55 protein-coding genes and 1 tRNA gene (2 of these 56 cut by a window edge) are annotated in these 57,671 nt (G+C 44.6%); 26 read left to right on the top strand and 30 right to left on the bottom strand.

Going from position 1 to position 57,671, the window contains the following annotated elements:
- A protein-coding gene (locus V7R42_RS10200) for a Gfo/Idh/MocA family protein (RefSeq protein ID WP_334020071.1) crosses the window boundary here: on the top strand, positions 1 to 1,004 show its 3' portion. The gene continues 13 nt to the left of window position 1, outside the view; 1,004 of the gene's 1,017 nt are visible here — the last part of the coding sequence; the start codon falls outside the window, past its left edge; the stop codon is at positions 1,002 to 1,004.
- A 300-nt stretch (positions 1,005 to 1,304) separates the two neighbouring features.
- Here V7R42_RS10200 and V7R42_RS10195 read toward each other — a convergent pair whose 3' ends face one another.
- A complete protein-coding gene (locus V7R42_RS10195) occupies positions 1,305 to 1,667 on the bottom strand; it encodes a cupin domain-containing protein (RefSeq protein WP_438823648.1) in 363 nt (120 codons plus the stop codon).
- A 62-nt stretch (positions 1,668 to 1,729) separates the two neighbouring features.
- Complete coding sequence (locus V7R42_RS10190) at positions 1,730 to 2,344, bottom strand: LysE family translocator (RefSeq protein WP_334020070.1); 615 nt, start codon at positions 2,342 to 2,344, stop codon at positions 1,730 to 1,732.
- A 99-nt stretch (positions 2,345 to 2,443) separates the two neighbouring features.
- Here V7R42_RS10190 and V7R42_RS10185 point away from each other — a divergent pair, with 99 nt between their 5' ends.
- Complete coding sequence (locus V7R42_RS10185) at positions 2,444 to 3,325, top strand: LysR family transcriptional regulator (RefSeq protein WP_334020069.1); 882 nt, start codon at positions 2,444 to 2,446, stop codon at positions 3,323 to 3,325.
- Positions 3,326 to 3,448: 123 nt separating this feature from the next.
- On the top strand, positions 3,449 to 3,598 hold the full coding sequence (locus V7R42_RS10180; protein ID WP_334020068.1) for a hypothetical protein: 150 nt from the start codon (positions 3,449 to 3,451) through the stop codon (positions 3,596 to 3,598).
- Between the two features lie 36 nt (positions 3,599 to 3,634).
- On the opposite strand, the gene V7R42_RS10175 is transcribed toward V7R42_RS10180, so the two are convergent.
- The 8 genes from V7R42_RS10175 to V7R42_RS10140 all read right to left on the bottom strand — a co-directional run bounded on the left by V7R42_RS10175 (position 3,635) and on the right by V7R42_RS10140 (position 12,049).
- Positions 3,635 to 3,721, bottom strand: a tRNA-Leu gene (locus V7R42_RS10175).
- Positions 3,722 to 3,920: 199 nt separating this feature from the next.
- Positions 3,921 to 5,018 (bottom strand): HupE/UreJ family protein, encoded by a 1,098-nt coding sequence (locus V7R42_RS10170; RefSeq protein WP_334020067.1) that lies wholly within the window; start codon positions 5,016 to 5,018, stop codon positions 3,921 to 3,923.
- A 28-nt stretch (positions 5,019 to 5,046) separates the two neighbouring features.
- The gene (locus V7R42_RS10165; protein ID WP_334020066.1) at positions 5,047 to 6,117 is read right to left on the bottom strand and encodes a tetratricopeptide repeat protein; all 1,071 of its coding nucleotides are present in this window, start codon (positions 6,115 to 6,117) and stop codon (positions 5,047 to 5,049) included.
- Positions 6,118 to 6,179: 62 nt separating this feature from the next.
- A complete protein-coding gene (locus V7R42_RS10160) occupies positions 6,180 to 6,758 on the bottom strand; it encodes an Ig-like domain-containing protein (RefSeq protein WP_334020065.1) in 579 nt (192 codons plus the stop codon).
- Positions 6,759 to 6,769: 11 nt separating this feature from the next.
- Positions 6,770 to 8,362 carry a DUF4331 domain-containing protein gene (locus V7R42_RS10155; RefSeq protein ID WP_334020064.1) on the bottom strand — a complete coding sequence of 531 codons (1,593 nt, stop codon included), beginning with the start codon at positions 8,360 to 8,362 and terminating at the stop codon, positions 6,770 to 6,772.
- A gap of 206 nt (positions 8,363 to 8,568) precedes the next feature.
- Entirely contained in the window at positions 8,569 to 9,306 is a 738-nt protein-coding gene (locus V7R42_RS10150) for an anti-sigma factor (RefSeq protein ID WP_334020063.1), read from the bottom strand.
- Entirely contained in the window at positions 9,303 to 9,836 is a 534-nt protein-coding gene (locus V7R42_RS10145) for an RNA polymerase sigma factor (protein WP_334020062.1), read from the bottom strand. Before V7R42_RS10145 ends, V7R42_RS10150 begins: the two co-directional genes overlap by 4 nt.
- A gap of 152 nt (positions 9,837 to 9,988) precedes the next feature.
- Positions 9,989 to 12,049 carry a TonB-dependent receptor gene (locus V7R42_RS10140; RefSeq protein ID WP_334020061.1) on the bottom strand — a complete coding sequence of 687 codons (2,061 nt, stop codon included), beginning with the start codon at positions 12,047 to 12,049 and terminating at the stop codon, positions 9,989 to 9,991.
- A 201-nt stretch (positions 12,050 to 12,250) separates the two neighbouring features.
- On the opposite strand from V7R42_RS10140, the gene V7R42_RS10135 reads away from it, so the two are divergent.
- Positions 12,251 to 12,835 carry an RDD family protein gene (locus V7R42_RS10135; RefSeq protein WP_334020060.1) on the top strand — a complete coding sequence of 195 codons (585 nt, stop codon included), beginning with the start codon at positions 12,251 to 12,253 and terminating at the stop codon, positions 12,833 to 12,835.
- A 103-nt stretch (positions 12,836 to 12,938) separates the two neighbouring features.
- On the opposite strand, the gene lptG is transcribed toward V7R42_RS10135, so the two are convergent.
- Both lptG and lptF read right to left on the bottom strand, forming a co-directional pair.
- Positions 12,939 to 14,000 (bottom strand): LPS export ABC transporter permease LptG, encoded by a 1,062-nt coding sequence (lptG, locus tag V7R42_RS10130; protein WP_334020059.1) that lies wholly within the window; start codon positions 13,998 to 14,000, stop codon positions 12,939 to 12,941.
- Positions 14,001 to 15,101, bottom strand: coding sequence for an LPS export ABC transporter permease LptF (gene lptF, locus V7R42_RS10125; protein ID WP_334020058.1), 1,101 nt, complete (start codon positions 15,099 to 15,101; stop codon positions 14,001 to 14,003).
- Between the two features lie 263 nt (positions 15,102 to 15,364).
- On the opposite strand from lptF, the gene pepA reads away from it, so the two are divergent.
- Genes pepA through V7R42_RS10110 form a run of 3 tightly spaced genes read left to right on the top strand, consistent with a single transcriptional unit; the run spans position 15,365 to position 20,109 of the window.
- Positions 15,365 to 16,870, top strand: coding sequence for a leucyl aminopeptidase (gene pepA, locus V7R42_RS10120; protein WP_334020142.1), 1,506 nt, complete (start codon positions 15,365 to 15,367; stop codon positions 16,868 to 16,870).
- A 6-nt stretch (positions 16,871 to 16,876) separates the two neighbouring features.
- A complete protein-coding gene (locus tag V7R42_RS10115) occupies positions 16,877 to 17,299 on the top strand; it encodes a DNA polymerase III subunit chi (protein ID WP_334020057.1) in 423 nt (140 codons plus the stop codon).
- A 35-nt stretch (positions 17,300 to 17,334) separates the two neighbouring features.
- Positions 17,335 to 20,109, top strand: a complete 2,775-nt coding sequence (locus V7R42_RS10110) for a valine--tRNA ligase (RefSeq protein WP_334020056.1) — start codon at positions 17,335 to 17,337, stop codon at positions 20,107 to 20,109.
- 160 nt (positions 20,110 to 20,269) lie between these two features.
- On the opposite strand, the gene V7R42_RS10105 is transcribed toward V7R42_RS10110, so the two are convergent.
- Together V7R42_RS10105 and V7R42_RS10100 are read right to left on the bottom strand one after the other, a co-directional pair.
- On the bottom strand, positions 20,270 to 22,942 hold the full coding sequence (locus V7R42_RS10105; protein WP_334020055.1) for a hybrid sensor histidine kinase/response regulator: 2,673 nt from the start codon (positions 22,940 to 22,942) through the stop codon (positions 20,270 to 20,272).
- A 55-nt stretch (positions 22,943 to 22,997) separates the two neighbouring features.
- Positions 22,998 to 24,281 carry an ABC transporter substrate-binding protein gene (locus V7R42_RS10100; RefSeq protein WP_334020054.1) on the bottom strand — a complete coding sequence of 428 codons (1,284 nt, stop codon included), beginning with the start codon at positions 24,279 to 24,281 and terminating at the stop codon, positions 22,998 to 23,000.
- A 186-nt stretch (positions 24,282 to 24,467) separates the two neighbouring features.
- Between V7R42_RS10100 and V7R42_RS10095 the strand changes: the two genes are divergently transcribed.
- Positions 24,468 to 25,316, top strand: coding sequence for an SPFH domain-containing protein (locus V7R42_RS10095; RefSeq protein WP_334020053.1), 849 nt, complete (start codon positions 24,468 to 24,470; stop codon positions 25,314 to 25,316).
- A gap of 63 nt (positions 25,317 to 25,379) precedes the next feature.
- Positions 25,380 to 25,586, top strand: a complete 207-nt coding sequence (locus V7R42_RS10090) for a hypothetical protein (RefSeq protein ID WP_334020052.1) — start codon at positions 25,380 to 25,382, stop codon at positions 25,584 to 25,586.
- A gap of 56 nt (positions 25,587 to 25,642) precedes the next feature.
- On the opposite strand, the gene V7R42_RS10085 is transcribed toward V7R42_RS10090, so the two are convergent.
- From V7R42_RS10085 to V7R42_RS10075, 3 genes are all read right to left on the bottom strand, one after another.
- Positions 25,643 to 26,455, bottom strand: a complete 813-nt coding sequence (locus V7R42_RS10085; protein ID WP_334020051.1) for a choice-of-anchor H family protein — start codon at positions 26,453 to 26,455, stop codon at positions 25,643 to 25,645.
- A gap of 111 nt (positions 26,456 to 26,566) precedes the next feature.
- A complete protein-coding gene (gene rraB, locus V7R42_RS10080; RefSeq protein WP_334020050.1) occupies positions 26,567 to 26,965 on the bottom strand; it encodes a ribonuclease E inhibitor RraB in 399 nt (132 codons plus the stop codon).
- Between the two features lie 32 nt (positions 26,966 to 26,997).
- On the bottom strand, positions 26,998 to 27,723 hold the full coding sequence (locus tag V7R42_RS10075) for a 1-acylglycerol-3-phosphate O-acyltransferase (RefSeq protein ID WP_334020049.1): 726 nt from the start codon (positions 27,721 to 27,723) through the stop codon (positions 26,998 to 27,000).
- Positions 27,724 to 27,928: 205 nt separating this feature from the next.
- On the opposite strand from V7R42_RS10075, the gene V7R42_RS10070 reads away from it, so the two are divergent.
- Entirely contained in the window at positions 27,929 to 29,068 is a 1,140-nt protein-coding gene (locus V7R42_RS10070) for an HD-GYP domain-containing protein (protein ID WP_334020048.1), read from the top strand.
- 55 nt (positions 29,069 to 29,123) lie between these two features.
- On the opposite strand, the gene V7R42_RS10065 is transcribed toward V7R42_RS10070, so the two are convergent.
- Positions 29,124 to 30,443, bottom strand: a complete 1,320-nt coding sequence (locus V7R42_RS10065; protein WP_334020047.1) for an aspartyl protease family protein — start codon at positions 30,441 to 30,443, stop codon at positions 29,124 to 29,126.
- 162 nt (positions 30,444 to 30,605) lie between these two features.
- Between V7R42_RS10065 and V7R42_RS10060 the strand changes: the two genes are divergently transcribed.
- Together V7R42_RS10060 and V7R42_RS10055 are read left to right on the top strand one after the other, a co-directional pair.
- Positions 30,606 to 31,112, top strand: coding sequence for a hypothetical protein (locus V7R42_RS10060; RefSeq protein WP_334020046.1), 507 nt, complete (start codon positions 30,606 to 30,608; stop codon positions 31,110 to 31,112).
- Positions 31,112 to 31,318: a helix-turn-helix domain-containing protein gene (locus V7R42_RS10055; RefSeq protein ID WP_071815852.1), complete on the top strand. Its 207-nt coding sequence runs from the start codon at positions 31,112 to 31,114 to the stop codon at positions 31,316 to 31,318. The genes V7R42_RS10060 and V7R42_RS10055 overlap by 1 nt, the downstream gene beginning before the upstream one ends.
- Positions 31,319 to 31,421: 103 nt before the next feature.
- Here V7R42_RS10055 and glnG read toward each other — a convergent pair whose 3' ends face one another.
- The 4 genes from glnG to glnA all read right to left on the bottom strand — a co-directional run bounded on the left by glnG (position 31,422) and on the right by glnA (position 36,278).
- On the bottom strand, positions 31,422 to 32,831 hold the full coding sequence (glnG, locus tag V7R42_RS10050; RefSeq protein WP_334020045.1) for a nitrogen regulation protein NR(I): 1,410 nt from the start codon (positions 32,829 to 32,831) through the stop codon (positions 31,422 to 31,424).
- Positions 32,821 to 33,906 carry a nitrogen regulation protein NR(II) gene (gene glnL, locus V7R42_RS10045; protein ID WP_334020044.1) on the bottom strand — a complete coding sequence of 362 codons (1,086 nt, stop codon included), beginning with the start codon at positions 33,904 to 33,906 and terminating at the stop codon, positions 32,821 to 32,823. The genes glnG and glnL overlap by 11 nt, the downstream gene beginning before the upstream one ends.
- Before the next feature lie 130 nt (positions 33,907 to 34,036).
- The gene (locus V7R42_RS10040) at positions 34,037 to 34,624 is read right to left on the bottom strand and encodes a DUF4124 domain-containing protein (protein ID WP_438823647.1); all 588 of its coding nucleotides are present in this window, start codon (positions 34,622 to 34,624) and stop codon (positions 34,037 to 34,039) included.
- Between the two features lie 244 nt (positions 34,625 to 34,868).
- The gene (gene glnA, locus V7R42_RS10035; RefSeq protein ID WP_014980177.1) at positions 34,869 to 36,278 is read right to left on the bottom strand and encodes a glutamate--ammonia ligase; all 1,410 of its coding nucleotides are present in this window, start codon (positions 36,276 to 36,278) and stop codon (positions 34,869 to 34,871) included.
- Between the two features lie 459 nt (positions 36,279 to 36,737).
- Here glnA and typA point away from each other — a divergent pair, with 459 nt between their 5' ends.
- The 3 genes from typA (at position 36,738) to V7R42_RS10020 (ending at position 40,651) form a co-directional block, all read left to right on the top strand.
- The gene (typA, locus tag V7R42_RS10030) at positions 36,738 to 38,570 is read left to right on the top strand and encodes a translational GTPase TypA (protein WP_334020043.1); all 1,833 of its coding nucleotides are present in this window, start codon (positions 36,738 to 36,740) and stop codon (positions 38,568 to 38,570) included.
- A 270-nt stretch (positions 38,571 to 38,840) separates the two neighbouring features.
- Positions 38,841 to 39,218: a response regulator gene (locus V7R42_RS10025; protein ID WP_334020042.1), complete on the top strand. Its 378-nt coding sequence runs from the start codon at positions 38,841 to 38,843 to the stop codon at positions 39,216 to 39,218.
- A gap of 257 nt (positions 39,219 to 39,475) precedes the next feature.
- Positions 39,476 to 40,651, top strand: coding sequence for a MalY/PatB family protein (locus V7R42_RS10020; protein WP_334020041.1), 1,176 nt, complete (start codon positions 39,476 to 39,478; stop codon positions 40,649 to 40,651).
- 206 nt (positions 40,652 to 40,857) lie between these two features.
- On the opposite strand, the gene V7R42_RS10015 is transcribed toward V7R42_RS10020, so the two are convergent.
- On the bottom strand, positions 40,858 to 42,054 hold the full coding sequence (locus V7R42_RS10015) for an Nramp family divalent metal transporter (protein WP_334020040.1): 1,197 nt from the start codon (positions 42,052 to 42,054) through the stop codon (positions 40,858 to 40,860).
- A 253-nt stretch (positions 42,055 to 42,307) separates the two neighbouring features.
- Here V7R42_RS10015 and V7R42_RS10010 point away from each other — a divergent pair, with 253 nt between their 5' ends.
- Entirely contained in the window at positions 42,308 to 43,009 is a 702-nt protein-coding gene (locus tag V7R42_RS10010) for a UPF0149 family protein (protein ID WP_334020039.1), read from the top strand.
- A gap of 62 nt (positions 43,010 to 43,071) precedes the next feature.
- Here the strand turns inward: V7R42_RS10010 and V7R42_RS10005 are convergent, their stop codons facing one another.
- The 3 genes from V7R42_RS10005 to V7R42_RS09995 form a co-directional block, all read right to left on the bottom strand.
- A complete protein-coding gene (locus tag V7R42_RS10005; RefSeq protein ID WP_014950582.1) occupies positions 43,072 to 43,263 on the bottom strand; it encodes a hypothetical protein in 192 nt (63 codons plus the stop codon).
- A 197-nt stretch (positions 43,264 to 43,460) separates the two neighbouring features.
- Positions 43,461 to 43,889, bottom strand: a complete 429-nt coding sequence (locus tag V7R42_RS10000; RefSeq protein ID WP_334020038.1) for a CopD family protein — start codon at positions 43,887 to 43,889, stop codon at positions 43,461 to 43,463.
- A gap of 1 nt (position 43,890) precedes the next feature.
- Positions 43,891 to 45,567 (bottom strand): chloride channel protein, encoded by a 1,677-nt coding sequence (locus tag V7R42_RS09995; protein ID WP_334020037.1) that lies wholly within the window; start codon positions 45,565 to 45,567, stop codon positions 43,891 to 43,893.
- A 106-nt stretch (positions 45,568 to 45,673) separates the two neighbouring features.
- Here V7R42_RS09995 and V7R42_RS09990 point away from each other — a divergent pair, with 106 nt between their 5' ends.
- Positions 45,674 to 46,381: a DUF6776 family protein gene (locus V7R42_RS09990; RefSeq protein WP_334020036.1), complete on the top strand. Its 708-nt coding sequence runs from the start codon at positions 45,674 to 45,676 to the stop codon at positions 46,379 to 46,381.
- A gap of 57 nt (positions 46,382 to 46,438) precedes the next feature.
- Here V7R42_RS09990 and V7R42_RS09985 read toward each other — a convergent pair whose 3' ends face one another.
- Both V7R42_RS09985 and azu read right to left on the bottom strand, forming a co-directional pair.
- On the bottom strand, positions 46,439 to 47,674 hold the full coding sequence (locus tag V7R42_RS09985; RefSeq protein ID WP_334020035.1) for a putative manganese transporter: 1,236 nt from the start codon (positions 47,672 to 47,674) through the stop codon (positions 46,439 to 46,441).
- A gap of 77 nt (positions 47,675 to 47,751) precedes the next feature.
- Entirely contained in the window at positions 47,752 to 48,201 is a 450-nt protein-coding gene (gene azu / locus V7R42_RS09980; RefSeq protein WP_334020034.1) for an azurin, read from the bottom strand.
- Positions 48,202 to 48,389: 188 nt separating this feature from the next.
- Between azu and V7R42_RS09975 the strand changes: the two genes are divergently transcribed.
- The 5 genes from V7R42_RS09975 (at position 48,390) to minE (ending at position 52,471) form a co-directional block, all read left to right on the top strand.
- Entirely contained in the window at positions 48,390 to 48,728 is a 339-nt protein-coding gene (locus V7R42_RS09975; RefSeq protein WP_334020033.1) for a hypothetical protein, read from the top strand.
- A gap of 124 nt (positions 48,729 to 48,852) precedes the next feature.
- Positions 48,853 to 50,226 (top strand): class II fumarate hydratase, encoded by a 1,374-nt coding sequence (locus tag V7R42_RS09970; RefSeq protein ID WP_334020032.1) that lies wholly within the window; start codon positions 48,853 to 48,855, stop codon positions 50,224 to 50,226.
- 362 nt (positions 50,227 to 50,588) lie between these two features.
- A complete protein-coding gene (minC, locus tag V7R42_RS09965; RefSeq protein WP_334020031.1) occupies positions 50,589 to 51,371 on the top strand; it encodes a septum site-determining protein MinC in 783 nt (260 codons plus the stop codon).
- Positions 51,372 to 51,401: 30 nt separating this feature from the next.
- Complete coding sequence (minD, locus tag V7R42_RS09960) at positions 51,402 to 52,211, top strand: septum site-determining protein MinD (protein ID WP_014999406.1); 810 nt, start codon at positions 51,402 to 51,404, stop codon at positions 52,209 to 52,211.
- Entirely contained in the window at positions 52,211 to 52,471 is a 261-nt protein-coding gene (minE, locus tag V7R42_RS09955) for a cell division topological specificity factor MinE (RefSeq protein WP_334020030.1), read from the top strand. Before minD ends, minE begins: the two co-directional genes overlap by 1 nt.
- Before the next feature lie 16 nt (positions 52,472 to 52,487).
- On the opposite strand, the gene V7R42_RS09950 is transcribed toward minE, so the two are convergent.
- On the bottom strand, positions 52,488 to 53,342 hold the full coding sequence (locus tag V7R42_RS09950; protein WP_334020029.1) for a polyphosphate kinase 2 family protein: 855 nt from the start codon (positions 53,340 to 53,342) through the stop codon (positions 52,488 to 52,490).
- 128 nt (positions 53,343 to 53,470) lie between these two features.
- Here V7R42_RS09950 and V7R42_RS09945 point away from each other — a divergent pair, with 128 nt between their 5' ends.
- The 4 genes from V7R42_RS09945 to V7R42_RS09930 all read left to right on the top strand — a co-directional run bounded on the left by V7R42_RS09945 (position 53,471) and on the right by V7R42_RS09930 (position 57,439).
- The gene (locus V7R42_RS09945) at positions 53,471 to 54,253 is read left to right on the top strand and encodes a hypothetical protein (RefSeq protein WP_334020028.1); all 783 of its coding nucleotides are present in this window, start codon (positions 53,471 to 53,473) and stop codon (positions 54,251 to 54,253) included.
- A gap of 45 nt (positions 54,254 to 54,298) precedes the next feature.
- Positions 54,299 to 56,182: a methyl-accepting chemotaxis protein gene (locus V7R42_RS09940; RefSeq protein ID WP_334020027.1), complete on the top strand. Its 1,884-nt coding sequence runs from the start codon at positions 54,299 to 54,301 to the stop codon at positions 56,180 to 56,182.
- Between the two features lie 166 nt (positions 56,183 to 56,348).
- Positions 56,349 to 56,693 carry an iron-sulfur cluster insertion protein ErpA gene (erpA, locus tag V7R42_RS09935; protein WP_014999403.1) on the top strand — a complete coding sequence of 115 codons (345 nt, stop codon included), beginning with the start codon at positions 56,349 to 56,351 and terminating at the stop codon, positions 56,691 to 56,693.
- A 173-nt stretch (positions 56,694 to 56,866) separates the two neighbouring features.
- Positions 56,867 to 57,439, top strand: coding sequence for a glutathione S-transferase family protein (locus V7R42_RS09930; protein WP_334020026.1), 573 nt, complete (start codon positions 56,867 to 56,869; stop codon positions 57,437 to 57,439).
- A 117-nt stretch (positions 57,440 to 57,556) separates the two neighbouring features.
- Here the strand turns inward: V7R42_RS09930 and V7R42_RS09925 are convergent, their stop codons facing one another.
- Positions 57,557 to 57,671: the 3' portion of a D-2-hydroxyacid dehydrogenase gene (locus tag V7R42_RS09925; protein WP_334020025.1), read on the bottom strand. The gene runs 878 nt beyond the window's last position; the window shows 115 of its 993 coding nt (coding positions 879-993); its start codon lies off the right edge, out of view; its stop codon occupies positions 57,557 to 57,559.

The raw sequence follows: 57,671 nt of genomic DNA, 5'->3' as shown, positions 1-57,671 counted from the left end.
GTTTAGGTATTGTTGGTTCAGGCATGATTGCGGGTATTATTGCAAATGCGGTAAAGCAGGTAGAAAATATTGAGTTAGCAGCCGTGGCAAGCCGCCGCCCGGTTTCAGCTAAGGCATTTGCCGATGAGCATGGCATTAACCTTGTGTTTGATACATGGCAAGAGATGTTAGCGTCAGACTCGATTGATGCAATTTATGTAGCAACACCAACGGCAAGCAAAGAAAAAATTGCGATTTACGGCGCACAAAACAAAAAACATTTGCTGGTGGAAAAGCCTTACTCAAGCGCAAAGTCACTAGAAAACATGATAAATGCTGCAAATGTGAACGGTGTTAGCTTTATGGACGCCACGCATTTCACCCATAATCCGCGCACTAAAGTCGTTAATGACATTATGGAAAAGGAAATAGGCGCACCGCAAGCGGTTAGAACGTCTTTTTTCTTTCCCTTCATGGATAAAACTAACATCCGTTTCGATACCTCAAAAGAGCCGACAGGTGCAGTAGGAGACATGACGTGGTATTCAATGCGGGCCATTGCCGAATATTTGAAGCCAACGTCACCGCTAAAACTTATTTCTGGCGCAATTGTTAGAGACGAGGAAACCAATGCTGTTATCCGAGGTTCGGGCGTTGCAGTGTTTGAAGATGGTAAATCGTCTACCTTTGACTTTGGCTACAACGTTGGAACGTGCCTGATGGATTTAGATATTCTGGGTCATGAGGGGGTATTTAGCATGTCTGACTATGTACTTGATTGGAAGAATGGCTTTGCATTTGATAATCAAGACCATGTTATCGGTTTTACTAAGCGCAAAGAAATGCAGCAACCCAGCGAACATCAGTATATTGAAGCAGATTCCTCAGAGGCGCAGTCAGTCTTTATGATGAGAAATTTTGCCACGCTAACATCAGATGTGGAATCGACCGAAAATGCAAAAGCGCAACACTTGGCCTTGTTAACCCAGAGGTTGCTAGACGCATATTGGGATGCAGTGTCATAGAAGAGCAGACACCTGAATCCGGGCTTTATTGGTCCAAATGCAGTGAAGCGAAGCTCGGCCGCCACGCTTGCGTGGCGATTTGCTGAACTTCAGACACAAAAAGCCAACTGAAAAGTTGGTTTAATGTTTGGTAGCAGTGGGCGGACTTGAACCGCCACGCTATCGCTAGCAACGGATTTTGAAAGGTTAGCGTGTACTTTGTTCTTATAAATCAGTGCCTTAATTCTCTTATAAATAGCTTTGCAAAGCTATTGAGAATAAGTCTCGCTTATCCCCAAAATATACAAGTGGTAGTGGCCGTCAAATCCAAACGTCGTTTTCAGCTCTAAGACCACTATCTGTATCACCAGTATTAACCACGCCTTTGGGCTCAATGAGCATTACGTGACACTCTTTTTCTGCTACAGGCTTATGCTCGACTCCTTTAGAAACTATGTACATTTCCCCTTCATTTAATTCGACACAGCTTCCTCGAAGCTCAATGCGCATAGAGCCGGAGATAACAAAAAATAGCTCATCGGTATCTTTGTGGTCATGCCAAGTAAACTCTCCCTCAAATTTTGCTAGTTTTATTTGATAGTCGTTCAACTCCGAAATAACCCGAGGAGACCAAAAATCATTAAATTTTCCAAATTTATCTTTTAAATTTATTGCGTTAGCCATTATTTTTCCGATATTTACGTTGATTGTTTCTATTAAATAAAAAAGTTACGTTCGATGTCCAATTAATTGCTGGTAAATAACATCACACCAAAGATCACAAGTCCCATTCCGCAAGCTTGATTTATAATGTGACTAAATTGCTGAAAGGTACCGAAAGCCTTGATGGATGTAACAAGAAACGCCAAAAAGCAAAACCAAATAATGTGCAGTGACGTGATGTACAGACCACACATCAACACAAACATTAAGTTGTTCTCACTTTCCGGTGATACCAGTTGACTAAACACACTGAGAAAAAACAACATTGTTTTAGGGTTTAATGCGTTACACAGAAAGCCTTGTGCAAAACATTTCTTAGTACTACTGTTAACCGGCTTTTCATTCTTAATGTCAATGGTAAGTTTAGAGTTAAGCAATCCTGAGAGACCAAGGTAAAACAGATACGCTGAGCCTGCGTATTTAACTAAACTAAAAATAGCCTCGTTATGTGATAAAATGTGACTAATTCCGAGTATTGAGTAGCTAACGTGAATACAAATGCCAAGGCCAATGCCTATTCCAGTCATCAATCCTGCCTTCCTTCCACTACATAGACTATTCTTGAGCACTAATATGAAGTCTGGTCCTGGGCTTACAACGATTAATAGGCCTAAAACTGCATAGCTAACTATTTCCATTTCTACACTCTTTACTCCTCTAACTTACCGTCATTGTAATGACTAAAGAGCGAGTTATAATCGAAATAAACGCTTAGTTAGTGTGAGAAAAAATCACAGATGAGACACCTTAAAGCCTTTCATGTTTTTCATATTGCAGCAGAATCTACCAGTTATAGTGAAGCGGCAGATAAGCTGTATATAACTCACGGAGCAGTAAGTAAACAGATAAAACTGTTAGAAATGTATCTTTCTAAGACATTGTTTTATAAAAATGGTCGGGGAATGAATCTTACTCAGGACGGGGAGTTGCTTAAGCGATACACCAATGTAGCTTTTGATGCGTTAAATACTGGTATCAGTAAGCTAAAAGAAACAACAAGTGATTATCTTGAGGTTTCCTGTGAACCAACATTAACTATGCGTTGGCTTATGCCAAGGCTTTCAAATTTCTATCAAAGCTCTGAGATTGATATCCGGCTGTCTACAGCGGGCGGCCCCGTTGTTTTAAGTGAGGCGGGGTTGGCAATGGCAATCCGCCGAGATGACTTTGATATACCTTCTGACTACGCGAAACACAACTTGGTTGAAGAATGGGTTGGCCCGGTAATGTCTCCTCAGTATTGGAACATGATCCAGAGCAATCATGCGAGTATTACTTTGCTTCATAGTAAAACGCGTCCAGATGCTTGGGATGATTGGATCGCGGTATCACATCATGATCTTCACCTGAATAAGTCTAACCAATCGTTTGATCACTTTTACTTTTGTATACAGGCTGCGGTTGATGGTCTGGGAGCTGCAATCGGCTCATTTCCGTTAGTTGCCGACGACCTTAAAGCTGGGAGGCTTATTGCTCCATTTGGTTTGTGCCCGTCAGGGCATAATTACTCACTAATACGACATTCACGAAACCTGAAAGCAAAAGAGGAACGGTTTCAGCAATGGTTGGGAGCTGAGCTATCAAATTGTACTCCTGATAAGTTCGAGTTATGCATTTAATCTAAATTACAGGTGCTTATAATGTATATTGCATATTTTCAACCTTGGGGATTACAGAATAAGAGTGATGACTCGTTGTGCCATGCCGGTTACTAGACGGGATAGTGTTATCAACAGAGTAAGATGAATGCTAATCCCTCTGTTTATGGGCGAGAGCCGACTCAAAGTGCGGTTTCAGTATCTGCTTGTAAAGAAGAGGATGGCATCGGTGAACGGGCTTGGATAGACCGACACTCGGCCGACACGCTTGCGTGGCGATTTGTTGAAATTTAAACACAAAAAAACCAACTGAAAAGTTGGTTTAATGTTTGGTACCAGTGGGCGGACTTGAACCGCCACGCTATCGCTAGCAGCGGATTTTGAATCCGCCATGTCTACCAATTCCATCACACTGGCATAGTGTATAGACATCAACGTGGTGTTGATGCTTGGCATTATAGCGATGCGGCGCGCCTATACAACTACTTTTTGTGCTTTTTATGGCTAAGTGCCGAAAGATTGTCCAAAGGCGCGCGCCGTTTTAGTCATTTCTTATTTTTTGTCACTCAGTATAAGCTTACTCTTATCTCTCAATTAATAACTAGGTGTGCCGCTGCTACCATCTCTGCAACGTCCAATTAATCGCTACTACAGCAATTACTGACGACGCAATTGGCATAATAGTTTTTGAATATAACTTTACGTTTCTAAGTAGGATGAGTAAGGGCAATAGCAGCGCAACTATGACAAGTTGGCCTAGCTCAACGCCCATATTGAAAGCGAGTACGTTCATCACTAAGCTACCCGACTGGGCATTAAGGTCGCCAAACACGCTCGCAAACCCCATTCCATGAAGTAGGCCGAACCCAAAGGTAATAAACCTTAAACGCATGATGATAGGGTACACATTGTTAAGCGCAGTTATAGCCACTGATATAGCAATGCCTAGCTCAACAATACGGCTATCTAGCGTAATAAAATCCAGTGCTGTGGCAGTTAATGTAATCGAGTGCGCTAACGTAAACGTGCTTACTAATATCACCGTACTTTTTATAATGTGCCTTTTGCTTTGCTCTTTCACCCAGCTCTTATTTTCCCTGTAAAGATTAACGGTGAGCAACGTGGCAACCAAAAACAGTATATGGTCTAGTCCAATGAAAATGTGCCAAACTCCCTGATAAACCATCTCCCCAAACTGCGAAATCCAGCTGTTTCCTGTAGCAGAAGCAGTGATAAAAGAGCGTTCATCGCTTAGTACATAAACACTTGTGTGATAGTTTAACGTTACCGTTGTGAGTAGCTTGTGGGTGGGGAAGTCGCTAACTATGCCAGTGTATTGTATGGATACTTCGTTTACATATACGCAGTTTACCGACAGCGGGTATACCAGTAATGACTCTGCAGAAATATCTCGTATAGAAGGGGGAGCAATACTAACCGTACATCGCGTTTCGCTACCTCGAATCACTAGGTGGTTTTGGATATAGTCGTTCGCCATAGCGTGGTTTCTGTTGACTTCACCCCAGGTCAAATTACCGTCATTATTACTATCTAGCCCTGCTGCTTGCCCTATATCTTCAGGCTTTAGCAAAAGCTCGCCAGACAAAGTGTTATTTGAATCGTTTTTAAGCGTTAAGTAGCCGTTACTCAGTTCGTGTGAATGCGTGAAAACGCTGAAGGCGGCGAAGATGAAAAACGCGATAAATCTAATCATGGTTAATTCACTAAAGTAATTGAAAGCATTAAGCATTGGTCGATACATCATTCGCTCGGCGAGCGCGTTCTAAGAGGTTTTTGTCATCCAATGACTGTGCGTATTGCCAGTTGATTTCGGCAAATTTAAGCGCCAGTGGGTAATTGGGCTCTATCTCTAAAAAGTAAGTGGCGACCTGTGCGGCGTGGGAGCTGTCTTCTCGCCACACCCGAATTTCCATGTTCTTAGCAAGCTGAGTTTGCACTTCAGAGCGCATAATACCCTGTGCTCGTTCGGCAATGGCCCATTTCAGCAGTAGGCCATCGTCGGCTGTCGTTATTTCGGGTACGGAAGTGTTAAACCCAGAACTTACTGCCTTATAGTTATTCAATGCAAAATGAGCGTCTGCCCACACTAACATCGCGCTTATAGGTAGCTCTTCGAATTCTATTTGTGACAAATACTCAAGCGCGGCTGCAGCGTTACCAAGTTTAAGTGACATGTCTGCAAGCACTTCGTAAAACCACTGGCGTTCTGTGGGCCTCACTGCACTGGTGTAGGTCTCAAAAGCGCTAAGCTTTTTCAAAAATTTTACGTCTTTATTTTGTGAAAAATCAGCGTTTACCATACACGTGAAGGCGATTAAAAAACTTGTTTGCCCTACCAGCTTTTCGCAGTTTTCTTTCGCCTTTTTAGCGTTACCTTGCTGAATATTTATGTCTGCCAGCAATAAGTGTGCAGCGGGAGAGCGAAAGCGAGCTATTTGCTTCAGATGTTGCTTGGCTTGTTCGAACTTATGAATGCCTTGTAGTAGCCGAGCCTCTAAAACAACTAAACGCTCTTTTTGACCCGAATTCAACGAATCGAGTCTTTGTCGCATTATGTTAGTGAACCTAACAATGCGCTCTCGTTCATCGCCTTTTGCTTGAAGGTATCTACTTAAAGTTAAAATTTGCTCCGCTTCGTCGATACTTGCTATGGATAGCTGTTTAGGCTGCCACGTTGCGATAACGGTATCATAATTAGGTTTTTCAGGCTGAGCAGATACCGAACAGACTGTTAGGGCTGATAATACGCTCATTACAGGGAGTATAAGAGTACTGCTTCTCATCAACTTCATCAGAACTTCCTTTATAAAAGCCTTCCTTGGCTTTACGGTTGACACTGTGTACTGACCGTTCGTTATTGACCAATCAATAAATCATCGAACGTGGTGTCGTCAGCATCTTGGGTGAACTCGCGGCCGTTAATTGGCAGAGGTTCATCGCTCGGGGCTTGATTAAAGGCATCACGGGTATAGCTAGAGAACGATACCTGCTGAGCCTCAATCGTAACGCTTACGGTGGCCGTAACCGCTGGATTTACGCCGTCAGATACGGTGAATGTGAAGCTATCGCTACCCGTTACCTGAGCGTTAGGTGTGTAGGTAAAGCTGCCATCAGCATTAACTTCTGCATTACCTAACGTACCGTTTTCACCTAGCCCGAAGGTAAGCGCATCACCATCGGCATCGGTTGCTGTCAACGTGCCATCAAACGCAATATCTGCTTGCGTCGTTAGCATTTCATCAACGGCTACGGGCGCTGCATTTTCTTCTGGCGCTTGATAATCGTTATCGTCATCACTATCGAAACAACCAGTTAGCGCTAGCACCAATCCAGAAATGACCCATAACTTATGTTTCTGCAAAGGGGCTTGAGCCGACTTCACAAACGCGGGTGCATTTGGATTCTTGTTAAATAACCTAATCTTCATAGACATGATGGGTCTCCTTATTCAGAGCCAGCAAGTGGTGTTTTTAGGTAAGGAAACGATGAATCAATCATGCTTGCATCTACAGGTGCACCATCAGTGAAAGGTACATTACCTACGCTGGCGTCTTCTGGTGTACAAAGGCCAAGATCTGTATCTTCACCTGCTACCGGGATGGGGTAGCACAAGCGGCCCATAACTACGCGAAGGGCAATATCAACCACGTCATCACCTGGGCGGCGACCGTTCGGAAATCCTGCTAAGTCATCGCCTGCCACACCAAATGCTGACTGCGATTCTGCTGGCGTTGCTGAAATCGCTGTGTTTAGGCGCAGCATTTCTGATGCTGTTACCGTTGCTTGTTGGTTTACGCCTGGGAAACCTGTAAGGAACGCTGTCACTAAGTCCATACGCGGGAAATTCGTCGGCGCAAGGGTCTCAATATCCGTACCCAGCGTAGTATTCACTGCATCTTTAAACAGGATGTTCAGTAGTTCTGGCAAAGAAGGGTGGGTTACATAATCAGCGAATTGACCGTCTGCACTTGGGTGAGAAGTAGAGAATTTGTCTTTATCGCCAATACCGATAACAAGCTCATTTACTAGCGGGCTACCTAAACGAGACACTTGAGTCATCGCACCACCATTAGTCTCAGGTTTCGCAAAAGTAGCATCTGGGTTTAGGATACGCGCTTGCGGCAAGCTTGCCGTGGTCCAGCTACCAATTACGCCATTACCTTCACCTGTAACACACGCCTTGGGTACTTCAATAGATAACGCTGTCACGTTTTTATCGGCTAAGTCATCATTCATGGCACTTTGCGTTATACCGCCAGGAAAACCTTCACCATCGCCTGCGCCCGGTGCGCTGTCGCCCTCAACAGGCACGTAATTTACCAAGTCGAATGTTTTGCCCAAGTTAACAACGAAGGGGTCTTTACGCTGACCGACAAACACTTTGGCCATGTCATCGCACCCAGGGATACTGAACGAGTAAATGAAGCTTTCAGCATAGCGTGCGTACTCCGCTTCACTGGTAAAGGTTTTATTACCAATGTAATCAAGCGGCTTTTTAAACATATCGCCCATGGCGGGTGTAAGAGTAGTTCGAGTGCCCGTTTGCATGTCGCCATTCACCATAGTGAGGCTATACATCTCTGAGAAATTCGCTGCGCTTGAATCGTCTGCGCCGATACCGCCTACATTTTTAAGCGGTACTTTCACCATTTTCTGTTCGCCTTCAGGGCCTATTGGCAAGGCAATACCTTCGTTATCTGCAGCGAGCATATTGTTGAATTGAAAAACAAAGCTGATGTCTTCAACTGCATCACCGTCGCTGTCGATGTGAATGGCATAATGCGCGTTTGGATCCATTGCAAAGTAGTTAGGGCCACCGTACGCATCTTGAAGTGGGATATAGTTTGCGATAAACGTCACGTAGTCTTCACGCCCTTGCTCATAGCTGTTAAAAGCATAAAAGTCGGTGCTATCCAAAGCTGGGTGTCGAGTAATATTAGGTGCTTCACGGTGACTTGACGCTATTGCGCCCGCAGTTACGGCTGCGCATGTCACGGCAATAGCCAGTGTTAGAGTTTTGCGTTTGAATTGGATCATGTTGGGTCTCTCTATTTTTATGAGTTCAAAAGACCAAACGATTGAAGTTTCAACTTAGATGCAAAAATGTTTAAAAAATTAAAATAAAATTTTTATTAAAAGTAAAAGTGTACTGTTTGAAAGGATGTTTTTAAAAAAGCGATAAGTATAAATCGCAAAAAGGCCACGTAATGTGGCCTTTTGACTAAGTGTATAAGTGATTGAACTTAAACGGAAACAATCGGTGCTATATAAAGTACCTCCGTTGGCGCCCCTGTAACCGAGCCGCCTGGTGCTTCTAAGCTCACTGCTAACGCAGCGATGCTTTGGTCTAACAAAATATCTGGTGTTGCGCGCGTGTCGCCATTAACTTCAGGCATCAAGCCAAGGGAAATCGGCGCCTCACCATTTGCCGGCACCATCCAAAGCTCATAGTCTTTGTCTGCTAAAGCCACAAACGCATCGGTGACCTTAACATTCATGGTCGTGTCAGAAACTTCTATCACCCACAATGGCGTGTTATCAGCATTGTTGACGACGGCAATATGGGAAACCTCTGGGGCAGGTACAGGTTGCATGACGAAAAGCAATACGGCCAACACCATTGCAGCTGCGGTGGATATGAACGATAAGTTCTTCCAGCGCTTCTGTTTCTCTTTTTCAAGATCAATAACATTGTCGCTACTTGGCGCAGATTCGGCAATATCATTCGCAAATGCAGCGTCGTTGGCCGCCTTGTGCCCCAGTTTCACTTGAATATTTTCCCATACGCCTTCGGGCGGTGCGACTGGAGGCAAGGTTTCAGCAAACCCAGTAAGGTATTGCTCCCATTGGGCAGTTGCATCGCTAACAGCCTGATATTGCATCATTAGCTTTTGATAGCGGGTGCGCGCTTTACCGCGCAGCGTTCCAACTACATATTCAGCGGCGAGGGCGTTTAATCGCTCTTCTTTTAAATAATTCATAGTGATAGGCACCTCTGCAGACTTTGTAAACCCCGTCTTATCCAGCTTTTTATGGTTCCAAGTGGTGATGCCAAATGAGTCACAACTTCTTGATGTGACATACCGTTGATATAGGCTAAATGGATAGCCTGGCGCTGCGGTCCGTCCAATTCATCTAAACACGCGGCCAATTTTGCCTGCTCCGCCCCTAGTTTTATCGTTTGGGGGCTTTCTTCTCCTGTTGGTGCGTCATCGTTTAGTTCTACTTCATTTCGTACATTGTGGTAGCGAATTAAATCGAGTGCGCGATAGCGAGCTATGCTTACCATCCACGTGAGTACTGTACCTTTGCCCCGCTGATAGTTCCCCGCGTTATGCCAAATTTTGATGTAGGCGTCTTGGGTGGCTTCGTCAGCAAGTTCGGGACGTTTCAAAAGCCTTAAAGCAACAGCGTAGAGCTGTGGACTTGTTATCTTATAAAGCTCTGCGAACGCTTTTTTGTCGCCGTCTGCGGTTTTACACAGCAGAGGAAACAGAGTTTCGTGTTCCATTGTTGCTCCTATTTTTATCGTTGTGGTGCGGCCATCTGTTTTTTGCTTTAATTGTCTGGCAGCTACTTTTAAAAGTAGCATGCTATATTTACCACTGCCCGAATGTTTGCTTAATCACAAAAAGACCTCTAAGCATTGAAGCGTTTTATGTACTAGTACTTTATTGATAACGTAAGGCGAACATTTCTTGGCTCGACAGGGTGATAATGCAAATCCTCAATCCCTTCCTCTGGCTCACCGGGCAGCCTAGATGCGTAAAAATAATCAATATCGTGATCGTCGCTATCTAGGGCGTTCAGCACTTCTAATGTTACATCCCATGACGGCTGACGGTATGCAACCTGCGCATTCAATAAAAATGTTGAAGGTGGTGAAATTTCATCGAAGCTTTCAACGGTACGAGAGCTCAAATAGCGGCCACGTAAAGTATAGCTAAACCCTAATTGATTACTTTGTTGGTAATAGGTCAGACCTGCACTGACTACGCCCGGCACTGTTCCGTCTATGTGACGACCTTCTCCCTCCACACTGTCACTAAACCTTGCTTTTGTCCACGCTGCTTCAGTGTCAGCAGTAAGGTGATGGCTGATCCAATAGTAGGCACTTACTTCGATACCGTGCCTTTCAGAGGGTCGGCTGGCCTCGGTAAAACCGGCGTCGCCCACGTAAACCAGTTCGCTATCAAGCTCTAAGCGCCACAGGGCAGCAGATAGGTTATAGGTTTTATTATCAGTATAGTTAACACCCGCTTCATAGCCAAGGCTCTTTACTAACAATGGAGCAGCTTCGGTGGTGTCACCACTTACCGGGTCTATGCTAATTGTTGCTCCTCTTGCATCGTTGGAATGAAAGCCCTGCCCAATGTTGGTAAATGCGGTGAGTTGGTCTGAAACACTGTACTTCAAGCCAGCTTTAAGGGTAAATAAACCGTCACTTTCGCTTCCTGAATTAGCCCTAAGATTGCTGGTTACGTCCACATCTAAGTAATCGTATCGACCGCCTAATGACAGGCTAAGTGCGTCACTCAATATAATGTTTGACTGAGCAAAAAATGCATAGCTGTTGCTGTTTATCTCGTCTTCTCGGATAGTGCCAAAGCGGGTTAAGTTTTGGGTGCGATACAACCCCACGTTATCAATGTTGTCAAAACGCCACTGGCCGCCTAGGGTAATGCTGCTTCCATCCGTAAGTGCTAAGGGGAGGGTAGTGAATATTTCACCACCGTAAATTTGCCTGTCGTCGGCCTGTTCGAATTGATCGCCTGTCTCTGGGTTATCAAGGAAGTAAGTAAAATTAGAGAAAAGGCTTAGCGTTGTATCTATGGCATACAGTGAGGCATTCCATGTATCACTCGTATAGTTTGCGGAGAGACTATAGCGAGACGAATCGCCGCCAACTTGGGTGTCGATAGAACCAAGACGATCTATTAAGCCGCTTTCAATAGCGCGTTCAGGGATTTGGTCAGCCCCATTCCAGCTATTATCGTAGGCCATACCTGTGATAGTAAGTTGTCCGTCTAGCAAGGGCGTAATGTAACGAATGTGGGCGTTTTTCTTTTTTACATTTTCGTCAACGTCAGTCCACGGGCCGTCATAAGTTTGATATTCCAGCGCCGTAATAACGCGGCTTTCACCAGCTTCAAAGTGGTTTAATGCAACAGCCCGCTTAAACCCATATTCACCTAAGCCTAAGAACAATTGGTTTTGCTCAAGTGAATTTCTTAAATTGAAGAACGCCCCGCCAGCGCTGGAAAAATCGCCGATGTTGGCATAATAGGTGCCTTTGAAGTAGCTTAGGTTGTCGATAAATTCGGGGATTATAAAGTTAAGGTCACTGTAGCCTTGACCGTGTCCGTGGCTTCGCATGTTTACCGGCATGCCATCTACGCTGACAGTGAAATCGGTGCCATGGTCGAGGTTAAACCCGCGCAGAAAGTACTGGTTAGCTTTTCCCGAACCGCTGTGTTGAGTCACCATCATGCCTGGGATAAACTCCAGTATTTCGCCGGCGCGCAGCATTGGGCGCTCAATCAACGTGCTACCAGACACCCACCCCTGAGAAGCTGAGATAAACTCACCGTCTTTTACCGATAAATCACCATGCACTCGAATGTGCTCGATATCACCCTCTGGGTTATCTATTGCCAATGCAGGTGAAATACTAAATGCAAAGGAACTTGCTATAAGTGTTTTTACTAGAGTTATTTTTGTCACCGTTATTTACTTCCATCATCCGTTTGTAATTATAATAACGCTTAACTATGAGGGTTAGATGCAAAAGTCAGTAAATTTTCTCGAAGGCAAATTGGGTGGTTGCAACTTTATTAAAAGGCAGTAAGTGTCGTTTATATTGTTTAAGCTATCAGCAGCTTGTGTCAAAATAAACGCCGTTGTTAATGAAACAAAGAGAAGCCAGTGGCGAGACACAACAAAAAAGCCAAAAAGAACTCCACATCACCTAAACACCTTATGGCGAAGGATGATAAAAACACGCTCAACGCAGAGACTGCTAGTTCATCGTTTGAGCGAGCAGGGTTCGTGCGTCGGTTGTTGGCCATGATTTACGATACGCTAGTGGCCACTGCCGTAGGGATGTGTGCGGCCATGGTCATGATTGTAACGCTGGTGGTCATGCTGAAAAATGGTGCGCTTGATCTCCAAGGTTATGCTGAACCTGCCGATCTTATTCAAGCTTCTTTAGGCTATAAACTGCTTATTCAAACGTGGGTAGGCTTGTGGATAGCTGGTTTTTTCTTGTGGTTTTGGCGCAGAGGCGGGCAAACCCTAGGCATGCGTGCATGGCGTTTGCGAATTTATAGTACGGTTGAAGAACCAATGACATGGCCACGCTTGTTTATTCGCTTAATCGCATCGTTAGGTGGATTAGGCACGTTACTTGTTCTATTTGATTTTAAAAATAAACAGTCACTGCAAGACCGACTAGCAAAAACCGAAGTGTTGAAGCTGACCAAAGAAGCGAACGATCACAAGAGCTGGTAGAAACGTTCTGTAGGGCGCTAAAAAAAATATGAAAAAGAGGCTGAAAGAAGCCTCTTTTTTTATAGGCTTTAACCTTTAAATTGGTCGAATGCAGAGAGTTAGGTCAACGTCTCAGCATCACACCTGCGATAGCAGCAAACAGTAGACTTGGTAGTAAAGCGCCCAAGAACGGCGGCAGCTGATATACCAAACTCACTGGGCCAAATACTTCGTTAAGAATAAAGAAACCGAAGCCTGTCAGTACGCCCATAATAACGCGCGCACCCATGGTAACACTACGCAGCGGGCCAAAGATGAACGACAATGCCATTAACAGCATTACGCCTACTGAAATAGGCTGAAACACCTTGCGCCATAAAGCGAGTTGATACCTAGAGGGGTCTTGGTCGTTATTTTCCAGGTAGTTCACATAATCCAATAGCCCAGTAATAGATAAAGCCTCTGGCTTAACGGCTACAATGCCTAATTTATCTGGGGTCAGTGTTGAATTCCAACGCATGCGGTTGTTCTCATCTACCATAACTTTCGTGTCTGTAAACTTGGTCAATTCAACATCACTTAGCCACCAACCGTCACCGTCGAACGCTCCATTTTTAGCGTGAGTTATGCTCTCTAGCGACAAGTCAGGGTTAAAACTGAAAATACTCACATCTTTGAGTGAGTCTTGGGTGAGCACTTGGCCTATACTTACAAATCGGTCGCCATCTTTTGCCCACACAAGCTTATCGGAAGAAAATAAGCTACCGCCTGAAATGGCCTCTGTTCTTATTTGCTTTGCCTTGGTTTCGCTGTAAGGCGTTACCCATTCACCTACGGCCATCACTAATAAGATCATTACAAGCGTCGACTTCATTGCCGAGTTTATGATGTTCCAGCGGCTCATGCCTGCGGCTTGCATCACCACCAGCTCGCTGTTGCTAGCCAATACACCCATTCCGATAAGGCCGCCAAGTAGGGTTGCCATGGGGAAGAACTGCTCTAAATCACGGGGTAAGCTTAGTAATACGTAGATAAAAGCGACCAGCATGTCATAGTCGCCTTCGCCAATTTTACGCAGTTGTTCTACAAATTTTATTAGCGCGCTTAAGCCAATAAGCACACTTAACGTAACGGTTATAGTGCCTAACAGCGTTCGCGCTATGTATAAATCGAGGATCTTAAACATCTACTTTTTCCCCAATAGCCAAGCGCGAAGCTCTGTGCCAGTTTTTCTGTCTCGCACAATCAACATGACGCCAATGATCAGCATGATGGTGTGCACCCACCACAAGCCTAGCTGTGGGGGCATTTTGCCGTCTTCCAATACGCGCCTACTTGCAAGTAGCAGTAAAAAATAACCCAAGTAAAGCAGTATGGCGGGGAACATTTTGCCAAAACGTCCCTGACGCGGATCGACAGCGCTAAGCGGAACCGCAATTAACACCAAAAACGGAATTGAAAGCGGTATGGCAATGCGCCACTGAAGTTCGGCTCTGGCTTCAATACTGTCGTCTTCCCACAATTGGTCAGTTGGCAATACGCTTACCTTGCGTCGGGTTTCATCCGCCGGTTTATCGGCAATTTGAATTTGATACTCGTCGAACTCTACTTTGCGGAAAGCCCTGTCAGACTGCTTACCTTCGTACTGCATCCCTTCTTTTAACACTAGGTTTCGAGTACCGTCTGGGTTATTGGCGACTTCACCGGTTTGTGCATACACAACGCGCACGTCGCCTTCATTATCATCTGACTGATTTTGCGATAAAAACACACGTTGTAGTTTATCGTTACTGTCCACGTCATGCACAAAAATAACCGCTTTTTCGTTACCCGTTTGCTGGAATCTACCTGGCATTAGCGCCGATATTCCCGCTTCATTACGGGCTTTTTCTCGAAGTTGATACTCGTTTTCCGCGGCGAGAGGCGCGAAATAAAGTGTGATTGCGCCTGTGACTATCATAATGAGTACTGATAAAAACAGCATCACCCGTGTGACGTACCATTCACTGATACCACAGGCACGCATTACCGTCATTTCGCTGTCTACATACAGCCTGCCATGCGCCAGCATAATGCCCAAGTAGGCACTGATTGGCAGCACTAGTGAGGAGAGAATAGGGGCATATAAACCTAAAAAACCAAGCACTAGCCCAGCGGGAATATCACCATCGGATGCGTCGCCTAAAACACGCACAAATCTTAGGGTGACAAAAATTGCCATTAGGATAAAGAAAATCGCTAACTGAGATTTCAGCGTTTCCTTAAGTAAATAGCGGAATATCAGCATCTCAGCCCTTCCGGAAAATTAGGAATTTTAGTGAAAGAAAGCACAATTTTGTTTAAACTTACCGTTTTTACAAGTTTTGCCTGCAATCATAAACCGTTTGCATGGTGTTTTGACGCAAATTTAACCTATATTCAATAGGTCTGTAAGCGTGAATTGCAGCGAACTAAAAAGTTATGCTGCGTATTAAAACATAAAGCAGCGCGAAACGTTACGTGATTTTAGTCATCGTGCAAACCATAAACGACGAAAAGCGAGGTGATATCGTGGAGTTTAGTGTAAAAAGTGGCAGTCCTGAAAAACAACGCAGTGCATGTATTGTTGTGGGTGTCTTCGAGCCGCGCCGCCTAACGGCAGTGGCTGAACAACTAGACGAAATCAGTGAAGGTTATATCAGCAACTTGCTACGCCGTGGCGACCTTGAAGGTAAAGCGGGCCAAATGTTGTTGCTACACAACGTGCCAAATGTACTAAGTGAGCGCGTGCTTCTAGTCGGTTGTGGTAAAGAGCGCGAATTAGACGAGCGCCAGTACAAAAACATAATCGCCAAAACCATTCAAACATTGAATGAAACGGGCTCGATGGAAGCGGTGTGTTTCTTAACAGAGCTGCACGTTAAAGGCCGAGATACGTATTGGAAAGTACGCCAAGCCGTAGAAGCGACTGAAGATACGCTTTACACCTTCATGCAGCTTAAAACCAAAAAAGGCGAGCCTCGCCGTCCACTGCGTAAAATTGTATTTAATGTTCCTACACGTCGTGAACTTACTGTAGGCGAACGTGCAGTTGAGCATGGTTTAGCGGTAGCTCGTGGTTCGAAAGTAACCAAAGACGTGGCTAACATGCCGCCAAACATCTGTAACCCTGCGTATCTGTGGCAGCAAGCGCAAGAGCTTGCCAGCCAGTATGAGAGCGTAACCGCTGAAGTCGTAGATGAAACTCAAATGGCAGAGCTGGGCATGCAGTCTTACCTTGCCGTTGGTCGTGGCTCTGCAAATGAAAGCATGATGAGTATTATGCATCACCGCGGTGGCCCTACTGATCAAGCGCCAATTGTGCTTGTTGGAAAAGGTCTTACGTTCGATTCGGGCGGCATTTCAATTAAGCCAGGCGAAGCCATGGATGAAATGAAGTACGACATGGGTGGTGCTGCAGGCGTACTGGGTACCATGCATACTATCGCAGCGCTCAACCTGCCAATTAACGTTATCGGTGTATTGGCAGGCTGTGAAAACATGCCAGATGGAAAAGCGTACCGTCCAGGTGACATTTTAACGACCATGTCGGGTCAAACCGTTGAAGTACTAAATACTGATGCGGAAGGCCGTTTGGTATTGTGCGACGCGCTAACCTACGTAGAGCGCTTCGACCCAGAGCTAGTGATTGACGTAGCCACGCTAACTGGCGCAGCGATTATCGCACTTGGTCACCATGCAACAGCGGTGATGAGCACGCACAATCCGCTTGCTCACGAACTACTTAATGCGTCAGAGCAAAGCTCAGATCGCGCATGGCGCTTACCGCTATGGGACGATTACCAAGAGCAGCTTGAAAGTCCGTTTGCCGACATGACTAACCTTGGTGGCCGCCCAGCTGGGTCTATCACCGCAGGTTGTTTCTTGTCACGCTTCACTAAGAAATACAACTGGGCTCACCTTGATATTGCCGGTACGGCATGGCGCAGTGGTAAGAACAAAGGCGCAACAGGCCGTCCAGTGCCTATGCTGTCTCAGTTCTTAATGAACCGTGCTGATATCAAGTTAGAGGACTAATTATTCATGCCACAAGTGATATTTTATCAACTTACCAGTAATGACAATGGCGTGGCAGGCCGCGCCAGTGAAGTTATTGCCTCAGCGTTTGCCAATAAGCAAAAAATTAGCGTGCTGTGCGATACACAGGCGCAAGCTGAAGACGTTGATGAATTGTTGTGGCAGCTGCCAGCCGACCGCTTTGTGCCCCATAACCTTTATGGTGAAGGGCCCCAGTCGGGAACGCCGGTGGAAATTTGCTGGCGGCCAGAGCAGGTCGCCAGACGACAAATGGTGGTTAATGTGGGTTCCGGTATGGTGCCTTCACCCAACCAGCATCGTCAAATCATCGATTTTGTGCCCGTGGACGAGAACGCCAAACAGGCCGCGCGGGTAAGATACAAAAACTATCAGCAAGCTGGATGCAACATGCAGTTCAAATCTGCATAAGTCATTCGCGTTTAGCTTCAATTTGAGAGTGTGTAATGGATAAAACCTTCGAACCGCAGTCCATCGAGCAGCAATGCTACAAGTCATGGGAAGAGGCGGGTTTATTTAAAGCTTCAGGTAGCGGCGACCCTTATTGTATTTTGCTTCCGCCACCAAACGTTACCGGTAGCCTTCACATGGGCCATGGTTTCCAACAAACCATTATGGACGCCTTAACCCGTTATCATCGCATGAAGGGCGACAATACCCTTTGGCAAGTGGGCACTGACCACGCCGGTATTGCTACCCAAATGGTGGTAGAACGCCAACTTAATGCACAAGGCAAGACGCGCCACGATTTAGGTCGCGAAGACTTCATCAAAAAAGTGTGGGAATGGAAAGAGCACAGCGGCGGTACTATTACTGGCCAAATGCGCCGTTTAGGTACCTCACCTGATTGGTCTCGCGAAGTATTCACCATGGACGAAGACCTGTCTAAAGCCGTAACTGAAGTGTTCGTTAAACTACACGAAGAAGGCCTTATTTACCGTGGTAAGCGTTTGGTTAACTGGGATCCCGTGCTTCACACTGCAGTATCTGATCTTGAAGTACTGAACGAAGAAGAAGACGGCCACATGTGGCACATGCGCTACCCACTTGCAGATGGTAGCGGTGAGCTAGTGGTTGCAACAACGCGCCCTGAAACTATGCTAGGTGACACTGCGGTTGCAGTACATCCTGATGACGAGCGTTATCAAGACTTTATCGGCAAAGAAATTAAGCTACCAATTACTGGCCGTTTAATTCCGGTTATCGCCGATGACTATGTCGATCAAGAATTTGGTACAGGCTGCGTGAAAATTACGCCTGCTCACGATTTCAACGACTACGATATGGGTAAGCGTCATAACTTGCCTATGATCAACATTCTTACCGACGATGCGAAAATTAACGATGATGCGCCAGAAGCGTATCGCGGTTTAGATCGCTTCGACGCCCGTAAGCAAATTGTTGCTGATTTAGACGCACAAGGCGCATTGGTTAAGATTGAGCCGCACAAGCTTAAAGTGCCACGTGGCGACAGAACGGGGGCGGTAATTGAGCCATACCTAACTGACCAGTGGTATGTAGCCGTTGAATCTCTTGCTAAACCTGCGATTGAAGCGGTTGAAAGCGGCGAAATTCGTTTTGTGCCAGAGAACTGGAACAAAACCTACTACCAGTGGATGCACAACATTCAAGACTGGTGTATTTCACGTCAGCTGTGGTGGGGACACCGCATTCCGGCGTGGTACGACGAAAACGGCAACGTTTTTGTTGGCCGCACCGAAGAAGAAGTGCGCGAAAAACACGGCCTTGGCAGTGACGTAACCCTTTCACAAGACGACGATGTACTAGATACCTGGTTCTCAAGTGCACTATGGCCGTTCGCGACCATGGGCTGGCCTGAAGAAACGCCAGATCTAGAAACTTTTGTACCGTCTTCAGTGCTAGTAACCGGCTTTGACATCATCTTCTTCTGGGTTGCCAGAATGATCATGATGACCAAGAAGTTCACGGGCAAAATTCCGTTCAAAGACATCTACATTACTGGCCTTATCCGCGATGAGAACGGCGATAAAATGTCAAAGTCGAAGGGCAACGTGCTTGACCCAATCGACTTGATTGACGGTATTGATATTGAATCGCTAGTGACTAAACGCACCGCTGGCATGATGCAGCCTCAGCTTGCTGAGAAGATTGCTAAGCGTACCCGTAAACAGTTCCCTGAAGGCATTCAGGCCTACGGTACAGATGCATTGCGCTTTACTTTTGCAGCTATGGCGTCAACTAGCCGCGATATCAACTTTGATATGGCCCGTGTTGAAGGCTACCGCAACTTCTGTAACAAAATTTGGAACGCGTCGCGTTTCGTATTGATGAACACAGAAGAGCACGATACAGGCCGTGACGGTGGCGAAATGGTGCTTAGTATGGCTGACCGCTGGGTTTGGGCCAAGTTCCAACAGACGCTTGTTGAGTTTGAAAAAGCCCTTGAAGACTACCGTTTCGACATTGCTGCACAAACCGTTTACGAGTTTACCTGGAACCAGTTCTGCGATTGGTACCTAGAACTTACTAAGCCTGTGCTTAACAATGACGCCAGCACCGAGGCTGAAAAGCGCGGTACGCGTCATACGCTTATTAACGTACTTGAAAGCCTGCTTCGCTTATTGCACCCGCTTATGCCATTTATCACCGATACTATCTGGCAGCGCGTTGTGCCACTAAGTGCACTTAAGGTGGAAGAGGGCGCAAGCATTATGGTTCAGGCATTTCCTGAAGTTGATGCAGCGAAACAAGACGACAAGGTGCTTGCCGATATTGAGTGGGTGAAGAAGTTTATCGTGGGTATTCGTAACATCCGTGGTGAAATGGATATCTCGCCAAATAAACCGCTGAATGCGCTACTTAAAAATGTAAGCGACGAAGATGCGCGTCGTCTTGATGCGGCTAAGGCATTCCTCGATAAGCTTTCAAAGCTTGAAACCGTGACTATTTTAAAAGACGGTGAAGAAGCGCCAGCCAGCGCCACAGCGCTTGTGGGTGAGATGGAAATTCTTATCCCAATGGCAGGGCTTATCGACAAAGATGCAGAGCTTGCTCGTATTACTAAAGCCATGGAGAAAATCGAGAAAGATGTATCTCGTACTCGTGGCAAGTTGGGTAACGAGAAGTTCGTAAGCAATGCGCCAGACGCGGTAATTGAAAAAGAACGCGCTAAGCTGGAAGAGGGTGAAAAAGCCCTAGCCAAACTTAACGAGCAGTTTGAAACCATAAAAGTGCTTTAGGTGCCGCCCTTGGAAAAGGGGCTTTGTAATAATTAAAGGGTTATCGAAGAGGTAACCCTTTTTTATTGGAACGTGAATACAAAACAAACATCAGAGGCGGTTAGCCTTATTTTATATTCTCAACGCGTCTCGTATTGATATGTATATTTACTTAATTTGCTCACAGCTGTTTGCCTAAATGTTGTTTTAGCATGCTTATCAATGACTTTTGCTTTATTGGCTTAGTAAGGTAGTCGTTCATACCCGCATCTATCGCGCTTTGCTTATCTTCCTTCATCGCGTTAGCAGAAAGACCAATAATAGGTATGCTCGTAAAGCCTTTTTCGCGAAGTAGTGCAGTTGCTTCATAACCGTCCATCACTGGCATTTGCACATCCATTAAAATTAGATCGTACTGCGGAGCATTTTCTACTTTTTGCACGGCTTGCTTACCATCTTCAGCAATGTCGAAAGTAAGTCCAAGGTTGGTAAGCATTTCACCGGTGACAAGCTGGTTTATATTATTGTCTTCTACTAAAAGCACGTGGCCTTCAAGCGAAATTGCTTCTACCTCGTCACTAAAATGATGTCCGTCATAATTTGCGTCTTTAGATATCACTTGGTAAACAAAGCGTTCAAATTGCGCAGGTGTGAAAGGGTGCATGATCAATGGTCCCTTCCATAGTGAGTCGTATTTAGATTGCAGTGCGCTGCCTGCACTTTCCATTACCAGGCCAACAGACTTCCCTTTTTCTAACAACGTGTTTAACCAAGCAATATTCTGCCTAAACTCACTGAACTCATGAATATCTACAATGATGTGTTCAGGTAAAGCGGCGATATTCTTGGTATCTTCTATCGATAGCGCAGATTTAGTCGACAGCTGTATTTGGTTGCAATATGCCTCGGGCAGCAACGCAGCCTCAGTAACATAAAGGCTATCAACAGGTAGCTGAGGTGTTTGCTCAAGTACACCGAGTTGATTTTTAAATGCTTTTAGCGGTAGTTCAACTTCAAATGTACTACCTTTTCCCATTGTAGACGTGGCATCAAGGCGGCCGTTCATAAGTTCAGTGAGTTGACTGACAATAGCAAGACCCAGGCCGGTGCCACCATATTTTCTGTTAGTCGAGCCGTCTGCTTGGGTGAAAGGCTTAAATATTCTATTTAGCTGCGCTGCACTCATGCCTATTCCGGAATCGGTAATTCGCATGGTGAGGTTTAACAGGTTCCCTTTATCGTTCAAGCTGCCGTCGAACTCAATATCTATACGCCCTTGCTCGGTGAATTTCACAGCGTTGTTGCCAATATTCATAATGATTTGAGCAATGCGTAGTGGATCGCCAATAACTTGCGGCGGTATCTTTGGATTTACCGTAAAGTGCACCGACAAGTTCTTTTCTTTTGCGCGCAGTGCAATCACGGCGATAAGGTTGTCGAACAGTGAATGCAAAGAAAAGCTGACTTCTTCAATTTTCAATTTACCGGCTTCAATCTTAGAAAAGTCGAGAATATCGTTAATAACACTAAGTAGTATTTGCCCTGAATACGCCGCCTTGTCGAGATACCCTTTAACGGTAGTGGAGAGCGCTTGCTGCTGTGCCAGCTCAATTAGGCCAATAATTCCATTCATTGGCGTGCGGATCTCATGACTCATATTGGCTAAAAACATGCTCTTAGAAGCGGTTGCTTGTTCGGCTTTTATTTTCGCCTCAGTCATCGCTTTATTTAAACTTTCAAGTTGCGAGTTCATAGTTCTCGCTTCATCTAGCAACTTTTCTGTCTCACTGTTTTTACCACTAAAGACAAGAGCGGCTTTCGCTAGCTTGCCAATTTCGTCTTTTCGACTGCTACCGGGAATATTGGAAATTTGTACGCCTTGCGCGAGTTTATTAAAAACTAAAGTGATAGAACGAATAGGACCTAAGATGCGAAGCATGGCAAATAGTGCTGCGGATAGAGCGAGCAAAATAGCAATTAAAGAAAATAGCTCTCCGTTACGCTGTGTGCTTTCGGCAAGCGTGTAAGTGCGTTGGGTCGCTATTTCAGAATCGGTGGTAACTTTTTTAGCTAATTCACCACTTAGATAGAGAAACTCATTGGCGGACCCAGCCATGACAACGTTAACTAAGAATAAATTACCTTGTGTTATTTGAGTCAGCTTAACGAAATCGGCTTTGATTTTTTCCGACACCCCCTTCACTCTTTCTTGAAGCGCGGTGTTTTGTGTTAACGTTGCATTGCGTAGTGAGTCTGCGGCCTCATTGAACGCCCGAACAAAATTCATGTCGGGTTTCATCAGGTATTTCAGCATCGCGTTCTCTGCGCGAATAAGAAGCGTTTTTGCCAGCTCTTCGGAGGCAGAAGATATGTCACCTTTTGCTTTTGCGTCACTGAGTATCCTTTCCAGCAACGTAATATCAGATAGTGTACCCCTTGCGATTAGGTTATCTCTTTCTGACCGGGCATCAACAACTTGGGCAAAGTTCTCTTCGTAGGCATTGAGATGCTCCCTCATTCTAGTAAGAATATGGTTTCCTTCCTGTTCTCTGTTGTCTTCGCCTACCAGCGCCAATTTGTCGAGTTTGCTGTTAATGGTCAGCATGAGCCGACTGAAACGAGTAATGGCGGATTTACTCGCATTCTCTTTGAATATGAGTACATTGCGCTGTAAATCCACCACATCCCGTTCAAGTTCTTTTACAAGTGCCACATCAACCACCGCTTTTGAAGCCGATGCTACCCCTTTGTTTAGAACCTCTTGGTTCTTTCTGGCAATAAACCCCTGAGCCAAAATAAGCGCAATAAGAGCGAGTAGTACGGTGACCAGCTGAATTCGAATTGACGATAACATGTGAACTAAAAAAGCCTTATTCCATTAACGTTATGGTTTTTTACGTAACGCGATATTATGCGGTTATGAATTCGTACCACTTTTGTAAACTGTATTCATAGGTTGGCATAACGGTGTTCCATACGGCAACATTGCTAAAACGCTCTTCATAACTACCACCATTGCGCTGAGCACCTTTTTTAACACTTATATTTCCGTCGGGACCCGCAAGGGGCTCAGATGCCACTCGCCCCTTGTACCAGTAGTCCCACTCTGCTTTTGAAAGATACTGAGCCGAACGTTTAGGGTTAGAAATATAGTAGCCTTGCCTAGCTATAAATGCGCCAGCCCACCCTGACAACCACCAGTTCATATATTCGTAAGCCACATCTTTCACTCTGCCTTGAGTGGCTGAAGATAGGCACATTACGCCATGCCAACCGCGGTAGCCTTCTTTTGGTGCTGCAAAAGTAACCGGAATATCTTGACCATTTAATACAGAGACCGCTGGGGAGAACATACTTTCAATAGCGACCCGTCCACTTTTCATAAACTCAACTGACTCGGGGACTGAGGTCCAAAACCCATTGAAATGATTTAATTGAGTCAACTCTATAAGTAAGCTAAACAGATCATCAAGTTCATATTCGGTCATGGCACCTATATCTTGAAATTGGATGAACCCTTTGGCTTGGGCGGCTAGTGCTAGATCGAACAGCCCAATTGTCGGATCGTTCACTATGCCTACTTTTCCTGAGTAGCGACTGTCTAGAAGCCAGCCCCAACTTTCCTCTTGCCCCTGGAGTTCTTGGGGCAACGTCGACGTGTCATAGCCGAAAGAGTCTACGTTGTGTACGTAGGGTAAAAAACTAATGGTATCGGTATGGTTAGCGCCTAGCGTGCCATCGTCCTGCACATTAATAATTTTATGTGGTGCATCACCAGCACCCATTCGCGCATTTTCAGTAAGCTTGCCCGTTTTACTTAAATTATTTATTTCTTCCCAGTACTGAAGGCGTTTTTTTTCAATGGGTTGAATAGCTTGAGCGCGCCATAATACATTAATGCTATTAGACCATTGCTCATAGAGGTCGAATGACGCAGGGTTCATTGACGCCTTTTGAAGAACGGTTGCACTGCCACCAGGTTCGAACTCAACATTAATGCCTAAGTCTTCCATGGCGCGCTGGCGAATGGCCTCTTGGAGTGTGACATGGGTACCCAGCACTCGTAGCGTAGGTTTTTCTTTTCCTATTGAAAAAGGGGCAATGCCCGCAGTTAGCCCAAGTGCAAGACCGCCTTTTAGCAAGGTACGACGCTGCACAGAAGAAGCAGCGCTTTTATCAGTATCTGAAGTCATTAACGTACGTCCATAGTAAACGATGACCTTATCTCATTCTGGCATCTATTTCATAGAGTTACCAAGAAATGTTATCCAGCGTTAAAAATTAATGGTTGCTTTGACATATTTAGTTACATATCAACGTTAGCGAGAAATCCTTTTATGACTTATAAAGATATCAAAATGATATCAAGAGGTGGTGGTATGAGAGAAAAGAAAGGGTTTTCGGTAAACGGATACTTGATGATCGGTGTCTTATTAATCGCACAAGCTGCGGCATTTTTCTACGCCGTGTCGGGTATTTCTGAAATCGGCGGAGTACTTAGCATATTGGTGGGCAGTTTGTGGTTGGGCTATTTTATGGTACAGCCTAACCAAGCTAAGGTGATGACATTTTTCGGCAGCTATGTAGGTACCGTTTCTGAAGTTGGCTTGCGTTGGACTATTCCTTTTTTCCGCAGAGCTAACATTTCGTTGCGGATAAGAAACTTTGAAAGTGCCAGAATTAAGGTGAACGACAACCAAGGGAACCCTATTGAAATTGCGTCTATCGTGGTTTGGAAAGTCAGCGATACTGCTGAAGCGATGTTTGACGTAGACGATTATGAAAGCTTTGTTCGCATTCAGAGTGAATCTGCTATTCGGAACATGGCGAGTAGCTTTCCTTACGATCCTCGTGATGATGAGCAAGCGGAAGTGGCCCTTCGCAGTCATCCGATAGAGATCTCTGAGCGGTTACAAGAAGAAATACAGGCGCGTCTGGCGAAAGCAGGGATCACCATATTAGAGTCTCGTATAAGTCATCTTGCTTACGCGCAAGAAATTGCAAGTGCCATGTTACAGCGTCAACAAGCTTCAGCTATTGTCGCAGCACGCAAACAAATTGTAGACGGTGCTGTGGGAACGGTTGAAATGGCCCTTCAACGGCTAAATGAAAAAGGGGTCGTTGAGTTAGATGAAGAGCGCAAAGCGACAATGGTTAGTAACCTACTAGTCGTACTGTGCGGTGATAAATCAACGCAGCCTGTTATTAATACAGGTACAATTTACTAGTAGAGTTTCAAGTTTGTAATTTTGGTGCCGCAGAGTTGCTCTGTGGTACATAAGGTTTTTATTTTGGCAAAGAAAAAAGCGTATCCACTTAGGATTAATGAAAATGTACTTGCCGCTATGGAAAGGTGGGCCGCTGATGACTTGCGTAGTGTTAATGCACAAATTGAGTATGTATTAAGGCAAGCGCTTGTGAAGCAAGGCAGAGTGAAGCTGGTCGAAAAGGTTATTGTTGAGGTTGAAGAAATAAAAAACACTCAAAAAGATAACTGAAAGCAAATTGAGAGTGTATCAGCTATCTTTTTGAGACAAGTAACACTAACTAGCGTTTAGATATTACGTTTGCTTGCACGTCTTGTAAGCACAATGCCGCCTAACAAAAACAATGGAAGTAACGACCAAGCACCGCCGTGTTCTTCTACTATTACTACCGTATCTTCTACGATGTACTCGTTATTCTTACTTTCAAGAGGAAGATAGGCCAATGCGCTGTCGTCATAGGCATCGATATACGCCACTAGGACTTCAGTATCTGCATCGTAAAGCTCCAACAAAATGTCGTATTCGCTAGATGGAAATCCAGATATTAATGAACTCTCAATAGTGAATGTATCGGTTGAATCTTCTGAATAAATATAAAATTCAGATGATACGTGAATCGCATCGTAAATACCGTCTTTACCTAAATACAAAACAGCGTATACAGGCGCTCGTGTGAAAATCGTGTCGGCATCAAACTCGATTGAAAATGTAGAGTGATATCCGTCGTAATCAATGTCTTGTTCAAGCGTAACCCAACTTTCATAAATCCAAAATTCGTTAACGCTGCTTACTACGATGTCGCTTGATGATTTGTTTACACCCAGATGTTGCTGATGTGTATTCGTTTTACTAACTGTATTTTGTTGTGCGGTAGTGCTAACGGCAGACTGCTCAACCAGGCTGTCACTTCGCAAATCGCCTGTTGTTTTAGGTAAAAGTGATTCTGAAGCTACGAAGGGTTTGTCGTAACGGAATTCGGTCGAGGTAACCTGTTTATCTTCTGATTGACTATCAGAATTTGCATGTGCAGGTGATAAAAGAGCAAGCTGTAATGTGGCGATAGCAGAGTATGCAGTAAGTGCTAATACTAAGTTTTTCATCTGTCCATCCTTTTCCAATCGATAATGACATTGTCATTGTTGACGGAAAAAGATGAACAAAAGCTGAAGAGTAACTTAATGGCTCTTCAACGTATAAAGTGACAGTGAAGTTTAGTCGTCGAAATAATGGTCTTCTTCTTCGTACTCACCTTCCTCACGTGGTTCAAAGTACGTACCCCATCCATCGTAGGTCACGTTGTGTTTATCGGCAATTTTTAGCAAAGTGTCTGAATCAGCATTAAGCTTTTCAATATCTAGCTTTCTTTCTACCACGGCGTCGAAGCAGAAAATGGTTTCGCCATCATCTAGAATAAGCTCTTCGGCATCTGTCACTTCAAAACCGGCTTTGAACGCATCAACAGCCGCCTTTTCTAGTACGTCGAAATCGGTGCTGGCGAAATGGTGCTCAATGGTGTAGTCGGCATCGGCTTGACTGCCATCTTCTAGAAGGGCATCAATCGTTTCTTGGTTAAATTCGTACCACTCTTCTCTTTCATCGAACTGGGTCATAATAAACACTCGTTAGCAATTTAGGCGCAAGTTTACCTGCTTTTTTCCAGTTCATCGACCTGTGTATTGAGCGCATCAAACTTTTGTTTCATTTCATCGTTAAAGTGCACCATCCACTCTTTGATCGAACGTTCTTCTGTTAGCGGTTCAGGCGCAGAAATATCAATGAGTACAATACCGTTGTCCCATCGGTTCCATTTTACTTTGTTGTGTAGATTGCTAGCCGTTACCATAACAACCGGCTCATTGGTGGTTTTGGCTAAACGAAATGCGCCTTGTTTGAAAGGTAGAATACCCCGGCCATAACTTCTGGTGCCTTCAGGAAATAGCCATACGGATGTTTTCTTCTTGGCGATGCGATTGGCGGCAATATCTAAGGTGTTACGCGCTTTTCCTGAGTTTTTTCTATCGATCATGATATTTCCCGACAGCCAATAGATCTGGCCGAAAATAGGGATCCACTTTAAGCTCTTTTTACCAATGGTCACCACGCCGGGCAGTGCAGCTTTACAAATCGTAATAACATCAAAGCTATTTTGATGATTCGCAATGAAAACGTAAGGTTCATTCATTTTCACTGCGGGATCCCTTTGAATAACAATTTTAAGACCAACAATTTTGGCCATTAGCGAATATAAACTTCCAGCAGCATGAACGTTATCTTTGTGAAAAGGGCGTGCTATGCAAACAACCAACAGAATAATGTTAATCAGTAGAAAAGCGATAAAAAGTGCCGGAATGCGTAATAATGCGATCAAAACAACTCCTAGATACAATTGACGCGCGCAGTATAGATGAAGTTTCAGCGTACACTTGTCCGATGAGTTTTTATAGTATGGAAGGTATAGCTCATAAACAAGTGGGTAAAGTCGCTATGTTTATCACCTTTAGTATGAGGAAATTTTGCCGATACCCGTTTACAATAATAAAAAGCGCAATCGAACCTAACTCGGTAACCACTATATGCAGACATTTACTCCAGATGACCTAGAAGAAGATATTCTTGCTGACCTTATGGAGGAAATAAACGAACTCTATGAATCAAGTGAACAAACCTTGATCGAACTTGAGCTTCGTCCGGAAGACAATGAATTACAGCGTGCACTATTTCGTTCCATTCACACTATTAAAGGCGACTTGGGTCTCGTTAATTTCTCTCCCATGATTCCGCTTTTGCAACATGTTGAAGACTTGCTAGATTATTTGCGTAAAGGGCAAGTGGCGTACACAAGCACTATGAGTGACTTAGTACTGCTTACTATGGACAGAGTGAAAGCCTTCGTGGAGGCTGTAATGGCCAATGGTAAGGCTGAGTATGATGACAATCTTCACAATCAGCTTGTTTTAGCGATTGGCCGTGTGACACCTGAAAATTCCGCTGAGCATGAGAAGCGCCTGACCGAAGCTGTTCTATTACTTAATCCAGCATTGGATATTGTTGCTGATAAAGATGATCCCCAGAACGTTCAGATAAAGGCGCCTACATTAGCAGCGACAGGTATCCCTAAGGATATCAGTAGTGAAAAAAAGCAAGACATCCTATTTTTCCGAGACTTAATGCAAACCATTGAGCGTCGCTCTAACTATTGGGCTGGTCGTGGCGATCGCATTGCAAAACTGGCCATGTATATTAACGACGTGGCAGAAAATCCTGTCGATGAAGACCAGCTTGCTGTAGCCAGCTATGTGCACGACTTCGGGATGGCCTTCATGCCACTAAAGCTTTTACATAAAGGAGATGCGCTAAGCGATATCGAATTTAATCTAATGCGCTCTCATGTATACAAAAGTGCCCGTTTGTTAGAGCACCTAGATCAATGGGACATGGCGCGCAAAATTGTGATGCAGCATCACGAGCGCACCGACGGAACGGGTTATCCTCTGGGCATAAAAGAAGACGATATCTGCGAAGGTGCGAAGTTGCTCGCTATTGTTGATACTTACGATGCAATGACACATCCAAGAGCACACAATGAAGACAACGTGCTTTCTAAAAAAGAGGCGGTAATTGAGATAAATCGCAGTGCTAAAGGGCAGTTTAGTATGAAATGGGTAAGGCATTTCAATCAAGGAATGACAGCACTTTTAACCAAAGGGCAGTAAGCACTGCCCTCTGGTTTCAATTTGAATTAGGTGCTAATTGAATGGTAGGCTGCCTTTAAATTCTCGAATCAAGCTGTAATTCACTACAGTGTTTCTGTTTTTGGAATTCCCAACAAAGTGGCACTGTTTCCTTCTTAGGGTGACTCAGCACCATTTTTAGTTTATCGAAGTTTGCATAAGTAACCGGCTTTCCCTCGAATTCAGTGATGATACTATTTATCGGGATCTTGGCGGCAAAAGCCCCAGTGTCTTCAGCAACGTCCAGGACAATGGCACCTCGGGAATGGGGGAGCAAGCGAAGGCCAGAACGGTTTGTGCCTATAAAGGAAGTAAATTGCTTACTGGGTTGGTACCACATGCGTTCTGTAGAAAAATCAAACACAGTGTTAAAACGTTTTAAAATTTGATTGCCTACTACCCCGTCGCTTCCGTCCTGCGAATTACTGCCTTCAAATCTGAAATATGTTGGTAGGTGATCAAACGTGGTGTTGCCAAAAGAGAAGTGAGTGAGTAAACCCACGAGATTAGCCGAATCCCCTTGAATTCCGGTACTTGTTGCTACAAAGGTTTTATCTGGCAACGCAAAACGGTCATTCTCAGCAAATAAGCTCAATGTGCCTGTCGAGCCAGTATCTAGCATGAGTTTTACTGTTTTCAGTTTCTTTTTATCGTGAAGTGTCGTTGTGAAGTAGGGCGTATTGTTCTCTACAGGCATTGCGATTTCCTGCCACTGCTCAGTGCGATAATGCGCTCTGCTGTTATCGTCCGGTTTGGTAATTATTAATGTCTTAGCGTCGTGATTTATCTCTACAAGACAACAATTAAAAAAATCAGCGCCAAGTACACCGTCGAAATAAGTTTCATCTACACTGCGAAACGGCATTGCAGATGTTGGCGCGTAAATTACCGATAAATCGGCGATAGAAAAACCACCTAATTGAATATGGGCATCACTCACAATATAAGCCGTTGGTGCCTTACCGCTTCCAGCTCCCCCAATTGTGATTGGCTTATTCGTAGATAAATTAAGTACATTGGTTTTATCCGTTTCGGTAATAACTGTGGCGGCTGCGCCCGAGTCTAATACAAAAGTCAGGGGCGTAGTTTTGTTAAGCGTAATATTCACCAAAATGTGGTTATTGAGCATAGTGAAAGGCACTACTGTTTGGGTTATGGATTTATTTACGAACTCTTTGTCAGCGTTTTTGCCCTCGCTTTGCCAAGCGATTTTCGCATTCTCATTTTTCCATTGAAAGGCAGCCATGTCCCAAATGCGACATCCTGACAGACTAATGAGCATAGTCGCAATTAGTATCCAACGCAGACAACTGCGTTTGGCGCAAAAATATGAAGTTTCGTTAGCGTGATTTGACATGACAATTACCTCGTTGTTTTTCTTAATTGTAAAGGAAATTAATTATTGTAATACAATAATATTTTTGCGTTTTGTTATAAAATATTTCTGTTTTGTGAGGTTTTTTTGTGTTGTGGATAGCGGTGGCGTAAACTTATAGAAAAAGGACAAGAAGGGCGCGCAATGCAATCTATAGAAAATCTAAAACAGGTAAGTCACTTTACTCGAATGATGTTGTTTGCTGCTGTAGGCATTTTTTTTAGTATTGCCATCTACGGCTTCGTAACACAAGGGCAGTGGTGGGTAACCTTTGGAGACAATCAATTTGACGCCTTGTGGCTTCAGTACAAAGAGTTACATTTCTTATTAGCAATCATTTTCTCTCCCTTGATTGGTTGCTGGCTGCTTGGATTCTATTTTCTTCAGCGCCTGTTACTTGCACTAAGCAGAGGGCTTTTTTATGCAAAAGCCACGTTACGTTACTCGAAATACGTATCTTGGATTACGGTTTTTTATGTTTGCTACAAAATGATAATGACCCCTTTGGCCACTTACCTAGTGGTGGACAATAGTTCAATTGATTTAAGCCTTAACCCCATGTCATTAATTGTAGTGTTGTGCTTACCTGTGCTAGTTCACCTATTTAGCGCTGCGGCCGAGTTAGATAAAGAAAATAAAGAGATTGTGTAATGCCTGTTCTTGTTAACCTTGACGTTATGATGGCGAAGCGCAAAATTCGCTCTAAAGATCTGGCGCAGAAAATTGGAATAACCGAGGCAAATTTGTCGCTTTTGAAAAGTGGCAAGGTTAAAGGCGTTCGGTTCACGACATTAGAAGCAATTTGCCACCATTTACAGTGCCAACCTGGCGATATATTGGTGTATGAAGATGAGTAAGGGAAATTGAAAAGGACACGACATGACATGAAGTGACTCCCAATAGTTGGATTAACCAATCACTGGGGTCACTTTAGAAAATGCCCCTTTTGATTTTTATGCGTTAATTTACATTTAATTCCTTAAGTTTACGGGTAAGCGTATTTCTTCCCCAACCTAAACGTTTAGCGGCATCTTGCTTGTGTCCGTGAGTGTGCTGAAGTGCTCGCTCAAGCATAACGCGCTCAAAGGTCAGCATCGCGTCGTTAAGGATATTATGATGACCATCTCGAAGCTGTTTGTCGGTCCAGCTAGCGAGTAATTCAGGCCAATCGCCAGACTCCGCGGTGGGCTTCTCAATGCTACTGTCGCTGTGAATCTCTGGCGGTAAATCGCTTGGCAATACTTCTTGGCCACTTGCCATTACGGTTAACCATCTGCACACGTTTTCAAGCTGTCGAACATTACCCGGCCAGGGGAGTTGCGACATTACACGCTCGGCATCTTTTGAAATACTTTTAGCTTCTACATCGAGTTCTTTTGCTGCGCGACGCAGAAAGTGGCGCGTTAGCAGTGGAATGTCTTCACGGCGTTCATTCAGCGATGGAAGATGCACGCGAATAACGTTCAGGCGGTGAAATAAATCTTCCCTAAATTTACCTTCAGCAACACGCTGCTCTAGGTTTTGGTGGGTGGCTGCGATTATGCGCACGTCCACGCTCACTGACTGATGACCACCAACGCGATAAAATTGGCCATCGGCAAGCACCCGTAAAAGTCGGGTTTGCACATCTAATGGCATATCGCCTATTTCATCTAAGAACAGTGTTCCTCCATCAGCCTGTTCAAAGCGGCCCTGACGAGCAGCTTGGGCGCCGGTAAACGCGCCTTTTTCATGGCCAAATAATTCTGACTCTACGAGGTCGGCGGGAATGGCGGCCATATTGAGTGCGATAAAGGGCTTACTCGCTCTGGGACTGTGTCTGTGAAGGGCATGCGCAACTAACTCTTTACCCGTTCCTGATTGCCCGTTAATAAGCACGCTAATTGAAGAACGAGACAGGCGGCCTATTGCACGAAATACTTCCTGCATAGCAGGCGCTTCGCCAATGATTTCGGTTACTACATCTTCCACTTGTGCTTTAGAAACGGTTGACTGTTCTCTTGCGTGAGCAAGCGCGCGCTGCGATAAGGTGACCGCCTCGTCAATATCAAATGGCTTTGGTAAATATTCAAACGCGCCTTTTTGATAGGCGTTGACTGCGCTGTCTAAGTCCGAATGCGCCGTCATAATGATAACGGGGAGCATTGGGTGTGAGGCGTGCACTTCGTTTAGTAACGTCATGCCGTCCATTTGTGGCATTCTTATATCTGAAATGATGACTTCAGGGGCTTGGCCGCTTTGAAGTTGAAGCAATAAATCTTCAGGGTTTTCAAAACTCAAACAGCTGATATCGGCTGCTTGTAAGGCCTTTTGCAGCACCCAACGAATAGAACTGTCATCATCGACAATCCACACAGACTCATTCGTCATCGTCTGTCTCCTTACGATCTATTGGTATGTAAATTACGAACTCAGTGTGACCAGGGTAGCTATCTACATCAATTTTGCCGCCGTGGTGGTTTATAAGGGTTTGTGAAATAGACAAGCCCAACCCAGAGCCATTTTGCTTGCTCGTGACCATGGGATAGAAAAGTGTGTCTTTTACTTCAGCCGGAATACCCGGGCCGTTATCAATAATTTTAATTTTTGCTACCAGCGCGTGACGTTTCGTTTGAATTGTCATTTGGCGTTCTATTCGCGTTATTAACCTAATTTGTGGGTTAGGGGTTTGGCTTTCTGTTAGTGCCTGAACGCTGTTGCGCACAATATTGAGCACCGCTTGCTGGATCATGTCAGGGTCTAACATGAGCGGCGGAATACTAGGATCGTAGTCACGAACTATGGTTATAGGGTTGTCTGAGTCAAAGCGCATTAAGCTGCGTATTTTTTCTAGCGCTTGATGTACATTGCTTTCTTCAAATCGAGGTAGTGAATTGGGCCCTAGCAAGCGATCAACTAAGTTTCGCAAACGATCAGACTGCTCAATGATCATGCTTGTAAATTCTTTGTGCTCGTCAATCAGCTCTTTTTCTAATAGCTGTGCTGCACCGCGAATACCACCAAGAGGGTTTTTGATTTCGTGGGCAAGGCCGCGAACCAATTCCCGTGCTGCGTAATGTTGCGCGTTTTGTAAAGTTTCTCGAGAAATTCGCTTTTGCTGGTCAATCTTTTTAACTTCAAATAGCAGTCGTGGGCCGTCTTCGAAGTGCAAGTTGGTAACGGTTAGGTCGGCAGATACATAGCGATTATCTCGAAAAGCCAACTTAATTTCGTTTTCGGTGAAATCTTCACCTTTTCTGATGGCGGCTTTAAGTCGAGTGGTTTCTATTGTACCCGGCAAGAAAAAATCTTGAAGTGGGTGTCCAATAAGTTGTTTTAATCCAGTCTCAAACAACGCCTCACCCGCGTGGTTGGCGTAAACAATCGTAAGTTTGCTGTCTACCATTACCAGTGCGGTATTGAGGCTATTGATTAGCTGTTGTGTTTCTAACTCGGTGGAATGCATCCGAGCTCGTCTCCTTTGCACTATAATTGTGCATTGTAGCTTGCAATGATGCGCTGCGCGAATAAAGAGCTCAAGAAGAAATGTTCAGTGAACCTCTATGGTGCGCATACTTAACAATGGTTGCACGCTATTAGTTATTGATTAACGCCGATGCCTGATGCAGGTAAAGGGTTTGTAATGGAGACGATGCAAGAGTCTTGCCCGTATTGTTAGTGAGTTCAACTTTATAAGTATGTGCCCCACGATGGATACCAGAAAGCTTAAAGACACCTGAACTATTGCTAACTAATGGGGCGTCGTCAAATATTAATCGATAGATTGGCGCTTTAGGTGCACCAGGTTGCGCGGCAGAGATAGTGAATTCACCCAAATTATTGCGAATTGTCGCTTCAGGTGCAGGTGACTTAATGACTACGCGATAGTTGGGCTTGGGGGCAGCCGGCTTCGAAGGGGTAGGTGGGGTAACCTTTGCCGCGGTTACTACGTTTTGCGTTTTTACATCGAACGCTAGTGGTTCTGAATTTTGCTGCGGTTTGTCGGTGTAAGTCACAGACCCATCTTTTCCAACCACTTTGTATATTGTCATTGGTGAAGAAGACGTTGCAGCAGCGGAGGCGTTAGCATCTTGACTAAGCAAAGCAGCGTGTAGAGGAGTTAATCCGAAGGCGCCGCTCATTAGCACTGAAATTAAGCAAATGTTTAGCTTCATGTTTTTCACGTGTCGTTACCTAATCAATGTGGTTTTGGTTGGCTAACTTACTCTCTTGCTCACTTCTTATGTTTAGCCTATCGCTGATTGAGTGCGGCCACATTAAACCGAGGTTTGTGGTTAGCTCATTGAATTGGCGATGCACTTTTGAATAGTACGTTGTCGCATAGGCATAAATGCATAGTAGATAATAAGCGCGCATAAAAAAAGCCCGCAGAGCGGGCTTTAGTATAAATTGCTATACAGTGCGAATTTACACGCTGTAGTACATGTCGAACTCAACTGGGTGAGTAGTCATGTTAAGTTTGGTTACTTCCTCAGATTTAAGGTCGATGTATGCATCAATCATGTCGTCAGTCATAACGCCACCTGCTTTAAGGAAGTCACGGTCGTTATCAAGAGCTTCAAGCGCCATTTCTAGCGAGCTTGCAACTGTTGGGATTTCAGCAGCTTCTTCTGGCGGTAAGTCGTACAAGTCTTTATCCATTGAATCGCCAGGGTGGATCTTGTTCTTAATACCGTCGATACCCGCCATAAGCATAGCGGTGAACGCTAGGTATGGGTTAGCTGTTGGGTCAGGGAAACGAACTTCGATACGACGTGCTTTATCGCTAGTTACGTGAGGAATACGAATAGACGCAGAACGGTTACGTGCAGAGTATGCAAGCATTACCGGAGCTTCGAATCCAGGAACTAGACGCTTGTATGAGTTAGTTGAAGCGTTAGCAAAGGCGTTGATTGCACGCGCGTGCTTGATAATACCACCGATGTAATAAAGTGCTTCCTCAGAAAGGCCAGCGTACTTGTCACCTGCAAAGATGTTTACGCCATCTTTAGAGATAGATTGGTGACAGTGCATACCAGAACCGTTATCGCCAACAAGCGGCTTAGGCATAAAGGTAGCTGTTTGACCGTATGCGTGTGCAACGTTGTGAACAACATACTTGTAAACTTGGATTTCGTCAGCTTTCTTAACTAGCGTGTTGAATTCGCAAGCAATTTCGTTTTGGCCAGCAGTTGCTACTTCGTGGTGGTGAGCTTCGATAACAAGGCCCATCTCTTCCATAACTAGGCACATTGCAGCACGGATATCGTGAGCAGAATCTACTGGTGGTACTGGGAAGTAACCGCCTTTAACGCCAGGGCGGTGTGCCATGTTGCCGCCTTCAAACTCTTCGCCAGAGTTCCATTTTGCTTCAGAAGAGTCAATCTTGTAGAAAGAACCCGCCATGTCAGTGTGGAAGCGAACGTCGTCGAAAAGGAAAAACTCTGGCTCTGGGCCAAAGAAACATGTGTCACCGATGCCAGTTGATTTTAGGAATTCTTCTGCACGGCGAGCAACTGAACGTGGATCACGCTCATAACCTTCCATTGTAGAAGGTTCAACAATGTCACAACGAATGTTTACTTGTGTTTCTTCAGCGAAAGGGTCAACAACGCAGCTTGTTGCGTCTGGAAGAAGCACCATGTCTGATTCATTGATGCCTTTCCAGCCAGCGATTGAAGAACCATCGAACATTTTACCTTCTTCGAAAAACTCTTCATCAACAACGCTCGCAGGGATAGATACGTGTTGTTCCTTACCTTTTGTATCGGTAAAACGTAAATCTACAAACTTCGCTTCACTTTCTTTAATCAGCTCTAATGCCTTTTCTACTGACATCGTGTCCTCCAGGTTTAATGTAAAAATGCGGAATGATCAGCTTCACTCCAACAGTGGCAAAAGTGAAAGCGATTATCATGCCATCTATATGTACACCGATTTTTATGGCATAGACGGGCATCTATCACTTCCGTTTGAATTAAAATGCGCCATATTGGTGCATCGCTGCACCAATATGGCGTTTTGTGCTCATTTGTACGTCAATCAGCCTAGATTACTTTTTAGTGTATAGCCACTTAATATGATCAATTCAGTGCAAAAGTGCGTGGTCATTTATTGGTCTGGTTTTCGAAAAGCAATAAAACTCGTTTCTATCAAAAAAAAGATGCGCAAACGTCGTGGTTTTTCTGTACAATCCGCGCAAATTTTTCTATCTGCATTTTTTTGCAACAAATCTAATGCAGACTTATTCGATTTCCGAAATAAGTCGGCATCGATTTACACAGGCTCTATATAAGCATGAATACCACTGATATTAGTAAATTGCGTAACATCGCAATCATCGCCCACGTTGACCACGGTAAAACCACCCTGGTAGACAAACTGTTACAGCAGTCTGGCACCCTTGAATCTCGAGGCGAGCAAGAAGAGCGCGTAATGGACTCGAACGACATCGAGAAAGAACGTGGCATTACCATCCTAGCTAAGAACACAGCGATTAACTGGAATGACTACCGCATCAACATCGTAGACACTCCAGGGCACGCTGACTTCGGTGGTGAAGTAGAGCGTGTCATGTCAATGGCCGACTCTGTACTTCTACTTGTAGATGCACAAGAAGGCCCAATGCCACAAACGCGCTTTGTTACGCAAAAGGCATTCGCTCAAGGTCTAAAGCCAATCGTTGTTATCAATAAAATCGACAAGCCAGGTGCTCGCCCAGATTGGGTTATGGACCAAGTATTTGACCTTTTCGACAACCTAGGTGCGACTGACGAACAGCTAGATTTCCAAGTTGTTTACGCTTCTGCACTTAATGGCTGGGCGTCACACGATGCTGACGAGCCGCAAGAAGACATGAATGCGCTATTTGAAACTATCGTCGAGCAAGTTTCTGCACCTGATGCAGACGTAGACGGTCCTTTCCAAATGCAGATTTCTCAGCTTGATTACAACTCATACGTGGGCGTAATCGGTGTAGGTCGTGTTAAGCGTGGCTCTGTGAAGCCAAACCAACAAGTAACGGTTGTTACTGCTGATGGCGAAAAGCGCAATGGTAAAGTTGGCCTTGTATATGGCTACCTTGGTCTTGCTCGTCACGAAGTTGAATCTGCGCATGCTGGCGACATCATTGCTATCACAGGTCTTGGCGAACTTAAGATCTCTGACACAATTTGTGACGTTAACACCGTAGAAGCGCTTCCTCCACTTACGGTTGATGAGCCTACGGTAACCATGACGTTTCAGGTAAACACGTCACCGTTTGCAGGTAAAGAAGGTAAGTACGTAACCTCACGTAATATCCTTGAGCGTCTTAAAGACGAACTAGTACACAACGTTGCGCTGCGCGTTGAAGAAATGCCTGATCCGGACAAGTTCCGCGTATCTGGTCGTGGTGAACTTCACCTAGGTATTCTTATCGAAAACATGCGTCGTGAAGGTTACGAGCTTGCTGTTTCTCGTCCAGAAGTAATTCTGAAAGAAGTTGACGGCGCAACGCAAGAACCATACGAAACCTTGACCATCGACTGTGAAGAACAGCACCAAGGGTCAATCATGGAACAGCTTGGTCTGCGTAAAGCGGAAATGACTGACATGTCTCCAGATGGTAAAGGTCGTGTACGTATCGACTTTATCATTCCAAGCCGTGGCCTAATTGGTTTCCAAACAGAGTTCATGACGTTAACGTCGGGTTCTGGTTTGCTATATCACACGTTCGATCACTATGGTCCGTACAAAGGCGGTATCATTGGTAAGCGTAAGAACGGTGTACTTATTGCCAACGCAAATGGTAAAGCACTAACTAACGCCCTGTTTAACCTTCAAGAGCGTGGTCGTCTATTCATCGGTCACGGTGTTGAAGTGTACGAAGGTATGGTTATCGGTATTCACAGCCGTGACAATGACCTTACTGTGAACGCGCTTAAAGGTAAGCAGCTTACTAACGTTCGTGCATCAGGTACTGACGAAGCGCAAACACTTGTTCCACCAATCAGAATGTCACTTGAGCAAGCGCTTGAGTTCATCGATGACGACGAGTTAGTAGAAGTGACGCCTGAGTCTATCCGTATTCGTAAGAAGCTTCTTACAGAAAACGAGCGTAAGCGTGCATCGCGCGCACCTAAGTCTTAATCATTTCTAAGACTTAAATCGATTTTAAAAATGCCAGCTGTAGCTGGCATTTTTTATTACGTTTCCCAGGCGTTTCTACTCACGTACCTCTTCGGCCATTATAAAAAGCTGCTACTAGCGCTAAGCGACGAAAAAGCGTAAATGTCGACCAAAGGTTAGTGGTCAAAAGCGTCTTGAGATTCTATGCTTGATAATACACAGGATGCTTTTAGTGTTAAGCTAAGTTGTTGTTATATTTGTGACGAATGACCTAATGAAAGGGGGAAAGTCGTGTTTGCTGTAGCAGTTGTTGAAGATGATCCCATCACACTTGACCTTATTGCTGACGCGTTAGAAACGCAGTTAGATGCTACCGTGTATCCATTTACCCGTAGCAAATTCGCAAGGGACTTTTTGCTGCAACAAACCTCAGATTCCATAAGTTTGATTATTAGTGATCAGGTAATGCCGGAGTATGATGGTCTAAGCCTTTTAAAAACTTGCCAGTCATCGGGTTTGAATGTCCCATTTTTGCTTATTACTGCCGATCCGAACAAAGAGTTAGTGATAGAGGCACGTAAGCTGCAAGTCACCGCGTTTCTCGCTAAGCCACTAAATATGGAAGAACTGATTCAAAAATCGAAAGAAGTGGTCTCACAGGTTAGCTGAGTCTGTCAGTTAGCGTCGAAGGATAACAGTAGCATTGAGACCAAAACTATACACAGAAAGTTAATTGGGCCTTTCGTTAGGCAAGGATTCGAACACAGAAGCTAAACGAGCCGGTTGCCATGTAGACTCATTGAATTAGTCTATATAAAAGTACATTTCGATATAGTAAATTCGAGTTAATTCATCTCACTCCTCTAGTTTATGAGGCGCTAAAATTCTACACTGATGGCATAAGTTTTTATGTAACAGGATGCAATGTGAGCGCCTTATTCGATAATATCCCTCCTAGAAAAGACACATTTTCGTTTAAATGGCAAAAGTACAAAGGAAAAGACATCATTCCTGCGTGGGTTGCTGATACCGAGTTTCGCTGTGCGCAGCCTATCCTAGAAGCCATTTCTGCTCAGGTTGAGCATGGCAACATGGGCTACATACTGCCCGCCCACCACGATGGCGCCATTCAGGCTGTAGTGAGATGGCTTAAAGATAAGCATAATTGGGAAATTCAACCCGAGTGGCTAGTGTGGACACCAGGCGTTGTGCCAGCGTTTAACGTAGCGTGTAAAGCCTATTGTGAACCCGGTGATAAAGTACTTATTCAAACACCTAATTATCCGCCTCTACTGGCTGCCCCAAAACTAAATGGTCTTGAACGGGTAGATATAGGCACGGTAGTGCAAAATGACGACGGCACGAGTTCTGAAACTATCTCGAGTGTTGAAGGTGCGCGCTATACGTTAGATTTTGAAGCATTAGAAAGAGAAGCGGCTGATCCTAAGTGTAAGATGTTTATTCTTTGTAACCCAATGAACCCGGTAGGTTCGGTGCTTACCAAAGCTGAATTAGAGCGCATTGCTGACATCTGTAACGCGAACAATGTTAAGCTATGTTCTGATGAAATCCACTGCGACCTTATTTTAGAAGAAGGCAAGCAGCACATTCCGGCGGGCCGTGAGACAAACCTTGCTGAAAATAGCGTTACGCTAATGGCCGCCAGCAAAACATTTAACATAGCTGGTTTGGGCACCTCTTTTGCCATCATCCCTAATCGCCAACTGCGACAGGCATTTACTAATGCCGCAGCGGGCATCGTACCTTGGGTTACTGTATTGGGTTTAGCGGCAACGGAAGCTGCGTTCACGCAGTGTGATGATTGGCATCAGCAGCAAATTATTTACTTGCGTGAGAACAGAGACATGGTGTTCAACACCATAAATAGTATTGACGGGCTTAATATGCTCAAAGCCGATGCGACGTTTCTTGCGTGGGTAGACGCCAGTGGGCTAGGTGTAGAGAACGTTCAGCTATGGGCTGAAGAAAAAGGCGTAGGCCCGTCACCAGGCATCGACTTTCACAAAGCGGATCATTTCAGAATTAACTTTGGCTGCAGCAAAGCGATGCTCCAAGACATTCTGCAACGCCTCGCCAGCTAAAAATTGGGGTCAGAGTACTTTTTCAGCCCCAAAATGGGGTCAGAGTACTTTTTATAACGACGCTCTCTATTAAAAAGGGCCAAAGTATAACTTTGGCCCTTCTCATATGCAGTTAGTTTGTTAGTCACGTAATTTCATTGCTATCTGCGAGCGCACACTACAATGACACACAAAGGAAGTAAATTACTCTGACCCCACTTTTGAAGCTAGCTAAATACGCCGATTAGTTTATACAGACCTAAACCAATCACAGTTCCCACTACTAGAAAGCCAGCCAGGTTACTTTTCCATGTGTTTCTAAATTCACCCAGTGCGGTGCTTTTATTCATAACGACCAGCAGAAATATGGCAATAATTGGCAGTAAAAGAGCATTAGTCGCTTGAGCAAACAAAATGGCGGGTAGGGGCTTAAAGCCAAGTGCTGCAACGCTCACACCTACTACAATGATGATAAACCATACCACTTTAAAGCTCTTGCTTTGCATATCGTCAGAAAGCCCTAGCGCTCCTGTTACCGCATAAGCGGCTGCTAGCGGTGCAGTGATAGCACTGGTTAAGCCAGCGGCGAACAATCCTAGTGCAAAGAACCATTGGGCTTTGTCACCTAACACCGGCTTAAGCTGCTCGCCCATGTTCGAAGCGTCCATAGTGGCAGCTTGATTGAAGAACGCCATCATTGCTGTTGCCATTACGACAAGTGTAATAAGCCCTCCCATACTAATAGCTCTAGCAGACTGGTTTCGGCACGCGATGACCGCTTCTTGTTTATCTTGGCCTTTCGATGATTTTGCAACCAAACTGGCGTGAAGAAACAAGTTGTAAGGCACTATGGTTGTGCCTATGAGGGCAAGAACGGTCGTAATAGCATCTGCGTCTAATCTTGGTGAGGTGAATTGGCTAAACATGGCAGCGAAATCAGGTTTGGCCACCAACAGTGTGATAAGAAAAACGCCAGCCATAATAAAGACTAGATACACCAGTACTGTCTCTATCCATTTGTAGCTGCCCGACCAGAGCAAAACTATAGCGATAGTGCCCAAAATACTGGCCCAGGGGCCAATGCCTATACTGATAAATGCGTCTAGGCCGATTGCAGCGCCGGTTAGGTTGCCCGATTCGTAGGCTGCATTACCAATGCCGATAGCACTGACGATAAGCACGATAAAAAGGTTCTTTAGCCATGGCTTGTAAGCCATGTTTTTCATGGCACTGGCTAGGCCTTGGCCGCTGGCCACACCTAAACGCGCAGCCATGTCTTGCAATACTATGGTTGCGAATATAGAGAAAAGAAGCGCCCATACTAGATGAAAGCCAAAGTTTGCACCTGCCAGACTGGCCGTAGTTACTGTTCCAGGGCCGATAAAGGCGGCCGCGATGATGTATCCTGATTTATCTTTTGCCATTGCAACGACTCTTAGTTAAGTTTTGCTATCATGACAATAGGTAGGCGAGCACGCAACAGTACCGCTAAACCAATACAGTAACAGATTGGTTTTAAACCTATTGTCGCGTACCCAGTGTAGAAGTTTATTGTTTACTCTCTATCTTATTTCCCATTATTTGGGGTAGATATAAGGTTATAAAGCATGCCTTCTACAAAGTGGCCGCGCAGACTACCGTTTCATAAAAGAGAACGCAAATTAAAATAGGATGGTAATGGTGAAAGATGAGTTTCCAATAAACACAATCAGCAATATTGTTTCGCTTCCCACTTTCGAAAATGTGCTTCCGGATACTTATTACGTAGATGGAATGATCTTTGCCGTTGCCTCCGCTCCAGAGATTCCCATGCCTGAACAGTGGATGCCGTGGCTCATACAGTCCAGTGACAGCCACCTTGTAGATAAAGATGTAGATAAGCTTGCCGATACATTAATGAATGGCCTTCGGGCACATTTAGATTTTATGCGTCAGGAAAAGTCGCCCATACCTAGTGAATTAACCGTTGCGATAGAGGTGCAAGGGGCAACGAGGCCTTCCAAAGAGCTCGAAAGCTGGCTAAATGGACTTTTACACGTACACAAGCAATTAGAGCCTGTATGGCAAAATGCTTGGAACCATTGGGAAAAGCATTTAGAAAAAAGTAAGGCGGACAAGAAAGACTGTGACAATAACGAGCTTGAGGAAACAGAACCAGCAGAAGCTCGCCTGTCTCGATGTTTAAAGCTTTTCTCAACGCTTGCTAATATTGAATTAGCCTTGTCTTACAGAAACAACAAACAAGCTGCTCAGCTTGAGAGTAATATATACATGCTTGTTAAACAGCTTCCTTCGGTGCTGGCTGATTACACGAAATTATCAGGGGAGCTAGCAGGTGCGTTACCCAATCAATTTGAAACCTTTAACAAAGTAACCTAGGGGAAAGTTTGATAACAGGGAGCTGCAGGAGAAGCAAAAAACAACAAAACGCTAATTTAAAATTAGCGCTGTCTTTGTTGTTGATGTCGTTGATTCAACGTGTGTTTAAGCGAAGCAGTATAGCTATCTAGTTCAAGCTTTGCCTTTTCGTATTGCTCGTTGAGAAGCCGCGAGGCAGGCTCCCTCATAAGCGCCTTGAAGGCAATGTCTGTCTGTTTGAGCAAATGCTTGAGGTGTTGATTACTGTCATCCATGGTTAGCATTCCGATAAAAACAATTTGTTAAACCCGAGAAGCTGCAGGTTCTGGGCGATTTTGTGCAATGCTTACAACACTCTCAACAACAAGCTAAAAAAATACTTCTCACACTGCACAGTAGTACTGGTTCCTTGAGTACTGACTTTTCAATAACTTTGTACGTGCGCCTTTACTATTTAGTTTGACGTTAACTTTTATAAAGGTTTTACCACAGCCAAGCAAACGATGGCGAGAATGATAAGCACAGGCGCTTCATTTAAAAAGCGATAAAAGCGCGGAGAGTGTCTATTTTCGTCGCGTGCAAATTGCTTCATTAGCTTAAACAAATAGAAGTGATAGCCGTAAATAGCAAGAAGCAGCAGCAACTTTATATGAAGCCACCCTGACATTTTAAACCAAGTTCCACCATAGCTGACAATAAGCGCAACGCCGAACGCCAGAGTTAACAAGGCGAATGGTGTGACGAAGAACCACAGGCGACGTTCCATGATCTTAAATTCGTCTTTTACCACTTGAGATTTCGTTGTCGCGTGATAGACAAAAAGTCGGGGTAAATAAAAAAGTCCTGCCATCCAAGCCAGCATAAAAAAGATGTGCAGCGCTTTAAACCATAAAATGTACATACTAATAATGAGCCTTTTGTAAGAAGCTTTGTAAGATATTCCACGTTACTACGCCAATGATATCGTTAAGCTCCTGATCGTAAATATAAACTGCGCCAGAGCGCGAATTTTTAAGGTGTTCGTATACTTCGTGTAGGGTAGACTGCGCACTAATGCCTTCCATTTCGTAATAGTTTAACGCTGTTGCATCGTGTTCTAAGCTTACATTGTATTGGACCAGCTTATACTGCACATCTATTTCAAATTTTAACTTCTGAATGACAATTTTTGTTGGATCGCTTTCTAAGTAGTCAATTAACGCTTGCTCCGGCGCATCGTGAAATAGCTTGTACTCGGTATTCATTGCTGCAAGTACGCCCGTTTTCTCAAGTGCTTCACGAATAGATGAGATCGCGTAAGGGAGGTTTTGATAGTCAAGCTGGCGTATGAAAATAGAGCGGTTGCCAAAGAACTGCGTAGAAGTCACGTAAGCAGGCACAATGACCAACATGGCAGGTAGAATAATTTGCGGGCTGTACGATAGTTCCATAACCGCAGAGAGCGCTGCAAGAGGCGCGTGCAATACTGCGGTCAACATGCCAGCTATGCCTAACAGGGCGAAGCTGTTGGTAAATTCGGGTACGTCAATAAAGTACGACAGTGGCAGTAAAAGTACGGCGCCAGCGAGCATGCCAATAACCATAACCGGGCCAATAATTCCTCCTGGAATACCGAGGCCAATTGCAAATACCGCCAAAACAACTTTAAACACCAAGGTAGAAACCAGCAACAGCGCGCCGGGAGAGCTATCAAATAAGTGCTCAACATCGATAAAGTTGGCGCCAAGGGCTTCAGGTATAAACATGCCAATGGTACCGGTAATAAGTGCAGCAAGTATTAGACGCCACACCATGGTAACTGGTCTGAACCACGTCATTACTCGCATGAGCTGGCTATTGAATAAGACCGCCAACATGCCTAAAAGAATGCCTAATAACACTAAATAGAAATACATCCACTGACTAAATGCATTGAACGATAAAAACGACAGCTCGTTTACCTCTCCAAATACAATGCGAGTGAGCACAGAGCCGCAGGCAGCAGCGAGCATAACAGGAACGAAAATATGTATTTTGTACTCTCTAAGTACCACTTCCATCACGAAAATTACGGCTGCAAATGGGGTGTTGAATGATGCTGAAATCCCGGCCGCAATTCCGCAGCCCGCAAGAATTCGAATGCTGTTGTAAGGTAAGCGAAGCCATTGCCCTAAGAAACTACTGCCTGACGCGCCTAAATGAACGGAAGGGCCTTCTCGACCAACCACGAAACCGCCGGCAAGAGCTAGCATGCCGCCAAAGAATTGGTTAATCGTGGTTCTGAAAGGAATATGACCGTAATAGTATTTTACCCTGTGAATCACGAAAGGAATACCCAAGCGATAGTGCTTAAAGCCTGTGAGAAAGGCGATAAATAATATCAAGCCTACACTCATGAGCGGCATGATAAGCCAAACTAACCAGTCATGAGCAAGAGCCGACTGAAGCGACGTAACGCCTGTTTCTTGAAGCCATTCAACGCATAGACGAAACAATATAATAATAAGCGCCGCGCAGGTCCCCCCAACAATGCCAAGCATACACAACTGAATAGATGTGCGTGGATGAGCTACTTCCTCTCTTAAAGCCTGCAAGCGCATGATGTGGTACAGTAGGTTAACGTAAAGAGAAGCTTACCATAAACGCTTAAAATTCATAATGTTTAGAGCGCCTTAGCGCACAGTGTTTTTTATTGATGTAGAGATCATGACGACCGAGCAGTTAAAAGAAGTATTAGGTAACTACAAATGGACGCTGCTAGTGGCGTTTATTATGTTTGCAATGGTGGGATTCGGTTACAAGTTAGCGCGGATCCTTGATGAAGGCGATGGCAAAAAAGTACAGGCTCAGCAAGAAACTATAGCCATATTATCAGAAGAGAATAATGCGCTTACTACGAAAGTAAACCAACTTGAAGTGGCGATGGAACTAGCCAAACTAGAGGCAGAAAATATTGCTACGATGTTAAGTGAACAGAGAAAAGAGCTTGAGGCGCAACAAGAGCTTTTGAGTTTCTATGAAAGGGTTATGGCGCCTGAGAAAAGCGACGAAGGCTTTGCAATTGAAGGGGTAGAAGTTTTTAAGTTAAGTGACAATACCTATCAACTTAGGTTGGTTTTACTGCAGTCCAAACAGCAAAAAGCGGTGATCAATGGCAGTTTAGATATTGCGGTTGCGGGGAAGCGAAACGGTGAGCCTGTTACGCTTAAATCCGGAAAGTCAAACTTGCTTGCCGAAGATGTAAAATACCGCTTTCGCTTTTTCCAAGCCGTTAACGTAACTCTCACTATCGAGGAAGATATAAATCCCGAATCCATTAGTTTTTCTACAACGGTCTATCAATACAAAACCCGTAAAGGCAACTATGAGATAAGCGTGCCGTGGAATGAAGCGCTTTCTGTCGAAATAGAGTAATCGCTGTGGGGCAGCGCTTTACTAAGCGTTAATTGCGTTTGTAATTCGTTAAAAGCTTTATTCAAATAAATACCAGTAGCCATAACCCACAAGAAACGCGGGAATGGCAGAATACACGGTGGCAATTAGCGCTGCTTTTGGAGAAAGCGCAATAGCGGGAAACAAGGCATCGCCGTCATTACTGATTGCATTACCGAGTTGTGCGGAAAATGGCACTGCGCCATTGAGGTATAGGCTAGTTACTAAAATCTGTGGACCGCATCCTGGTAATAATCCGATAACAATTGCCAAGCCGACTAAGCCGGGGCCCATCAATTGAAGAAGCCCTGCAATGTCGAGCCCAAACCAGACTACAGACAGCTCGAACATGAGAAAGGCAAGTACTACCCATGCCAGTACAAACTGCGTATCTAATGCGGCTTTCTCTTGCCATTTAGGCGGCGGCGGAATTACGTCCTCTTTTGTAATCGAAGCGTATCCGCTTCCTGAACCACACAAAGACCACAATCCAAGGCTCGAGATACATAACGCTGCGCCAATCAGCGTTAGGGTACTTTCACTGATAGAAAGGTAACTGTGTACGGGAAGTTGAAACGCCAAACCAAGCGCAATCGCTAGCGAAGGTAAGCCCACAATCGTCCAGAACATTTTAGAAAGTGATATGGCTCTTAGGCTTGTCGCTTTGGATTTATCACCGTTTCGCGAATGTTGATGCATACTATTGGTTACCGTTGCTCGGTAATTGTGAAACTTATTGACCACGAGCCCCGTCATTGCACCCGCCGTAACGCTGACGGCCATTACGGTTAAGGCGTCTAATGGCGCTTGGGCGAGTAACAGAAATGCGGCGTCTCCCATCGTGCTTGTGAGTACGGCTACCACGGCTCCAAAGCTTGTTACACCTCGCGTGTACTGAGTGACGACAATGATGGCCCCGCCGCAGCCGGGCAAAGCACCCAGTAGGGCAGATAAACCCACCTCGTGAACAGGATGCATTTTCATGTAGTTGCCAATGGCTTCGGCTGAAATGCGCAACGTGGCGATGTAATAAAGCGCAAGCGATGCGTACACAAAAGCAGCCACTTGGAAGAATGCATCTGATAACACCGATAGAGCGACAGCGCGAGTTCTATCGTAAGTAAATAAAGCAATGATAAATAGCGGCAACAGCAGCCTTTTATTTGTTACGTGAAGATAAACTCTGTTTTGCGAGAGGGTATTGGACAGAGAAGATAAGCACTTGTACCAGGCCACCGTCTTACCGCTTTTAGTTGTGTGAGACACTGTATCCATTACTAGCTATACTCTCGACCTACTGTTGTCCATGTTTAAGGCGTGCCGATGAGAGCACGCCTAGTTATCACAATGTGCTAGCTAGAAAGCGTGACAGTACCTTTCATGATGCCGATGTGACCTGGGAACGAACAGAAGAACATGTATTCTTCATCTTTACTTAACCCTTCAACAGAAAAGGTTGTAGAGGTTTGTTCGCCGCCGCCAATAATGTCAGTTGCGCCTATTACGCGCTTGTCGTCTGGCTTCACGTAATTGTTGTCTAAACCAGCACTCATGCCGTCGGTTGCTACCGCTTGTCCGTCGGCTTTAGTGGTCATCACCCAGTTATGGCCCATAGATTGTTTAGGCAGTTGTCCCGTGTGTTTAAGGGTTACAGTAAACTCACTACAACTTGCAGGAATAGTGACATTGGATGTGTTGAATTGCATGGCATCGTTAGATTCCACAGTAACCTCGCATTTATTGGCAAATGCGCTAGAGGTCATAAGGAGGAGGGCTGTGCCACCAAGAAGCTTCTTGATCATGAATAATATCCTTTGAATTTTGATTAACTACACCTATAGGTGAAATTGGAGATTCAAATTTATTACGAAAAAGAATAGCACTGGATCATTGTAAATGCTAATAATTATCATTTATATTTAATTATTGGTACGAGAGGGCTTGTTTGTATTTATCGAGTTTTCTATTTTTTGACGCATAAAGGATGCATATGTCTTCAGTACGACATGCACTTCAACATCTTCGGTTAGGATTTAACGACGAAGCGCTGAACACTACGCTTTTACAAAATTATCTAGAAGGCGTGAGCGCCGTTGCTCATTGTTTGCCAAGTGATAGCGAAAAATTTTCTATCTACAGAAATGCAGTTGAAGTGCTTTATGAAACTATGTGCGACCCGCTAGTTAGCAAGCAATGGCGCTATACCTGTTTAGATAATTTATACAAGCCGTTACTTAAAGCCGAGCGCTACGCTTGTAACGAGAGTGATCGAATAGCGCTAGCGAGAATAAAAATAGATATGCAGTTGCTAGTGCCCCATTTTTTATAACGTAATGTTACAGAGACCTGTCGACCTTAGTTGCACATCAAAGGTTAAGAGGCTTAATGAGGTCTTTTATAGAAACATTACCAATACGCAGTAAATACGTTTTATCAACACAAGGATACGAGTTATGACAGCAACACGCACAGAACGCGACAGTATGGGCGAACTACAGGTCCCAGAAAATGCACTCTACGGTGCGCAAACTCAGCGCGCTATTCAAAACTTTCCAATAAGCGGGCAGCGAATGCCCGAGGCTTTTGTGCGTGCGTTAATTACCGTTAAGAAAGCCGCGGCACAAGCCAATATGAAACTTAAAGTGCTGGATAAAGATCGTGGACAAGCCATAGTGAGAGCCTGTGATGAGCTGTTGGCACTTGATGATGTGATGCTGCACTTTCCCGTTGATATATTTCAAACTGGCTCAGGCACCAGTACAAATATGAACGCCAACGAGGTCATTGCTCGATTAGCTTCGCGTTATGCGAGTGAAGACGTTCACCCGAATGATCATGTAAATTACGGGCAAAGTTCAAATGACGTAATACCCACTACTATTCACGTTAGCGCGGCCATTGCATTGACAAACCAGCTCATACCGGCCGTTGAAAACTTAGTTCGCATTATTGAGGTTAAAGCAAAGTCGGTAGCACAATACTGCAAAACAGGACGTACTCACTTAATGGATGCAATGCCTGTGGGTATGGACCAGAGTCTACTAGCATGGGTATCTCAGCTTAAACAGCAGGTGAAAACCCTGCGCGCTGTGCAGCCTGCAATTCAAACCTTAGCGCAAGGTGGCACTGCGGTGGGAACAGGCGTAAACGCCCATGCTGATTTTGCCGCTACGTTTTCAGATACATTAGGGGAGCTTACCGATATCGCGTTTAAGCCAGCAGACAATTTCTTTGCACTTATTGGCTCGCAAGACACGGCAGTGACGCTCTCAGGTGCAACAAAAAGTTTAGCGGTAACGCTCATGAAAATTGCTAACGATTTACGCTGGATGAACTCTGGGCCTTTGGCTGGTCTGGGCGAGATTGCGTTGCCTGCGTTGCAGCCGGGTTCATCTATCATGCCCGGCAAGGTAAACCCAGTTATCCCAGAAGCGGTGGCGATGGCTTCTGCACAAGTAATAGGTAACGACACGGCGATTACGGTGGGTGGACAGTCGGGTAACTTTGAGCTTAATGTCATGCTACCTATGATAGCCAGCAACTTGCTCTCAAGTCTGTCGCTAATGGCCAACAGTGCAAGGCTTATCGGCGAGCAGGCGATAGAGGGCTTCACTGTAAATCAAGATAACATTGAAGCTGCGCTTTACAAAAACCCTGTGCTCGTCACCGCGCTCAACCCTGTTATTGGCTATGCCAAAGCCGCGGAAATTGCAAAAACAGCGTACAAGGAAAACAAACCTGTTATTGATGTGGCCGAGGCGATGACAGATATACCCAGGCAAGAGCTAGAGTCGTTGCTAGATCCTAATAATCTCACTATGCCGTAAATGTCCAAAGCGAAATTTAAGTGATAAAAAGTGCGACAGATAAATCGCACTTTTTTGTATTTAGACGGGCGAATTAATACAAGTTTTTCTAGGTAAAACTCGTATAACACCGTCGTGTTTAAAAACTGTTCGTTCATTGGCACGTTCCTGGCTTGTTCTAGGTGTGTTCTTGCGCATAGCAGGGGCAAAACGTGTCTAAACAGATAGAACAGTTGCTGTATGTGAACAGGATTTTTGATACAGTGATGCAATAAATTATTTGCATAGCTGCGTAAGACAGCGAAAAATACTAGCGCTAATAGGTTTTACTTCTAAACATGGCTTTCGCTATGGAAAAAGTAATGCCTTTTCGGGAAAAAAAGATGACAGAAACTTGCTTTCGCATGAAGGGCACCACGCTCACCAGTATTGTGTTAGAAGTAGTAAATTTTGAGCCAGATAACTTTGAACTTCAGTTATCCCAGAAGATTGCGAGTGCGCCGCAGTTCTTCACCCGTTCCTCACTGATTTTGCATTTAATGAAGCCTCTATCTGCTACCGAGTTTGAATTGTTGGTGGCACTTTGCCGTCGACTGCATTTGCAGCCTATGGCGGTGAAAGGTGAGGTGGCAGAGCTGAAACCAACCATTAATGATCTGGGATTGGCCGACGTAAGCCAAAGTAAATTCACCGATAGCGCACTTCGTTCGCAAAGAGTGAGCGGCGGCGAAAACAATAAAGGGAGTGGCGAAAACGATTCTCACGCCTCTCAACAAGAGCATACCGTTTCTACGCCGTCGAAAAGTGAGCCGGCGCCCGCTGCTGCTCTGACGCTCAAACCTGCCAAAGTGATCAACCGCCCAGTACGTTCAGGTCAGCAAGTTTATGCAGAGGGCAGTGACTTGGTGGTAACGGCTTCTGTAAGTGAAGGTGCTGAGCTTCTTGCCGATGGCAATATTCACGTTTACGGCACACTGCGCGGCCGCGCGTTGGCAGGAGTCAAAGGAAACACGGGAGCCCGTGTATTTTGTCAGTCGTTAGATGCAGAACTTATTTCAATTGCAGGGCAATTCATAATGCATGAGACCGTAAAAGGCGAATGTTGGAAGAAACCTGCACAAGTATTTTTAGAAGAAGAAACATTACGTATAGAGCCGTTGGCTTAATGCTTTGTACGCACTAATAGGAAAGAATAGATGGCAAAGATTATCGTAGTAACCTCAGGAAAAGGTGGTGTAGGCAAGACTACATCGAGTGCAGCAATAAGCACGGGGCTTGCGCTAGCCGGCCATAAAACGGTCGTGATAGATTTCGATGTGGGTTTGCGAAATCTTGATCTTATCATGGGGTGTGAACGCCGCGTTGTGTACGACTTCGTCAATGTTATCAACAAAGAAGCATCCCTTAAGCAAGCGCTTATTAAAGATAAGAGAACAGAGAATCTTTTCATTCTTCCTGCATCGCAAACCCGCGATAAAGATGCCCTTACCGTTGAAGGTGTTCAGGCAGTATTAGATGAGCTTAAAAAGGACTTTGAATACATTATTTGTGATTCACCTGCAGGAATAGAACAGGGCGCACAGATGGCGCTGTATTTTGCAGATGAGGCTATTGTGGTTACCAACCCAGAAGTTTCTTCGGTACGCGATTCAGACCGTATCTTAGGTATTCTTCAAAGTAAATCTATGCGCGCAGAAAAGGGCGAGCCGGTTAAAGAGCACCTTTTATTAACCCGTTATAACCCCACCCGTGTTGAAAGTGCTGAAATGTTAAGTGTTGCAGATGTAGAAGAAATCTTGGCTATTCCGCTATTGGGCGTTATTCCAGAATCTGAAGCGGTACTTAAAGCGTCAAACCAAGGTCAGCCAGTTATTCTTGATGAAGAAGCTAATGCAGGACAAGCTTATGCTGACGCTGTTAAACGTCTGTTAGGCGAAACTGTTCCACATCGTTTCCTAGAAGCAGAAAAGAAAGGGTTCTTTAAACGTCTGCTAGGAGGGAAGTAATGGGAATTTTCGACCTGCTCAAAAAGAAGCAAAAGCCGAGCACTGCGGCAGTAGCCAAAGAGCGGTTACAAATTATTGTCGCGCACGAGCGTAAAAAGCGCACAGAGCCTGATTACTTGCCAATGATGCAGCAGGAAATCATTCAGGTTATCCGCAAATATGTGACGATTGCTGATGACCAAGTGTCGGTGCAGCTAGACAATAATGACGATTGTAGCGTGTTAGAGCTGAACGTAACGTTACCGGACAACAACAGCTAACGTATATTCGCTTAAGTTAGTTTCGATTGCCCGCCAAAGGTCGTGCGCCCTCGTCGCTAATTAGGTCTTCATCCACATCAAGTTGTTTGGAGGCCAGCGCTATTAAACGCTCATTCAGTGGAGGCGGAGAGATGTCTACGCCTTCACTGAGTTTTGTAACAACGGTATTGAGTACATTTACTCTTGCTTGCCATTTAAACTCTCCGTTTATAACATGCCATGGCGCGTAACGGGTGTGAGTGTGCTTGAACATGTCATTCGTCGCTTCGATATAGGCTTTACGCATCTTACGGTTATGCAAGTCTTCTTCGGTTAACTTCCAACGCTTGAAGGGGTTGTGCAGTCGTTCTTCAAAGCGCTCACGCTGCTCGCTTGACGATATATGCATAAAAAGCTTGATAACGCGAACTCCGCTGTCACTCAGCGTTTTTTCAAATGCGTTTATTTCGTCATAACCGCGTCGCCAAACCTTTTCATCTACGAGCTTATCAACTCTTTCAACAAGCACTCTTCCGTAGTGTGAACGGTCAAATATTTTAAGAGAACCGGGAGGGGGGATGTGTTGCCAAAAGCGATAGAGAAAGTGTTTTTCCTGATCTTCTTGAGCGGGCTTTGCCACAGGAAACACGCTTACGCCACGAGGATCGAGTTTTTCTGTGATACGTCTTATTGCGCCACCTTTTCCTGACGCATCCCATCCTTCAAACACAATTAGCGCACGCTTTTTTTGATGGAAATAAGATTGCTGCACGTGAAAGAGCTTTTCTTGTTGTTCCACTAATGCGTCTTTGTATTCTTCTTTGCTAGCAAAGCGAGATTGCCCGAAATCGTCAAACAAATTGACGTTAGCTTTCTGATGAGAAAAGTTCATATATATGGCCTATATTTCAACGTGATATCTGATTTTTAATCGCTAACGATTAATTTTTAAGAAATTACATGCAGAATTGAAAAGAGCGTCTACACTTACTTGTCAAATTACGCTAACAGGATATAAGTATGCAGTTCAACGTTTATTCGTTGGTTCTTTTGACAGCAATTTTTCTTTTTTCTTTTAACGCCCACAGTGCATCGTGGAGCGAAAACGAGCTTCATATCCAGCATGGGAAACTCAATCAGCCTTTTGCCGAAGCCTCGGGTACTGAACTTACTACGACAATTTTTACATTCCAACATGCCAGCGGTTGGGAATATGGTGGAAACTTCTTTTTTGCTGATTATGCAAGTACGTCTGCCGGTGATGAGCTATACGCAGAGTGGTATCCGACGTTTAGCTCTAAAGCGCTTTTCGATGCTAATTACAGCGGTGTTTTAAGCGATATCAGTTTTGTCATGGGGGTAAACATGGCCCCAGAGTCAGACGTTTTAAAATATCTGCCAGGTATACAGCTCCATCTCGATGTTGAAGGCTTCCAATTTCTCAATGTGCTTGTTACCGCATATTTAGATGATAGTGAAGGTATTAGTGCAGGAGGAGCACCTAAAGAAGGCGACAGCTGGATGGTTGATATTGCTTGGCGATACCCACTAAATCTTTTTTCACAGCAATTTTATATAGAAGGGCACGCAGAGTACATTGATGAAAGAACCTCTGAAATACCCGGGGCTATTGTTGAGTCATGGGTGTTAGCACAAATCCAAGCGCGCTGGGACGCTGGACAGGCTGTACTTAACGTAAAAGATAGGTTGTTTCTAGGGATTGAGTATCAGTATTGGAATAACAAGCTAGGAACACAAGAAGAAGACAGCGTAGTGCAAGCGCTGGCAGTCTGGCGTTTTTAAGACAGACCTAATGTTGATAGTTATTAAATTAATTTGGAGTAAATCATGCGTATGCAATTAAAGCGTTTGCTTTTCATTGCGTTAATTATCGCACTTACTGTGCCAGTGATCATTGCCACGACAGTTTTTGCAACGTCTATTTTAAGCTTTCTTACTGATAAGGTAGAAACATCTGACCTACCAACGGCCCTAGGGGAGGTCAAGAATGCCGTTGAATTAGATTTGCAAAGCACGATACTTCCAAGTCGTTCATTGGCTAATAATGTATACATTAAACGCTGGATACAAAACGGAGAGCCTTCAGAAGGTCTAGACGTGCTCACTAGCCACCTTTCAGCGATAAAGCGTGAGAGCAAGGCTATTAGTGCTTATGTAGTGTCGGGTAAATCTAGCAACTATTACACCCATGATGGCATCGAGCGTCAAATTACACCTAAAGGTGACCCTTGGTTTAAAACCTTTATTAGTAGCAGTCAGCCTTTTGAAATTGCTATTGATATCGATAAGTCAAGTGGCGTAGCTTCTGCATTTATCAATTATGCATTAAAAATTGAGGGTGAGCGCGTAGCCCTTGCCGGCGTGGGGTTATCGTTAGACGCCATGTCTAAGCTGATAGCGTCTTATAAAGTCGCCGACAGCGGCATTGTTTATTTAGTTGACGATAACGGCAATATTGCTTTGCATCCAGACATGTCGAAACGTGGTGAAAAGTTAAATGCAAGCGCATTTGTTAACAAGCCGAGTGAATTAGAAGTATCAGGTGTTGATGTAACGCGTCTTGCTGTGAAACTAGACTCTTTAGATTGGTATCTGGTAACAGAAGTCTCAACCGATGAACTCTACGGCGCAATAAACACAGCTATTTTAATTAATATACTTATCGCTCTTGTTATCATCGCGCTAGGTATGGTGGGTATGAAATTCTTGTCGAATAAGATTTTCGCGCCTATTGATACTATAACCGCAGCCGTTACTTCATTGAATGAACGTGACGGCGATCTTACCGCACGGCTCAATATAAATGAAAATAATGAGATTGGAGCATTGTCTGGTCAAATAGATTTGTTCTTGGAAAAGCTTCATGCCATGTTTCTTCAAGTCTCAGAGAGCGCACAGCACGTTAAGCGAATAGCTGCACAAGTATATGAACAAATAGAGCTTTCTCAAAGTTACTCATCAAGACAAACCGACAGTACAAACTCGGTTGCTGCAGCAATAGAAGAAATGGACTTGACCGTACGTGAAATATCAAATAGTGCGCAAGGCGCATCTGAAGTAGCAAATACTACCGAAGAAAACGTAAGCGCTAGCGCTAATACGATAAACAAAGCTATGCAGAACATGAGTGAGCTTAGCGGTGTTATGACAAAGTCGGTAAACTCTGTTAATGAGCTATCTAGCAGTATCAACTCTATCTCGTCGATATTGGATGAAATTAGGGGCATTTCCGAGCAGACTAATCTACTTGCGCTAAATGCCGCTATCGAAGCGGCTAGAGCAGGTGAGCAAGGCAGAGGCTTTGCGGTGGTCGCCGACGAGGTCAGAAACCTTGCGAGTAGAACAAACGAGTCTACGACGGAAATTAGTCAACTTATGGATGAACTTAACAAACGCACGTCAGACACCGTAGCGGATATTCTGCGCGGTAATGAAAGAACGCAAGCAACTTCTGAATTTTTATCAACCTGCGTGCAAGCTCTTTCTAACATATCGGCTGAGGTAAGCAAGTTAACCGAAGCAAATACTCATGTGGCTTCTGCAACGCGAGAGCAATCTGCTGCTACCGGCGAGATTAGCGAAAATATCTCTGTCATTTCGCAAACTGCAGAAGAAACTTCACGCAGTATGGAAAGAAGCTTTAGTTTGGTAAATGCGCTAGATGATGAGGCGAAAGCGCTGGATAAAACCATTAGTAAATTTACGCTTTAACACAAGTTAACCACAGTTGCAGTTGGATGGTTCAAGTGATATTGCAGGCTCAAGGTGATGGTTGATTCGTTAAGTTTTGCCCCAATAATTGCTAACTATCCGCAAGTATTAGATAATTGCGAACAAGCACAAAGTGCGTAAGCACGAGGTTAAAGTAGAGGTGGGTATGTCTGTAGAAACGGCGTTGCCGATTGAGTTTTCAGACGCTGCAGCAGCGAAAGTGAAAGCCCTTGTTTCAGAAGAAGAAAATCCTGATTTAAAATTACGTGTGTACGTAACAGGTGGTGGCTGCTCAGGCTTCCAATATGGTTTCACATTTGACGAGAAAGTGAACGAAGGCGATATGACCATTGAAAAAGACAGCGTAACTATGGTTGTCGACCCAATGAGCCTACAATATTTAGTGGGAGGGGTGGTTGATTACGTGGACGGCCTAGAAGGTTCACGGTTTTTAGTTCAAAACCCAAATGCCACAACCACCTGTGGTTGTGGTGCAAGCTTCAGCGTTTAAACGATTTCGTTTATTCGTAAAATCGTTCTTCAATGAGCGATTGCAGTCAAAACGGTAGGCATACATCGCATCATTTTGTATGCCTGTCGGTTGTCTCCAACGTTATACTTCCTTTTCTTTTTAAATTCCGGCTACACTAATTTCAATATAACTCATAGCTTAGGATAGCGATTATGAAATTGTATGGCTCAACCACTTCTCCTTACGTACGTCGCATTCGCATGGTACTTGCCTCTACCGAGCACGAGTTTTTGAATCTTCAAATTTTTTCAGGCGAAGATCGCGAACTACTGGCTTCTCGTAATCCCACTCTCAAGGTACCTTGTCTTGAAGACGACGGCCAAATGATTTTCGATTCTCGGATCATCTACAGTTATCTTGCTGACAAGCTTGATCATGATGGCTTAAGTTGGGAAGAAGAGAATCAACTCACTCTAATTGACGCAGCGAATGATTCGTTTGTTCAGCTTATGCTACTTAAACGTTCAGACTTTGATATCAACGAAGACAAAATGTATTACAGGCTTCAAAATGAGCGAATTGAGGCGGTATTGAGCGCGCTGGCAGACCAGCTTGATGCGGGTGGTTTTAGTGGATGGACCTACCCAGAAATCTGTTTATACAGCATGATAGATTGGGTTCTTTTCCGGGAGTTGCACAACATGAAGGATTACCCTCAATTATTGGCGTTCCATGAAAAGCATCACGACCGCATTGAGATAACGGCAACCGACCCGCGTAGTTAAGTTTGGCTATATACAAGCTTAGTTAAGAAGGCTTGATTGAAACTTAACTGAAGCATCTTGGGCCTTATCAAGGCTCTACTGAACTTGAAATCAGCTCAAATAAGGGCTGAAATATAATTAATAGCCCTTATTAAAATCAAACTGGTAATTAAGCGACTCGCCCTTAATATAACGAAGCGCATTTTCTAAAAACACGTCAGCTACGTCGCTTGGTTGAGATTCCGCGGCAGTA

Origin of the sequence: Alteromonas sp. S015 (assembly GCF_036864485.1) — a bacterium.
GTDB lineage: Bacteria > Pseudomonadota > Gammaproteobacteria > Enterobacterales > Alteromonadaceae > Alteromonas.
The sequence above is the reverse complement of the archived record's forward strand: the minus strand, read 5'-3'. Positions and strand labels throughout refer to the sequence as shown.

Excerpts from the sequence above, each read along its gene's own strand:
- V7R42_RS10195 (WP_438823648.1), bottom strand. The coding sequence starts at position 1,667 with ATGGCTAACGCAATAAATTTAAAAGATAAATTTGGAAAATTTAATGAT.
- V7R42_RS10190 (WP_334020070.1), bottom strand. The coding sequence starts at position 2,344 with ATGGAAATAGTTAGCTATGCAGTTTTAGGCCTATTAATCGTTGTAAGC.
- V7R42_RS10185 (WP_334020069.1), top strand. The coding sequence starts at position 2,444 with ATGAGACACCTTAAAGCCTTTCATGTTTTTCATATTGCAGCAGAATCT.
- V7R42_RS10180 (WP_334020068.1), top strand. The coding sequence starts at position 3,449 with ATGAATGCTAATCCCTCTGTTTATGGGCGAGAGCCGACTCAAAGTGCG.
- V7R42_RS10170 (WP_334020067.1), bottom strand. The coding sequence starts at position 5,018 with ATGATTAGATTTATCGCGTTTTTCATCTTCGCCGCCTTCAGCGTTTTC.
- V7R42_RS10165 (WP_334020066.1), bottom strand. The coding sequence starts at position 6,117 with ATGAAGTTGATGAGAAGCAGTACTCTTATACTCCCTGTAATGAGCGTA.
- V7R42_RS10160 (WP_334020065.1), bottom strand. The coding sequence starts at position 6,758 with ATGTCTATGAAGATTAGGTTATTTAACAAGAATCCAAATGCACCCGCG.
- V7R42_RS10155 (WP_334020064.1), bottom strand. The coding sequence starts at position 8,362 with ATGATCCAATTCAAACGCAAAACTCTAACACTGGCTATTGCCGTGACA.
- V7R42_RS10150 (WP_334020063.1), bottom strand. The coding sequence starts at position 9,306 with ATGAATTATTTAAAAGAAGAGCGATTAAACGCCCTCGCCGCTGAATAT.
- V7R42_RS10145 (WP_334020062.1), bottom strand. The coding sequence starts at position 9,836 with ATGGAACACGAAACTCTGTTTCCTCTGCTGTGTAAAACCGCAGACGGC.
- lptG (WP_334020059.1), bottom strand. The coding sequence starts at position 14,000 with ATGTTTAAGATCCTCGATTTATACATAGCGCGAACGCTGTTAGGCACT.
- lptF (WP_334020058.1), bottom strand. The coding sequence starts at position 15,101 with ATGCTGATATTCCGCTATTTACTTAAGGAAACGCTGAAATCTCAGTTA.
- V7R42_RS10115 (WP_334020057.1), top strand. The coding sequence starts at position 16,877 with ATGCCACAAGTGATATTTTATCAACTTACCAGTAATGACAATGGCGTG.
- V7R42_RS10110 (WP_334020056.1), top strand. The coding sequence starts at position 17,335 with ATGGATAAAACCTTCGAACCGCAGTCCATCGAGCAGCAATGCTACAAG.
- V7R42_RS10105 (WP_334020055.1), bottom strand. The coding sequence starts at position 22,942 with ATGTTATCGTCAATTCGAATTCAGCTGGTCACCGTACTACTCGCTCTT.
- V7R42_RS10100 (WP_334020054.1), bottom strand. The coding sequence starts at position 24,281 with ATGACTTCAGATACTGATAAAAGCGCTGCTTCTTCTGTGCAGCGTCGT.
- V7R42_RS10095 (WP_334020053.1), top strand. The coding sequence starts at position 24,468 with ATGAGAGAAAAGAAAGGGTTTTCGGTAAACGGATACTTGATGATCGGT.
- V7R42_RS10085 (WP_334020051.1), bottom strand. The coding sequence starts at position 26,455 with ATGAAAAACTTAGTATTAGCACTTACTGCATACTCTGCTATCGCCACA.
- rraB (WP_334020050.1), bottom strand. The coding sequence starts at position 26,965 with ATGACCCAGTTCGATGAAAGAGAAGAGTGGTACGAATTTAACCAAGAA.
- V7R42_RS10070 (WP_334020048.1), top strand. The coding sequence starts at position 27,929 with ATGCAGACATTTACTCCAGATGACCTAGAAGAAGATATTCTTGCTGAC.
- V7R42_RS10065 (WP_334020047.1), bottom strand. The coding sequence starts at position 30,443 with ATGTCAAATCACGCTAACGAAACTTCATATTTTTGCGCCAAACGCAGT.
- V7R42_RS10060 (WP_334020046.1), top strand. The coding sequence starts at position 30,606 with ATGCAATCTATAGAAAATCTAAAACAGGTAAGTCACTTTACTCGAATG.
- V7R42_RS10055 (WP_071815852.1), top strand. The coding sequence starts at position 31,112 with ATGCCTGTTCTTGTTAACCTTGACGTTATGATGGCGAAGCGCAAAATT.
- glnG (WP_334020045.1), bottom strand. The coding sequence starts at position 32,831 with ATGACGAATGAGTCTGTGTGGATTGTCGATGATGACAGTTCTATTCGT.
- glnL (WP_334020044.1), bottom strand. The coding sequence starts at position 33,906 with ATGCATTCCACCGAGTTAGAAACACAACAGCTAATCAATAGCCTCAAT.
- glnA (WP_014980177.1), bottom strand. The coding sequence starts at position 36,278 with ATGTCAGTAGAAAAGGCATTAGAGCTGATTAAAGAAAGTGAAGCGAAG.
- typA (WP_334020043.1), top strand. The coding sequence starts at position 36,738 with ATGAATACCACTGATATTAGTAAATTGCGTAACATCGCAATCATCGCC.
- V7R42_RS10015 (WP_334020040.1), bottom strand. The coding sequence starts at position 42,054 with ATGGCAAAAGATAAATCAGGATACATCATCGCGGCCGCCTTTATCGGC.
- V7R42_RS10010 (WP_334020039.1), top strand. The coding sequence starts at position 42,308 with ATGGTGAAAGATGAGTTTCCAATAAACACAATCAGCAATATTGTTTCG.
- V7R42_RS10005 (WP_014950582.1), bottom strand. The coding sequence starts at position 43,263 with ATGGATGACAGTAATCAACACCTCAAGCATTTGCTCAAACAGACAGAC.
- V7R42_RS10000 (WP_334020038.1), bottom strand. The coding sequence starts at position 43,889 with ATGTACATTTTATGGTTTAAAGCGCTGCACATCTTTTTTATGCTGGCT.
- V7R42_RS09995 (WP_334020037.1), bottom strand. The coding sequence starts at position 45,567 with ATGCGCTTGCAGGCTTTAAGAGAGGAAGTAGCTCATCCACGCACATCT.
- V7R42_RS09990 (WP_334020036.1), top strand. The coding sequence starts at position 45,674 with ATGACGACCGAGCAGTTAAAAGAAGTATTAGGTAACTACAAATGGACG.
- V7R42_RS09985 (WP_334020035.1), bottom strand. The coding sequence starts at position 47,674 with ATGGATACAGTGTCTCACACAACTAAAAGCGGTAAGACGGTGGCCTGG.
- azu (WP_334020034.1), bottom strand. The coding sequence starts at position 48,201 with ATGATCAAGAAGCTTCTTGGTGGCACAGCCCTCCTCCTTATGACCTCT.
- V7R42_RS09975 (WP_334020033.1), top strand. The coding sequence starts at position 48,390 with ATGTCTTCAGTACGACATGCACTTCAACATCTTCGGTTAGGATTTAAC.
- V7R42_RS09970 (WP_334020032.1), top strand. The coding sequence starts at position 48,853 with ATGACAGCAACACGCACAGAACGCGACAGTATGGGCGAACTACAGGTC.
- minC (WP_334020031.1), top strand. The coding sequence starts at position 50,589 with ATGACAGAAACTTGCTTTCGCATGAAGGGCACCACGCTCACCAGTATT.
- minD (WP_014999406.1), top strand. The coding sequence starts at position 51,402 with ATGGCAAAGATTATCGTAGTAACCTCAGGAAAAGGTGGTGTAGGCAAG.
- minE (WP_334020030.1), top strand. The coding sequence starts at position 52,211 with ATGGGAATTTTCGACCTGCTCAAAAAGAAGCAAAAGCCGAGCACTGCG.
- V7R42_RS09950 (WP_334020029.1), bottom strand. The coding sequence starts at position 53,342 with ATGAACTTTTCTCATCAGAAAGCTAACGTCAATTTGTTTGACGATTTC.
- V7R42_RS09945 (WP_334020028.1), top strand. The coding sequence starts at position 53,471 with ATGCAGTTCAACGTTTATTCGTTGGTTCTTTTGACAGCAATTTTTCTT.
- V7R42_RS09940 (WP_334020027.1), top strand. The coding sequence starts at position 54,299 with ATGCGTATGCAATTAAAGCGTTTGCTTTTCATTGCGTTAATTATCGCA.
- erpA (WP_014999403.1), top strand. The coding sequence starts at position 56,349 with ATGTCTGTAGAAACGGCGTTGCCGATTGAGTTTTCAGACGCTGCAGCA.
- V7R42_RS09930 (WP_334020026.1), top strand. The coding sequence starts at position 56,867 with ATGAAATTGTATGGCTCAACCACTTCTCCTTACGTACGTCGCATTCGC.